Raw genomic sequence first — 55,971 nt, 5'->3', positions numbered from 1 at the left:
CGACGTTCACCCGGCACGCCTACAACCGCTCGGACCGCGAGGACGTGCAGCGGGCCAGCAGCTTCTACGACCACCCGGTCTACCAGACCGGCGGCCAGGACCGGCCCGCCGGCCATCAGCTGAGCATGCACCGGCCCGGCGGCGTCATCGATCTCGCCTACTGGGACGCGCCGTTCATCGCCTGGCTGGAGCGCGGCGGATACGACGTCGAGTACTGCACCGATCTCGACCTCCACGAGGACCCGGAACTGCTCACGCCGTACCGCCTGTTCCTGAGCGTCGGGCACGACGAGTACTGGAGCGCCGCGATGCGCGCCCACGTGGCGGCGTTCGTCCGCGCGGGCGGGAACGCGGCGTTCTTCAGCGCGAACACCTGCTGGTGGCGGATCCATCTCACCGACGGGAACACCGCGTTCGTCTCGGACACCGATCACCACGTGGGGGACGTCTACCCGCACCTGCCGGCGACGGACCAGTGGTGGCCGGCGGCGCCCGAGGGCGTCGGCGCGCCGGAGAACGCCCTGACCGGGGTCAGCTTCCGCAACGGCGGTATGTGGCCGGGGGAGTGGCCGGGCGACCGCCCCCGGGCGGGGTACCGGGTACAGCACGCCGATCACTGGGTGTACGCCGGGACGGGGCTGCGGGACGGGTCGGACGGTGGGACGCCGGACGCCCTCGGCGCGGGGACCGCGCTGATCGGGTACGAGTGCGACGGCGCCGCCTGCACCCTCGACGCGGCGGGCATCGCGCATGCCACGGGTGCGGACGGCACCCCCACGTCCTTTCTCATCCTGGGCGTCTACCTCCTGGACCCGGTGAACGAGGACTTTCACCAGCTGCGGACGGGGCACTGGAACTGCCCCGTCCGCGAGCCGGGGAACACCGGACCCCGGGCGGCGACGATGGGTCTGTACACCGCCGGCGGCACGGTGTTCACGGCCGGGACCACCGACTGGCCGGTGGTCTGCGGGCGCGAACTGGACGCCGGTGTCGTCCGGGTGACCCGCAATGTGCTGGACCGGCTGGCGGGCCCGGACCCGGCGGGTGAGGACGCCGGGACGCGGGAGAGCGCCGGCCGGGACGGGGCGAGCCGGGTCACAGCAGGTCCGTGACGGCGCGCAGCGTGGTGATCCGCGCGGCCCCGTCCGGTACGGGCGGGGCCGCGCCCTCGACCGCGCGGTCCGCCCGCCACAGGTGCGCGGCGCGCATCCCGGCGGCCAGCGGGCCGAGCACGTCCGACACCCACATGTCTCCCACGAACAATGCATGTTCAGGGCGGAGCCCGCAGCGGTCCAGCACCGTCCGGTAGATGAGGGGATGGGGCTTGCGGGCCCCGGCGCGGGCCGAGGTGACCGCCACGTCCACCAGCCCGGTCAGACCGACGCCGTCGAGGGCCCGGTCCAGATCCCAGAACCAGTTGGAGCAGACCGCCACCACCAGGCCGCGCCCGCGCAACTCCGTGAGCGCCTCGCGTACGTCGTCGAAGAGTGCCAGGCGGAGGTCCTTCATCACCCGGTCCAGTTCGGTGACGAGGCCGTCCACCTCACCCTCGGGGACGCCGCAGCCGCGCGCCCGGCGCCGTAGCCGGTCCAGCTCCCAGGCCCGGTAGGTCCGCGCGTCGCCGGAGCGGGTCAGATGCAGCTCACCCTCCCGCGGCCCGACCGCCCACTGGTCACCCCACTGCGCGGCGGCCCCGGCCAGCCCCCGGCGGACGAAGACCGACCGGTGGCTGGGCGGCAGCGGCTCCACCATGCGCACCAGCGTGCCGTAGAAATCGAAGATCACGCCCCGGATCTCCGCCGGGCGCCCGGCCGCCGTGCCGGTCAACTGTTCACCACCGTCCTGCCGGTCAACGGTTCTCAGAACCGGCCGAACCGGCGCGGGAAGTAGTCCTCCAGCCCGCCGTCGCGTTCGATGTCGACGGTCGCGCAGTGCAGACCGCCGCCGAACGGGCCCACCGCGCGGAACGGCACCGGCACGATCTCGAAGCCGTACGACGCGAGCTGCTCGGCCAGCGGCTCCTCCTTCTCCTCGATGCACAGCGTGTTCGCATCGAGGTTGAGCATGTTCCCCGCCAGCCACGGGCTGCAGAAAGAGAGCTTCGGCGGGTGCTCCCAGCTGGCCGGCTGCACCGCCTCCACGATCTCCCAGTCGTTGAGCCGGAAGAACTCCATCAGCTCGGGGTCCGCCAGCCGTTCACCGCAGTGCAGCACCAGACCGGGCCGCAGCGGCACCCAGGTGGCGTCGATGTGGAGGGGATGGGTGTTGGTCGAGGTCACCGCGTGCACCCGGTGGTCGGGGAAGTGCCGCCGGAGCCACTCGTAGCCGCTGCGGTTGGTGACGAACGACAGCTGGACGAAGAGGTCCTTGCCGAAGCGGGCCACGTCGGCCGCGTCGAACAGCGGCTCGGCCTCGGTCAGCACGAGGTCGTAGTCGCGCACCCGCGCCAACTGCTCTTCCGTGGACAGGGTGTTGTAGGTGTCCCAGAAACCCGGGTGGTAGGAGGCGTCCGTCAGACGCGGTTTGGGCGCGGCCTCCCAGCGCATGCCCGGGTCGTCGTCGAAGAGCCGTTGCAGCAGCGGCCGGTAGCAGAGGTACTCGTACCACCGGCTGCGGTACGACATGGTGGCTTCGAGGACCTCGTGGCCGACGGTCAGGAGCAGATCCCGGGGTGGCATACAGCCGGACATCGAATCGTGGGTCCAGTCGGGGGTGGCGACCTGCTGGCTGAAGTCGACAGGGGCCGGGCGGTCCACCCGTATGCCGCGTCGGCGCAGCATCTCGGCGAAGTTGTCCAGCTGCTCGTTGGCCTCGGCGGTCATCTCGGCGGGCATCGGGCCGTAGGTGCCCAGCGGGAAGCCGTCGTCGGGGAAGTCCCGGCGCACCGCGGGCTCGGGTGCCTGCACCACCGCGTTGTCGGCCCGTCCCACGACGACATGGCGCAGGGGATCCCAGCCGTTCCACGCGTTGACCTTCACCGGGCGGGTGTCCGAAACAGGCTGGGTGTCCGAATCCGTGGGTATCGTGCCGTACTCAGTCACGTGCAGACCCTTCGATCGGGGACGTGGGAGACACCTGAGCAAAGCTGAGGCAGCAGGTGCATCACCGTCAAGAGCGGATCTTTTACGCACCGCTGTGTTTGCGTCAATTCGGCGGCCGGGTAGCGGCGGGTGCGCGGAGTTCGGCAGGGCCTCCCGCCTGCCGTACGCGTGTTCTCCGATTCGACGGGTGATCCTTTTCCGGAGCGCGGCTCTCTGGCTGGAAAACTTCCTTCGGGTAGTTTGCCGGGCCGCGGGGGGTAGGTAGGCCCCCGGTTCTGTCAACCCGGACGGAGGAGATCATGGCTCAGCGCATCTCCCGTTTCACCGCGGGCCTGGGGGCTTTTGTCCTGCTGGCGTCCGTGGCCGGCTGTGGTTCCGGCGAAGGGGGCACATCGCCGTCCGCCGCGGAGCGTTCGGGTGACCTGACGGTCTGGCTCACCGTGGACGCCCAGGAAAGCTGGCCGGACCTGGTCGGCACGGTCAATGCCCGATTCAACAAGAAATACCCGAAGATCAAGGTGAAGGTCCAATACCAGCAATGGACCAGTAAGAACCAGAAAATCGATGCCGCGCTCGCCGGCCGGGAAGTCCCCGATGTGGTCGAGATGGGGAACAGTGAGACCACGAATTACATCGTCAACGGAGCCTTCGCGGCCGTGGACCCGGCGAAGTTCGACCATTCGGCGGAGTGGCTCGATGCGCTGAACGACTCCTGCCGTATGGACGGCAAGACCTATTGCGTGCCCTATTACGTGGGCGCCCGGGTGGGCATATACCGCACCGATCTGCTCAAACAGGCAGGCGTCGACCACGCCCCCCGCAGCTACCCCGAGCTGCTCGCGGACCTCGACAAGCTGAAGCAGAAGTTCGGCGCCGCGGACAAGAATTTCTCCGCCTTCTACATGCCCGGCCGCTACTGGTACGCGGCGATGGCGTTCGTGAAGGACGCGGGTGGTGAGATGGCGGTCAAGAAGGACGGGCGCTGGCACGGCGCACTGTCCTCGGCCGCTTCCGTCGCCGGACTCACCTCCTGGAAATCCCTCCTCGACGCCTACTACGCGGGGGACCGCTCCAAGGACAACGGGGACGAACCGGCGGTGGTCGGCCAGGGCCGGGTGGGCATGTTCTACGGCAACACCTGGGAGGCGAAGGCCGCCACCGACAGCAGATCCGGCGGTGACCCGAAACTCCGCGGCCGGTTCGCCACCTTCGCCTTCCCCGGACCGTCCGGCAAGCTGCTGCCGCCCTTCCTGGGCGGGTCCACACTGGCGATCCCCGCCAAGTCGCGGAGCCAGGACCTGGCCGGGGAGTGGATCAGGATGTTCACCGACCGCACCGCACAGCGCCGGCTCATCGCCGCCGACACGCTCCCCAACAACACCGTCCAGCTGCGCGAGGTGGCCGCCGGCGGAGTCAACGGCCCGGCCGCACAGGCCGCCGAGCGGGGCTGGGTCACCCCGCTCGCCCCCGGCTGGGGCGCCGTGGAGAAGTCCAACATCCTCCCGGAGATGCTCCAGGACATCGCGACGGGCAAGCAGTCGGTGCAGGACGCCGCGCGCGCCGCCGACCGCCGGATCGACGGCGTGATCAACGAGAACTGACGGCCGCGCGGGCGCCGGAAGGACGGCGCGGCCCCCCCGCAGGAGTGCGGCGCGGCCCCCGCGCGCGTACGGCGCGGCCCCCGCGGGAGCGCGGTGCAGGCCCATCGGTGCAGGCCCTACTTTCGAGGAGTTCGCAGCCATGGAGACCGCAGATCCGCCGCGCCCGACGGCGGCCGGGCCGGGCCCGGGGATGCCCGGCGGCCGCCACCGGCGCGCGGCCGGGCCGCGCCCGCGGGGCACCCTGCGCCGGGCCGGCCGGCTGACGCTGCCCTACCTGCTGATCGCGCCGACCGTCCTCGCCCTCGCCGCGGTCCTCGGCTACCCGCTCGTCGATCTGGTCCTGCTCTCGTTCCAGGACATGACCCGCAAGCAGCTGTTCTCCGGTACGTCACCGCCCTGGGCCGGGCTCGGCCAGTACCGGACGATCCTGTCCGACGGCTTCTTCTGGAACGTCGTCGGCCGCACCGCCCTCTTCACCGTCGTCTGCGTCGCCGCCACCATGGCGCTGGCGATGCTCGTCGCCCTGCTGATGCGCCGGGTGGCGCCGTGGGTGCGGATGACGATGGTCGGGGTGCTGGTCGCCGTCTGGGCCATGCCGATCATGGTCGCGGCCTCGATCTTCCGCTGGCTGTCCGACGCGGACTACGGCGTCGTCAACTGGCTGCTCGGCCTGCTGCCGGGGCTGGACTTCAGCAAGCACAACTGGTTCGCCGACCCCTGGGAGGGCTTCGCCGTCATCGCCTGCGTCGTCGTCTGGGGCGCCGTCCCGTTCGCCGCCGTCACCCTCCAGGCCGCGCTCAGCCAGGTCCCCCCGGAGCTGGAGGAAGCGGCCCTGGTCGACGGCGCCCGCGGCCCGCAGCTCTTCCGGCACGTCACCTTCCCGGTGATCAAACCGGCCTTCGTCCTGGTCACCTCGCTCTCGGCGATCTGGGACTTCGGAGTGTTCAACCAGATCTGGCTGATGCGCGGCGGCCAGCCCGAGAAGGAGTACTACCTGCTCGGCGTCTACTCCTTCATCGAGTCCTTCGCCGTCAACCGCTACAGCACCGGAGCCGCCATCGCGGTGATCACGGTGCTGCTGTTGCTGGTCGGCGCCGTCGTCTACGTGCGCCAGATCCTCACCATGGGAGAAGCCGAGTGAACAACGCCCCCGGCCCCTGGACGGCGGCCCCGCCCGGCCGGCGCGCCCGGCCGCGCACCCGGCACCGCCGGGCCGTGGCCAACACGCTCGGCCTTGTCTTCAGCGCGGTCATGGCCTTCCCGATCTACTGGATGCTGCTCACCGCCGTCCGGCCGGCCGAGGAGATCCACCACAGCCCGCCGAAGTTCTGGCCGGGGCACCTGACCCTCGAACACTTCCGCCGGGCCCTCGACACCCCGACCTTCTGGGCCAATGTGCGCGCGAGTGTCCTCATCGGCGTGGGCACCGTACTGGTCTCGCTGCTGATCGGCACGCTCGCCGCCTTCGCCCTCGCGCGCTTCTCCTTCGCCGGGCGCAAGGCGTTCGTGCTGGTGATCCTGGGCGTCCAGATGATCCCCCTGGCCGGGCTGATCATCCCGATCTACCTGCTGCTCAGCGACGCCGGACTCACCGACAGCCTGCTCGGCGTGATCCTCACCTACCTGGTGTTCATGCTGCCGTTCACCGTCTGGCTGCTGCGGGGTTTCATCGCCGGCATCCCGGCGGAGCTGGAGGAGGCGGCGCGGGTCGACGGCTGTACCCGCCTGGGCGCCTTCCGCCGGGTCCTGCTGCCCCTGCTGGCCCCGGGGCTGGTGGCCACCTCCATCTACGCCCTGGTCCAGGCGTGGAACGAGTACGTGCTCGCCTATGTGCTGCTCTCCAGCAACGACAAGCAGACCCTCAGCATCTGGCTGGTGTCCTTCCAGACCAGCTTCGGCACGGACTACGGCGGACTGATGGCGGGCGCCACGCTCACCGCTCTCCCCGTGGCGGTCTTCTTCGCGATCGTCCAGCGCCGGGTCGCCGCCGGGCTCACGGCCGGGGCCGTCAAGGGATGACCGCGCCGACCCCGCACGGCTACCGGGTCACACGGTCCCGGGAGCCGCCGCCGGAGCGCCGCCGGGACGGTCCCGGCGCCCGGAACGCATGCGCAGCCGCACCCTTCTGATTCCCAACACGCAGGAGATCACCGTGACGTTCGACCGTCTGGACCTGGTGTCCAAGCTGTACCAGCCATCGGGCTGGCCGCGGATCCTCGAAGCAGCCTCCGGTACGCCGTCCGGCGGACCCCTGGTGGTGGACCTGGACCCCACGACCTTCTGCGATCTGGCCTGTCCCGAGTGCATCAGCGGGAAATTACTGAACCAGGGACGTTTCACCCCCGAGCGGCTGGCCGAACTGGCCCACGAGCTGGTCGAGATGTCCGTCCGGGGCGTGGTGCTCATCGGCGGCGGGGAGCCGCTGGCACACCGGGGCACCCGCACCGTGCTGCGCGTCCTCGGCGAGGCCGGGATCGCCATCGGTGTGGTCACCAACGGCACCCTCATCAAGCAGAACCTGGCGGAACTGGCGGAGTACGCCTCCTGGGTCCGGATATCCGTCGACGCCGGCACCAGCGAGACCTACCGGCTCTTCCGGCCGGACCGTAAGGGCAACAGCGTCTTCGACAAGGTCATCGGCAATATGCGCCTGCTGGCCGAGGTCAAGAAGGGGGCGCTCGGCTACTCCTTCCTCGTGATGACCCGGCGGGAGCCGGACGGCAACATCGTGAGCAACCACCACGAGGTGCTGCGGGCGGCGGAACTCGCCCATGACATCGGGTGCGACTACTTCGAGACCAAGGCCATGTTCGACGACGGACACCATGTCGTGCAGGTGGCGCCGGAGATCCTCGCCTCCGTCGAGGAGCAGCTGCGCGAGGCCGCGCGGTGGGAGGACGACTCCTTCGAGATCGTCAACTCCTCGACCCTGACGTCCCTGCGGTCGCGCGTCGGCCCGGTCCAGGAGAAGGACTACCACCGCTGCCGGGTGGCGGAGCTGCGCACCCTGGTGACGCCGTCCGGGGTGTACGTGTGCTCCTACCACCGGGGCAACGACGGGGCCAAGATAGGGGACGCGGTGACCGACAGCCTGGCGGAGATCTGGCGGAACTCCGACCGGGGCATCGTGGACCCGAGCCGGGACTGCCGCTTCCACTGCGCGCGCCACCGCTCCAACCTCGAACTCGACAAGATCGGGTCCGGCACGGCGGCACCGGAACCCGGCAGCGACTACGACCCGTTCATCTGATGCCGTGACCGGCGATGTCCGCCCCGTGGGGAGCATCGTCCGGTGCGTGCGATCGCAGGGCGGCCGGACGTTCTTGTAGCGGAGCTACCAGGGCTTTTGGCCGACGCGGCGAGCGTGCGTGCGGGGCGGCGCGACGGGGCGGCGCTTGCCGGGAGGAGCACTGGGCAGGTCCGGGCGGTCGCGGGGCGGCCGGGGCGGTTCGCCGCGGTGGCGCCGTGGGACAGGCGCCACCGCGACGACGCGCCGCTAGGCGGATTCCGCCCGGCCGACGGGCGCGAGCCCGGCGAGCTCCGGCGCGAGCCCCGCGGCCGCCCGGGTGGGGATCACCCGGACCCGCGGATGCGCCGGGCCGAACGCACGCCGGAGCCGCCCGGCGAGCTCCTCCTGCTCCGCCGCCGCGCAGACGCCGACCAGCGCCCCGCCGCCGCCGGCCCCGCTCAGTTTCAGCGGCAGGCCGGCACCGCGCAGGGCCAGCCCCCGCAACTCCTCCAGCAGCGGCGTCGACATCTCCTGGAGGTCCCGCATGGCGGTGTGCGCCTCGCTCATCGCCGCGCCGAGCGCGCCCAGGTCACGGCGGCGCACGGCCTCCCAGACCGCCGCTGACGCCTCGTCGGTCCGCACCAGATACGTCGCGAGCCGCGGATCGCCGGCCGCGAGCTGTGCCCGTACCGAGCGGATGTGGTCGCTGGTGTCCTTCCTGGTGGCCGAGTCGACGACCAGGACGGCCCACTCGGACGGGAACTCCACCCGTTCGCGGATGTCCGGGAGCCCGCTCGTGCGGCCCTGGAGCAGCAGCGCGCCGCCCGCGATGACGGCGAGGTGGTCCATACCGCCGCCGTTGAAGATCGCGAACTCGAACTCGTAGGCCCACTGCGCCAGTGTCCGGACGGTGACCGCGCCCGGTGCGCAGGCGTCGGTGAACGCCCGGAACAGCGCCACGATCAGCGCGGTGGAGGACGACAGCCCGCTCGCGGCGGGGGCGTCACTGCGTACCGTCACGGCGGGCGGCCGCGGGCCGAGCCCGGACAGCCGCTGCCGCAGGAACGCCCACACCTCGTCCGGCCAGCTCCCCGCCCCGCCGTCGCTCCCCGGGGCGGCCGGGGGCCGGGCGCCGGGCGGACGCAGCCCGGCCGTCGTCGGCAGATCCAGCGCGAGGCTGACCGACCGGCCGCCCAGCCAGTCCAGATCCTCGCCGGACAGACAGGCCCGGCACGGCACGACCGCGCCCGCTGCTCTCGTCACGTTCATCGGGCCTGGAACCTTCCGGTGGAGCTGAACGCCCGGAACATCTCCAGGACCACAGCGGTGGGCGGATGCAGGGGGCCGGGCGGGTCCGCGGGGTCGCGGAACTCCGCCCGCGTCACCTCGTCCCGGCCCACCCGGAGCGCTCCCGACCAGCGGCGGGCCAGGAAGCACAGCGCGAAACAGTGGGTGACGTCCCCGTTCGGGTACGTCAGTGTGTGGATCCGCGGATCGGAGAGCGAACCGAAGGCGACCAGGTCCGCCCGCTCGACCCGCAGTCCGGTCTCCTCCGCGAGCTCCCGGACGGCCGTGCCGGTGAAGTCGCTGCCCTCCTCGCACGCCCCGGCCGGCAGCTCCCACACCCCGGTGTCGGCGCGCTGCTGGAACAGCGCCCGGCCCCGGTCGTCCAGCAGCAGAACCTGCGCGCCGGGGACGAGCAGCAGCCGGCTGCCGACGTGCTGCCGTACGGACCAGAGGTAGGAGCCGGTGTAACTCACCCGAGTGTGGCCTTCCGTGGTGTTCCGCCTGGGTTTTCGCCGGCAGGCTGTCATGCGGCCGACTCGGTCAGCCAGTCCGGCACCGCCTGCGGGGTGTCGGACAGCCAGCGCACATACCGCTCCACGCCCGCGCGTACGTCGATGCGCGGCGCCCACCGCAGCAGCTCACGGGAGCGCTCCGTCGCGGCGTAACCGCCGAGCGGATCGCCCGCCGGCCGGGGGGTGGTGATGAACCGGGAGGTGGGGAAGTGCGGCGCGATGAGTTCGCCCACCTCCCGCACCGAGGTCGGCACCCCCGTCCCCACGTTGACGGTCTGTCCGGCCATCCCGTCCTCGACCAGGGCCAGCGCGGTGGCCGCCGCCACGTCCTCGACATGCACCAGGTCCCGCACCTGCACCCCGCCCCCGTTCAGCCGCATCGGACGCCCGAGCCGGGCCTGCATGGACAGCCACGCCACCATCCACGAATGGCTGCCGGGCTTGGGTATCTGCGGGTCGCCGTAGACGGAGAAGTACCGGAGCACCGCGTACTCGGTACCGGTCGTCCCGCCCAGCAGGAGCCGGGTCTGGTGCTCCGCCCAGAGCTTGGAGTTCGCGTAGACGGACACCGGAAGCAGCTGCTGGTCCTCGTGGAACACCTGCGGCCCCCGGACCCCGGGATCGCCGTCGCCGTACACCGCCGCCGACGAGATGAGCACCAGCCGGCGGACCGCGGAGGCGGCGGTCTCCTCCAGCACCACCTGGGTGCCCTCGACGTTCGCCCGGAAGGCGATGTCGGGCCGCCGGGTGCACGCGGCCACGTCCGCGTAGGCGGCGGCGTGCACGACGTAATCCGCGCCGGTCACCAGCCGGCGCACCACGTCCCGGTCGCAGACGTCACCGACCACCACATCCGCCCCGAGTTTCTCCACCCCGAACAAGGTGTGCGCCGCCTCGGGATACGCGTCCAGCCGGTCCAGCACCGTGACCTCGGCCTCGGCCTCGCGTAACAGCGCCACCAGCCGGCTGCCCACCAGGCCGCCGCCCCCGGTGACCACCACGCGGGCGTCCCGCAGTTTCTCCAGCCGGGTGGCGACGGTATCCGCGCTGCCGGTTCCCGCCCCGATTCCGGTGTTCCTCGCTGACTCGGACATGGAATCCTCTCCCTACGCGTGAACATGTTTGATCGCCGGGTCAGCATGGCGTTCACGGAATGCCGTTACCAGAGCGCGATTTCGGCAGTCTTGCGGTGCTGATGGCGACCGCCGTACTGTCCGGATTCACCTGCTGCCGGATTGCCCGGAGCAGCGGAAACGGCCGGAGGAATTGTGACGCGCTATCGGATGAGCGGCGCCGTGATGACCCACCCGAAACGCCTGGAAGCGGCGCGGCGACTCGCGGACTCGGCGCCGCCGGGAGCGTTACGGGTCGTCATGGACCCGGACCCCGCGGGAAAACCGTCCGTATTGCGTACCGCATTGTCGGCGTGGTCCGCCATTGAGGAAGGTGCCACACACCAGCTCGTCGTCCAGGACGACATGATCCTGTCGGAGACATTCTTCGAGCGGGCCCGGCTGGCGATCGAGGAGATGCCGGACGCCGCGCTCGCGCTCTTCGCGCTCTGGGATTCCCGGAACGGCGCCGCGGTGCGTTTCGGCGCCATGGCGGGAGCCCGCTGGGTGAGCGCCGTCAACGAGTACTTCCCGTGTGTGGCCATCATTCTGCCCAGACAGGTCGCCGCCGGATTCGTGGCTTACGGCAGAAACCGTCTGGACGCCTGGCCGGATGACATCCTGATGTACCGGTACTTGCGCGACAATGGAATTCCGGCGTACGTCTCGGTGCCGAGCCTCGCCGAACACGAGGACCACGGCAGTATCTCCGGCAATGCGTTCCGCGGGCCGCGCCGCTCGGTGTGCTTTCTGCCCGGGGACGTTCCTGGTCGCGAAGGGGCCCGGCTGAGCGGGCTGAAGGTGCTGCCGTTCTTCAAGCACGGCGTGGCGCAGTGCGCGGTGCGCCACGACGGCCCCGGGCCGTCGCGCTGGCTGCACCTCGACTGCGAGCAGTACCTCGAAGGCGTCGGCGTACGGAGGGAAAGACTTCAACCGGCCATCGTACAAATGGCCGAAGCCGTCCCGTTGAGCGCCGCGAAGGGCACCTGGCTGACCGCCTTCACGATGGGATTCACCCAGCGCCGCGAGGCGCACCGGTGCGAGGCGCCGGACGGCGGCACGGCACCCGACGCGGCCGTACTCGCCGAGGCCCTGGCGACCGTGGGTCCCGGCGGCATCAGCTACGCGCACACCGAGGACCGGATCGCCGAGCTGCGCGACGAACTGGCGAGGATCACCCGGGCCGGTATCGAAGCGGGCCGGGAAGCCGCGGCCCGACCCCGTCCGGCGAAACCCTCCCGCCCCGCCGGATCCCGCCGGATAGCGGTGCTCGGCTCCGCCACGCCGCTGGGGGAACACCTCCTGCGCGGCCTGGCGGACCGCGGACACCGGGTCACGGCCCTGGCGTCGGCCCCCCGGGACCCGGCCCCGGACCGCACCGCGGAACCGGCCTACGACGCGGTGCTCGACCTGACCGGGCTGCACGGCGGGGAGCGGGACGGCGGCGCCCGCGTCACCCTCCGCCACCCCGCCCGCCCGGCGGCCGCGGCGGACATCCGCACCCTGGACGTCGGGGACGTGTACGGGCCGGGCTGCGCGCGCGACTCGCGGATCGGCCGCCTGGTGTGGGCGGCGCTGCGCAGTCAGCCCCTGGTCATCGAGGAGAGCGCCGGTGAGGTGCTGCGGCCGCTGCATGTGAGCGATCTGGCCGACGCCCTGTCCGCGATGGTGCGCACACCCGCGCCGGACGCCGCCCGCCCGGCGACCGCCCTCGCGGACGACGCCCGGTGCACGGTCGCCGAGATGGCGGCGGCGGTCCGCAAGGCCGTCCGGCCGGTACCGGTCGTCGGGGGCGCGCCACCGGCCGACCCGCCCCGGCCGCCGACGCCTGCCGGGCCCCCGCCGCCGGACCGGCGGGCCACCACCGACCTCATCTACGGACTGCACACCTACGCCCAGTGGCTGGCCTACGAGGGCATCCGGCTCGCCCCGGTCGTGTGACACCGCCGCCCCGGGGCGTACGGCGGCCGAGGACATATGGCGGCCCGGGGCGGACGGCCGTCCGCCGGTCCAGTGCCGTGACCGGCAATGTTTGTCCCGTAAGGAGCGCGCCGGCTGGGCGGCGCGACCGGGCAAAGCCAGCCGGGAGGGGCCCTAGATGACCGGCGGGCGGCCCAGCTTCGTCATCCGCCACACCGTGCGCCAGCGCATCGGCTTGCGCCGCCCGCACGGTGTGCGGACGCCTTCGGCGAAACCGCCCGCCCACGCCCGCAACCCCGCCGCCGACCGGTTCCGGACGACGGTCAGCGCCGTCCACACCCCCAGATAGACCGGGACCAGAAGCGCTGGCAGATGCCGCTTCGCCAGCCACACACGGTTTCTGGCCACCATGCGGTGGTAGACCGCGTGCCGGGTGGGCGAGGTCCAGGGGTGCTGGAGCACCATCTCCGGCGCGTACAGAACCCGCCAGCCGTCGTCCAACGCCCGCCAGGCCAGGTCGGTTTCCTCGTGCGCGTAGAAGAACTCGTCCGGCCACCCGCCGATCCGGTCCAGCATCGGCAGGGACAGGGCGTGCCCGCCGCCGAGGAACGTCGTCACATAGCCGCCGCGCGCCGGGTCACCGACGCGCAGCCGCGGGACGTGCCGGCGCTGGGTGCGGCCCCGTTCGTCGGCGATGCGGAAGCTGACGATGCCCAACTCGGGGTCGTGTGCGTACAGTTCCGCCAGCCGGCTGAAGACATCGGGGCTGATCAGCAGCCCGTCGTCGTCCAGGTCGACCACCACGTCCACGTCGCCGAGTTTCCGCAGCTCGTCCAGGGCCGCGTTCCGGCCGCCGGAGACCCCGAGGTTCTCGCTCAGTTCGACGCCCGTCGTCCCTTCGGGCAGTGGGGGAAGCGGCGAGCCGTTCCCGATGACCACGATGTGGGTCGCCTTGAGGGTCTGTCCGGCGACCGAGTCGAGCAGCGCCCGCAGCTCGTCGGGGCGGTTCCCCATGGTCAAGATGGCGACGCCTACGCGCAGATGACGCACAGATGAAAACTCCGTTCTTGGTCTCTGCCGGCGATGCTAGCCGCCGGCGGCGGCCCGCACGGCCCCGTCCCGCGCGGCGGGCTCCGCCGGCCGTCCCGCGGTGGCCGGTTCGCCGCGCCGGGAGGGGTGCCGATTCGGCCGGGGAGCGGCGGGTGCAGGACGGTGTGCGGTGGGCGGGGGAGCGGCCGGTCCGGCGCACGGCTGCGGCCACCGGGATCAGGCCACCCGGAATACCTTCCGGCGCGCTCCCGTTACCGCAGCTGCACGGCCTGGACACCGACGACAGACCGACCGGAAGTGGGGAAGCAACGCATGAGCACGGTAGAGCTCACCAAGGACAACTTCGACGAGATCGTCTCCGGCAACGATTTCGTCCTGATCAACTTCTGGGCCACCTGGTGCGGCCCGTGCAAGCGATTCGCGCCGATCTTCGCCCGGTCGTCCGACAAGCACGAGGACCTCGTTTTCGCCAAGGTCGAGACGGACTCGGAGCCCGAGCTGTCCGCGGCCTTCCAGATCCAGTCCGTCCCCACGCTGATGATCGTCCGGGACAACATCGCGGTGTTCTCCCAGCCCGGCGCGCTCCCGCCGGCCGCGCTGGAGGACGTCATCGGCCAGGTCCGCGGTCTGGACATGGACCAGGTCCGCGCGTCGGTCGCCGAGTCCCAGCAGAGCGAGCGGGCGGAGTGAGCGAGCTGCTCCTGATCCGGCACGGCGAGACCGAGTGGAGCCGCTCGGGACGGCACACCAGCTGGACCGATCTGCCGCTCACCGCCGACGGCGAGGAGCAGGCCCGCGCGCTGCGGCCGCTCCTGTCGGGCCGGAAGATCGCGCGGGTGTACACCAGCCCGATGGCGCGCGCGGTGCGCACCGCCGAGCTGGCCGGCCTCGCGGACCCGTCGGTCGACCCCGACCTGCGGGAATGGGACTACGGCGGGTACGAGGGCAGCTCCACCGCCGAGATCCTGCGCGACCGGCCCGACTGGTACCTGTTCACCGACGGCGTCACGCCCGGCCCCGCCGGGCACCCGGGGGAGTCGCCCGAGCAGGTCGGGGCGCGCGCCGACCGGGTACTGACGCGGCTCGCGCCCCACCTGGCGGCGGGTGAGGGTGCGGTGGCACTGGTGGCGCACGCCCACTTCCTGCGGGTGCTGACCGCCCGCAGGCTCGGGCTGCCGCCCGCGGCGGGCGGGTGCTTCACCTTCGAGACCGGGGCGGTCGGCCTCCTCGGGACCGAGCACGGCCGCCCCGCGGTGGTCGCCTGGAACGCCCGCTCGCTCTGAGCTGCCGGACGGCGGCGCGGGGCGGGGGACGGGGACCTACGGGGCCGTCCGGGGCCTACGGGGCCATGGGGTCGAGGTGCAGGGGTTCCACCTTGCCCTCGATCATGGCGCCCAGTCCCCGTACGGGGCAGGTGCCGGGGCGGTCGGCGATGTGCACCGGCATGGTGGTGGCCTGCTGGATCATCGGCTCCAGGCCGGGGATCAGCGCGCCGCCGCCCGCGAGCATGATGCCGCGCTCGCCGAGATCGGCCACCAGGTCCGGCGGGCAGCGGCGCAGTACCGCCCCGATGGCGTCCAGGATCGCGGTCAGCGGCGTGGTGATGGCGTTCCGTACCCGCTCGGTGTCCACCTGGACGGAGCGGGCCAGGCCGCTGACGATGTCCCGGCCGTGCACCTCGGTGGAGCCCGGGGTGGCCCCGCCGCCGGCGAGCACCAGGTGCAGGGGGTGGACGGCCTGGCCCGGCATCATCAGCTCATGGTGCAGCCGCAGGTGCTGGATCACCGCGTGGTCGATCGCGTCGCCCCCCACCGCGACGGTCTCGGCGGCCACGATCGAACCGAGCGAGAGCACCGCGATCTGCGTCGTACCGGCCCCGCACACCACGATCATGGTCGCCTCGGGCTGCTCCACCGGGAGCCCGCAGCCGACCGCGGTGGCGACGAGGGTGTCCACCAGCTCGACGCGGCGGGCGCCCATACCGCTGAGCGTCTCCACGGCGGCCCGCTGCGACAGCGGCTGGCTGCCGTACGGGAGGCAGACCGCGGCCCGCATCGTCGGCAGGCGCCGCCACGCCCTGCGCAGTTTGTCGCCGACCAGATGGCGCAGCAGACGCTGCGCCATGTCGATGTCCACGACGGTGCCGCCGGAGACGGGGCGGACGACGCGGATGTAGTCGGGGGTGCGGCCGTCCATCACCGCGGCCTGGGCGCCGACGGCCAGCAGCGCGCCGGTGCGCACGTTGACGGCGGCGACGGTCGGTTCGTCGACGACCAGCCCCTGGTTCTTGACGTACACCCTGGTCCGCGACGCGCCGAGATCGACGGCGATCGAACAACGGCGCAGTTGGGCGAGGCTGATGGTCATGGCTGACTCCTCCCCGGAGGGCCGGTGGCGGCGGAGCGTCCGTTACGGACCTCTCGTCGGTCATCCTGTGCGCGCGGTCCGTCAGCTGCCTGCTGGGAGGGCCGGTCGGGGGACGGGGGCGGTGGGGGTCCGCCGACCGGGCGAAGGTGAAGACGAAGGTGAAGACGAAGAGGAAGTGGAAGTGGAAGGGGAAGGGGCCCGGAGAGGTGTCGCGGGGCGCCGAGGGGGCGGTCAGCCGACCCGGTGCTGGAAGAGTCCCCAGGTGAACTCCGTGACGATGTCGTGGAGTTCCCCCTCGGGGCCGGGCGCGGTGCAGGCCAGGCGCCAGCGGGTGGGGGCGCTGCCCTCCATCGGACGGGCCGGGGCGAAGGCGCGGGCGACCTCGTCGACGGTGCAGGACCAGGGGATGAGGTCGGCGGTCGTACGGAGCGCGGGGGCGGCGGCGCCGGGGGCCCGGACGAGCCAGGCGTTCCAGACGGCGCCCCGGCCGGCGGTGAGCACCTCGAACCGCAGCTCGGGCCAGAGGGGGACGGGCCAGCTCAGGGCCTCGCAGGTCAGATCGCCGAGGCGGCGGGCCGTGACGGTCTCGGGGGCGCCGAGCAGGGCGCGGTAGGGCTGGACGCCGCCGGGCGCGCGCGGTGCGTGCATCCGGGCCTGCCAGCGGCGGTTGGCCTCGCGCAGCTCCGCGCGGGAGACCCCCAGTCGGCGCAGCGCGTCCTCGACGAGCCCGGGGTGGTGGTCGGCCATCCGGCGCAGCAGCACGAGCTGGAAGGCGACGGGGCCGGGCAGGCCGGCCGGGGTGCCGGAGCCGGCGGACGGGCTGTGGTCGGCGGAGCGGTTCATCGGATACCTCCGGGCGGACCCCGGCTTTCCGGCCGGGGAGGAGTCGGATTTCTGCGGAGCGGGGCAGGGGGCGGCGATTCGCCGTCGGGCGGACCACTCTGCCGTGACCCGCGGGGCGGACCGGCGGCGGCCTGCGCCGGCCTCAAGTCGCCTGCGCCGCCCGCCGCTCGATGAGCAGTTCCATGCCGTTCAGCAGGTGCACGCCCCACTCCTGGGTGATCCGCCGGGTCGAGGGCACCCGGTCGCCCGGTGCCGGCTCGGCGGCGTCGCCGCGGGCGTGCTGGTCTGCGCGGCGGTGCTGTCGATGGCGATGCTGCGGGGCGTGCGGACGACGGCGGGGGCGGCGGCGGACGAGGCGGCGGCGTCCGGCGCGGCTCCGGCCCCGGCGGACGCGGCGCCGGAGCGGACCCCCGCCCGCGGCGTCAGCTGAAGTCGAAGTCGCCGGTGCGGGTCCGCTTCAGCTCGAAGAACTTGTCGTAACCGGCGAGCAGCCGGGCGCCGTCGAAGACCCGTACCGCGTCCTCGCCGCGCGGGATCGCCATCAGGACCGGGCCGAAGAAGGCCACTCCGTCGATGTGGAGGGTGGGCGTACCGACGTCCTCGCCGACCGGGTCCATGCCCTCGTGGTGGCTCTTGCGCAGCGCGTCGTCGTAGGCGTCGCTCCGGGCGGCGCGGGCCAGCTCGGCCGGCAGTCCGGCCTCCGCCAGCGCCTCGTCGATGACCGCGGCGGTGTTCTCCGGGCCGTCCCGGCCGTCGCGGTGGATACGGGTGCCGAGCGCGGTGTACAGCCTGCGCAGCACGTCCTCGCCGTGCTCCTGCGCGGCCGCGATGCACACCCGTACGGGGCCCCAGCCGTCGTCCAGCAGCCGGCGGTACTCCTCCGGGAGATCCTCGCGGCCCTCGTTGAGCACCGACAGGCTCATCACCCGGAAGCGCAGCTTCAGCGCACGGTGCTTCTCGACCTCCAGGATCCAGCGGGAGGCGATCCAGGCGAACGGGCAGATCGGGTCGAAGTAGAAGTCGACGGTGTGGCGGGTGGTGCTCTGGGGCTTCATGGCTCCCAGGTTAGATCGGCGTCGGACCTTCCGGCCGGTCCGCCTCGTCGTCGTCCCCCTCGGGCGCTATCCCCAGCATCCGCTGGAGCAGTTCCTTGAGCAGGGTGCGCTCGACGGCGGTCAGCCGGCCCAGCGGCTCGCGCGCGAAGTCCAGGGACGTCCGCAGCCGCTCGGCGGTGTGCGCGCCCTCGGTGGTGGGGGCGGCCAGCTTGACGCGGCGGTCGGCGGCGTCGGGGTGGCGCTCCACCAGGCCGCGCGACTCCAGGCGGTCCACGATGCCCGTGATGTTCGACGGCTCGCACTTGAGCCGCTGCGCGATCCGCCGCATGGGCAGCGGCTCGACGGCCAGCAGTCTGAGCACCCGCGCCTGCGCACCGGTGAGGGAGTGCTCGGCCGCGGCGTGCTCGTACTCCTCGTGGTAACGGGCCACGACGGTGCCGATGAGGTCGACGACCTCGCAGGTCAGGGGGTCTGCGCGCGGAGTCATACACACCAGGATACCCACTTGCTTGACAACATGAAATATCGAGGAGCATGGTTGTTTCAGTACCTGAAGCAATTGGAGGATCGCGCTGATGTCCGCTCTGCCCACCACCGGCCGTGAATGGCACCTCGTCGCCCGCCCGCACGGCTGGCCCACCCCGGAGGACTTCGCACTGCGCGAGGCCGCCGTGCCCGAGCTCGGCGAGGGCCAGATCCTCGTCCGCAACCTCCACTTCTCCGTGGACCCGTACATGCGCGGCCGGATGAACGACGTGAAGTCCTACGTCCCGCCGTTCCAGCTGGAGAAGCCGATGGACGGCGGCGCGGTCGGCGAGGTCATCGCCTCGCGCGCCGATTCCCTCGCCGTCGGCGACCACGTCCTGCACGGCCTCGGCTGGCGGGAGTTCGCGGTGCTGGACGCCGAGCGCGCCGTGCGGGCGGACCCGGAGCTGGCCCCGCTCACCGCCTACCTCGGCGTCCTGGGCATGCCGGGCCTCACCGCCTACGCGGGCCTGCTGGAGGTCGCCTCGTTCAAGGAGGGCGACGCGGTCTTCGTGTCCGGCGCGGCCGGTGCGGTGGGCAGCCAGGTCGGCCAGATCGCCCGGCTCAAGGGCGCCTCCCGGGTCATCGGCTCCGCCGGGTCCGACGAGAAGGTCAAGCTCCTGGTCGAGGAGTACGGCTTCGACGCCGCCTTCAACTACAAGAACGGTCCGGTCGCCGAGCAGCTCAAGGCGGCCGCGCCCGACGGTATCGACGTCTACTTCGACAACGTCGGCGGCGACCACCTCGAAGCGGCCATCGGCTCCCTCAAGGTGCACGGCCGCGCCACCATCTGCGGCATGATCTCGGTGTACAACGCCACCGAACCGACCCCCGCGCCGCGCAACCTCGCGCTGGTGATCGGCAAGCGGCTGCGCCTTGAGGGCATGCTGGTGGCCGACCACGCCGCGCTCCAGCCGCAGTTCGTGCAGGAGGTCTCCGCCTGGATCCGCTCCGGCGAGCTGAAGTACCGCGAGACCAAGGTGGCCGGCATCGAGCACGGCGTCGAGGCGTTCCTCGGCCTGCTGCGCGGCGAGAACACCGGAAAGATGATCGTGAGCCTCGCCGACTGACCCTGGACAGGCGGCAGTGGGGACTTGGGGCGCGCCACCGTGATCGTCGGGGCGAGTGCCACGGTGGCTTGCCGCAGGAGGCGGTCAGGGCGCACCGGCTCCGCCCGGCCGCCGCGGTGTCGTCCGTGCCGCCGCGGCCGTCCGGCGCCGGGGGCCGCACGGCGGGTGGGCCACCTCTCGGGTGGGCCGCATCTCACCTGGGCCGCATCCCAGGTGAGGTGCGGCCCAAGTGGGGTGCGGACCCCGGCCGTTGCCCGACTCCTGAGGCGTCCGCCGAGTGTGCGCCGGGCGACCGCTGCCAGGGGGCGGTGGGGGTGCCCGCCGGCCGACGTCCGCCAGGCGTCCGTCAGGCATCCGCCGGGGCACCCCCCGCCGGAGCGCGCCCCGGCGGGGCCGTCCCCTGTCCGTCATCAGGCACGCCCGCCCGCACCGCGTCTCCGTAGCCTCTCCGGCGGAACCCCGCCCTGCCCCACCGCATCCCCACCGCATTCCCATCGCATCCCGGCCGGCTCCCGAAGCGCGCGGGCTCCTGTGGGGCCACGCTCGGCCACGTCAGAGAGCTCGCGCCCGGTCCAGGCGCCGGCGGAGTGTGAGCGTGTTGTCCAGGCGGGTGGCGGGCTGCCCGTCGGGGGCCGTGGCGGGGCGCTCGTAGGTCTCGCAGGCCAGCGTGTCCCACTGCTCGGGCGGCAGGTCCAGCGCCGCGTGGAGCTGCTCGGGGGTCGGAAAGACGAAGTCCGGGTCGGGGTCCCGCTCCCAGGACGGCGGACCCGCGTGACTGACGATCAGGAGGACTCCGCCGGGCGCGACGGACTGCGCCGCCCGGCGCAGGATCTGTTCACGGGCCGAGGGCTCGGGCGGGTACAGGAAGTGGGCGCTGACCAGGTCGTACGTCCCGGCCGGGAACGACTCGGCCAGGTCGTGGCGCTGCCAGTCGATCCGGTCGGCCACGCCCGCCGCCCGCGCCTGGCCGGCCGCCCGGTCGAGCGCGACGGACGATACGTCGGTGGCGGTGACGGCCCAGCCCTGCCCGGCGAGCCAGATGGCGTCGCCGCCCTCGCCGCAGCCCAGCTCCAGCGCGGTGCCGGGGCGCAGTGGCGCCGTCTCGCGTACCAGGGCGTCATTGGGGCGGCCGCTGAAGATCCGCTCGCCGGCACGGTAGCGGGCGTCCCAGAATTCCTCGGTGGACAGCGGGCCCGTTCCGGCGTCCGCGATGGTCTCGCTCGTCTTGGTGTGCTCCGTCATGGGGGCAGGCTGCGCCCCGGCTTTCCGGCTTGACAATGATCTTTGCCGCGGCGGCAAATAGGGGACATGAGTGACTCCGCGACAGGGGCCATAGGCGGCCCCGCCGACGACCACGACCTCGCACACGTCCTGACCGCCCTCGGGCCTCGGCTGCGCGCCTTGCGGCAGCAGCGCGGCACGACGCTGTCCCGGCTCAGCGCGGTCACCGGGATCTCCGTGAGCACGCTCTCCCGGCTGGAGACGGGACAGCGCGAGCCCGCCCTGAAGCATCTGCTGCCGTTGGCCAAGGCGTATGGCGTGGCGCTGGACGAACTGGTCGGCACGCAGACCGGCGATCCCCGGATCCACCCGCGCCCCATCGCCCGGCACGGCCAGACCTGGATACCCCTGACCAAGCACTTCGGCGGGCTGCACGCCTACAAACAGATCCTGCCCGCACCCAAGACCCCCCGGACCGGACGGCCCGAGCAGGGCATGCACGAGGGGTACGAGTGGCTCTACGTCCTGTCCGGACAGCTGCTCCTCGCGCTCGGCGAGCACGACCTCGTCCTCGCCGCGGGCGAGGCCGCCGAGTTCGACACCCGTGTACCGCACGGCGTCGCCAACGCCGGTGACCGTCCCGTGGAATGGCTCGCGCTGTACGGACCGCAGGGCGAGCGCATGCACGTACGGGCCCGCACCAAGGGAGTCTGACCGCGTCCGCTCACGCGCGCGTCCCCGGGGGAGCGTCCGCTCGGCGTGTGGTGTCCGGGCTGCGGCACACGCCGGAAAATGCCCTGTCTCCGCTGATCGGGCCTGCTGCGATGTGGAAGACCCCGAGCCCGCCCTCACCGTTTCGGATCTGCACATGGTGATGTGCCGTGCGATATGCACCGTTACCTGTACGCGGTGCTGAGCTGCGCTGTTGATGGGGAGTCGAACCCCCGCGTTGCTCTTCACGCGCCAGGAGTGGGCCGGAAAACCGCCGGCCCTCGGTGTGTGCACGCCTCCGAAACGGCTACCTGCTCCACATCGTCACGCCCTGCTGGGACAGCTCAGTCCAGCAGATCGGCCTCCCAGTTCGTCCGCTGGATCCGCACATCGATCTCACGGATCTCCCGTGCGAGCACATCCGCCTGACCGCGCAGTTCCGCGACCGGAAGCGCGGAGAGCATCATCAGCTCGGACCGAAGCTGGCGACCGTATCCCCGCTCGCCCGTACCCGCCGCGGCGTCCGCCGCCGCGGTGACCACCGAGTGACGCAGCCGCAGCACATCCCGCCGCGCGAGCGCATCGGTGAGCGTGCCGTCCTGGCCCATCTCCACTGCGGCATTGGTTCGGTTGATCCGCCGGATCAGCGTCTCCAGGGCGCCCAGCACCTCACCGGCCTCGGCCAGCAACTGGGCCGCATCCTCGGCGGGCGTCTCACCCTCCTGATAGCGCGCACTGCCGACGACGCGCGCTCGCAACTGCTCCACACGACGCGTCGCCTCCGCACGCTCTGCCAGCGCCTCGGCAAGTTTCACGGTCTCCTCCTCCCGTTCGCCGCGAATTTCGCACAAGTATTCGCACAAGCATACGGATGCAAACCGGCTTGAGCACACCAGGTTTTCGATCCGCCGAAGCCCGGAGCAGGCCCGCGATGCACGGCTCTGCGACACCCGCCCCCCAGCCGGTACAACCACCCGGCGCCCGTACAACTGCCGGCACGACTGGGGCCACTGAGGCGGAAGGCGAAACGACGGGTTCGCCGGGACGGAGGCCGAGACGACCGGGTTCGCCGGGACGTTTCGATGGGACGAGAGCGCCGACCTGGTGGTCCCCGCCTCGCACCACATCCACATCCACATCCACGTCAGCATCAACGCCCGCCTGACGCAGGGCAGTTGGAGCGTCCGCTACCGGCACCTCGACCTGCACACCGTTCCGGAGATGATCCGCGCACAGCGGCACCATCGCCTCGTTCACCGCCTCGTCCATCGCCTCGTCTGCCGCCGCGGCCGGCAGATCCCGCTGGCGTTCGCCGGCCCCGCACCGGCCGCCGTGGACTTCGCCTGACGGGTGGGACTTCGGACGTCGCGTACAGCCCGCTCATGGACGGGAGCCGGCAGTCCGACAGCCTCGCCGAGATCTTCAACGGCTGCCCGACCCGTCCTTGCACACCCGGACTTGGGGTCACCACGGAACGCCGGCGCCGATCCACGGTGACGGAGACGGCGAGCGGCATTCACGCACGCCGGACCACATCAGCCGGGAAAGCCTCCGGATCAGCGTCGCGAGCCATCGGGTCGCCGCAGGTCAAGGCCGTGGCCATGAACGAGATCCATGGAGATGGGGCACGAAGACGCCCAGGCGGTGTGGGGTGGACAAGGGCAGGAAGGGCAGCGTCGGTTCGGGGTGTGAGCGGCTCATCGGCCCTGTTCGTGTCCGGTGAACATGGTGATCAGGCTGTGGGGTGTGTCGTCGCCGAAGAGGAGCTCGTGGAGGTGGGTGCCTTCGGCGGCGGCCGCGGTGCTGCGGGGGAACATGGCCTGCTCGTATGCGGTGAGGGCGGTCTCGATGTCGTCGGGGTGCGCGGCGAGGGCCTTGCCGAGTTCCGCGCCGTCGTACATGGCCAGGTTGGCGCCTTCGCCGTTCGGGGCCGCGAGGTGGGCGGCGTCGCCGAGGAGGGTCACGCCCGGCAACCGGTCCCATCGGTGTCCGGTCGGCAGCGCGTAGTGAGGGCGCAGGACCGGCGCGGTGTCGCAGTCGGTGATCAGTGCGGTGAGTTCCGGTGCCCAGCCGTCGAACTCCTCGGCGATCCGCGCGGTGGCCGCGGCGGTATCGGTGAAGTCGATGGCGGCGAACCAGTCCTGCGGCTTGGAGAGCGCCACGTAGGTGTGGAGGGTCCCGCCGCTCTCCCGGTGGGCCTGGATCCCCCTCCCCGGCGCGAGCGCGAAGAGCGACCCGCCGCCGGCCGCTTTCGCACCGGCCGGATGCCGGGTGTCGGCGTCGAACAGGTAGGTCTCGACGAACGACCTGCCGATGTACTCGGGTGTGGCGGTGGAGAGCAGCGGCCGGACCCGTGACCACGCGCCGTCCGCACCGACCAGCAGGCTGGTGACGACGGTGCTGCCGTCGGCGAACGTCACCTCATGGCGGCCCTCGCCGAGGGACCGGACGCCGTCGGCCTTGTGGCCCCACCGGACGGTACCGGCCGGGAGTGCGTCGAGCAGGATCTGTCGCAGCTCGCCGCGCTGGACCTCGGGGCGTCCGCCCGTGCCGTCGTCGGGTACGTCGAGCAGCACGGTCCCGTCCGGGGCGAGGAGCCGTATCGCTTGGCGGCCCTCCAGGATGAGGTCGCGGAACTCGTCGATCAGGCCGGCCGCCTGGAGGGCGAGCTGCCCGTTGTGGTCGTGGATGTCGAGCATCCCGCCCTGCGCGCGCGCCGTCGGGGAGGGCTCGGCCTCGTAGACGGTGGCCGGGATGCCGTGGACGTGCAGGACGCGGGCGAGCGTGAGGCCGCCGAGTCCGGCGCCGATGATCGTGACGTCAGTGGTCATGGTGATTCCTTGCGGGTCGGCCTGCCGGGCGGGCACTCGGCAGGATCCCTGGAAAGGTGCCAGACCCCGCAGACAAGCCGCCGACATCGGACCGACAGGCCCCCGATATGTGCGGGCCGGGTCACCACCTCGAACCGGTACGCGCCGGACTTCGGCAGCTCGGCAGCTCGGCAGCTCGGTCGCCAGGGGCCGGTGCGGGCCGCCGCCCCGGTACGCGGTCGGCTTGCCGCCCTCCGAACCGGCGGCGATCCGCTCCGTAGGACGGCGATCCGCACTGCCATCTCGGCGGCCCGTGCCCTCGGTCCGGCGTCCGGGGCGATCGTGCTCAGGCTCGCCTCCCCGCGTCGTTCCCCCGGGCGGCGAAGCCCGGCCCGCACGGGGTACGGCGAACGGCCCGACGGGCCCGGTGCGCCGGTCGTCGGTCGGCGAGCCGCCCGGCCGCTGCCGCCATGCCGCGTCCAGGCCGCGCGGTGCGCCGGGCCGGGTACTCGTCGGCGTCCTCGGCCGGAGACCGGCCCGCCATCACGTCCGTGCGCATCGCCGTCGCAGGACACCCCGGTGTGACGCAGGCAACCTCTGCGATGCCTTGACGCATCCGGCGTGTAATCGATTACGTAGGCCCCACGAAATCGATTACACGTCGATCGCATGAACAGGATGGCAACGGCGCCATGGCGAACATCAAAGATGTGGCGGAGCGGGCGGGGGTCTCCGTCGCCACGGTCTCCCGGGTTCTCAATGGCCACGGGCCGGTCGCGGAGACCCGCGAGCGGGTGCTCGCCGCCGTACGGGAGCTGGGCTACCGCCCCAACAACGTGGCCCGCGCGCTGCGCACCGCGCGGACCGGCACCCTCGGCCTGGTCATCAGCGACCTCACCAACCCCTTCTTCACCGAGCTGGCGGACGCCGTCGAGGACGCGGCCCGCGGTCTCGGCTACAGCCTCGTCATCGGCAACGCCGGTGAGCGCCCCGAGCAGCAGGACGACTACATCCGTACGCTGCTGGACCGCCGGATCGACGGTCTGCTGGTCAGCTCGGCCGGTACCGGCTCGGCGATGATCGGCGAGGTCGTCGCCTCCGGCACCCCGCTGGTCCTGCTGGACCGCACCGTGCCCGGTATCGACGCCCCCTGCGTACGCGCCGACGGCCGCACCGCGCTCACCGAACTCGCCGCCCACCTCGCCGCCCTGGGCCGCCGCCGCCCCGCGATCATCGTCGCCCCGGCCGGCACCCCCACCGGCGGCGAGCGCCTCGACCTCTTCCGTACGGCGCTGGCCGCCCACGGCATCGCGCTGCCCGACGAGCGGGTCGGCGCCACCCCCGACCTCCAGCACACCGGCGGCCGCCGGGTGATGAGCGGCTTCCTGGACCTGCCGGAGCCGCCCGACGCGGTGCTCGCCACCGACAACCTGATGGCGCTCGGCGCGATGGACGAGCTCCGCGCCCGCGGGCTGCGCGTCCCCGACGACATGGCGCTGGTGGTCTACGACGACGTGCCGTGGTTCGCCCACACCGATCCGCCGCTGACCGCCATCGCCCAGCCCACCCGCGAACTGGGCCGGGCCGCCGTGCGCACCCTCCTGGAGCGCATCGAGGGCCGCCGGGCCGAGTCGGTGCTGCTGCCGGCGCACCTCGTCATCCGCCGCTCCTGCGGTGAGCCGCCGGCCCGTACACCGGCCCGGGGCACGGCACCGGGAAAGCGAACCGAGGAAGAAGAGAGGGGCAGCGCATGACCGGCGTCAACGACGACGTACCGGGCGGCCGCGAACTGCTGCGCGTGGAGGGGGTGACGAAGTCGTTCCCGGGCGTCCGCGCGCTGGACGGCGTGGACCTGGACCTGCGCACCGGTGAGGTACACGTCCTCCTCGGCGAGAACGGTGCGGGCAAGAGCACGCTCATCAAGATGCTCTCCGGCGCCCACCGCCCCGACGAGGGGCGGATTCTCGTCGCCCCTGTCGCAGACGGCGGCGGGGACGGTACGCCCGCCGCGCTGCGCGAGGTACGGATCCGTTCCGCGCAGGACGCGGAGCGGCTCGGCATCGCCACCATCTACCAGGAGTTCAACCTCGTCCCCGGTCTGACCGTCGCCGAGAACATCTTCCTGGGCCGGCAGCCGCGCACCGCCCTCGGCCTCATCGACAAGAAGACGATGCGCACCCGCGCCGCCGCACTGCTGCGCCGGGTCCGGCTGGACGTCTCCCCGGACACCCCGGTCGCCGAACTCGGCATCGCCCGGCTCCAGATGGTCGAGATCGCCAAGGCGCTCAGCCTCCGGGCGCGCGTCCTGATCATGGACGAGCCGACCGCGGTGCTCACCTCCGAGGAGGTGCAGACGCTCTTCGGGATCGTCCGTGAACTGCGCGGGTCCGGCGTCGGCATCATCTTCATCACCCACCATCTGGAGGAGATCGGCGCCCTCGGCGACCGGGTCACCGTGCTGCGCGACGGCCGCTCGGTGGACGAGGTGCCGGCCGCCACCGGCGAGGACGAGCTGATCCGGCTCATGGTCGGCCGGGACATCGCCGAGCAGTACCCGCGCGAGCGCCCCGGCGCACCGGGCGCGCCGCTGCTGCGGGTGCGCGGTCTGACCCGGCACGGCAGCCGGGGTGCCAAGGGCTCCCCGGCCGCACCGGTCTTCGCGGACATCGACTTCGAGGTACGGGCCGGTGAGGTCGTCGGCCTCGCCGGGCTGGTCGGCGCCGGCCGCACCGAGGTCGCGCGGGCGATCTTCGGCGTGGACCGCTACGACGCCGGCACGGTCGAGATCGACGGCAGAGAACTGGTCCGCGGCGACGTCCGGGCCGCGATGCGCGCCGGGCTCGGCCTGGTCCCCGAGGACCGCAAGGGCCAGGGCCTGGTCCTCGACGCCTCCCTGCTGGACAACCTGACGCTGGCCCGGCTCGACCGGGACACCCGCGGCGGGCTGGTGGACCGGCGCGGCCAGCGGCGTGAAGCGGCCGCCGTCGCCGGGCAGTTGAAGGTCCGGATGAGCGGACTGGACCAGCACGCCCGCACCCTCTCCGGCGGCAACCAGCAGAAGATCGTGATCGGCAAATGGCTGCTGACCGAGACCCGGCTGCTGATCCTCGACGAGCCGACGCGCGGTATCGACGTCGGCGCCAAGGTCGAGATCTACCAGCTCATCAACGAGCTGACGGCGGCCGGCTGCGCGGTGCTGATGATCTCCAGCGACCTCCCGGAGGTGCTCGGCATGAGCGACCGGGTGCTGGTGATGGCACAGGGCCGGCTGGCCGGTGAGCTGGCGGCCGGCGCCGCCACCCAGGACGCGGTGATGGAACTGGCCGTCCGGTCCCCGAACGGGGCGCTCCGCACCGGGACACCGCCGTCCCGGGACAACGCGGTCGAGAACACGAACACCCCTGGTCAGAGCGCGATGGAGGGCTCCGATGACTGAGCTGCTGAAAACCCCTGCCCACACCCCGCCGCCCCCGGGCCGGGAGCACGGGTTCGGCCGGTGGTTCACCGGGGCGGTCCTCAAGAACGGTCCGCTCGGCGGTCTGCTCGCCCTGGTCGTCGTGATGGCGGTGCTCTCCAGGGACTTCCTCAACGGACAGAACCTCCTCAACGTCGGCGTCCAGGCGTCCGTCACCGCGATCCTCGCCTTCGGCGTCACCTTCGTGATCGTCTCGGCGGGCATCGACCTGTCGGTCGGCTCGGTCGCCGCGCTCGCCGCCACCGTCGTCGCCTGGGCCGCCACCCATGACGGGCTGCCCGTCTGGATCGCGGTACTGCTCGGCCTCGCGGTCGGCGTGGCGGCCGGACTGGTCTCCGGCGCGCTGGTCGCCTACGGCAGACTGCCCGCCTTCATCGCCACCCTCGCGATGCTCTCGGTCGGCCGCGGCCTGGCCCTGGTCATCTCCGGCGGCTCACCGATCGCCTTCCCCGCCTCCGTCAGCAGGCTCGGCGACACCCTCGGCGGCTGGCTGCCGGTGCCCGTCCTCGTCATGATCGCGATGGGGCTGATCGCGGCGCTGATCCTGGCCCGTACGTACGCCGGCCGCGCGATGTTCGCGATCGGCGGCAACGAGGAGGCGGCCCGCCTCTCCGGCATCAACGTCAAGCGCCGCAAGCTCGTCATCTACGCGTTGTCCGGTCTGTTCGCCGCCGTCGCCGGTATCGTCCTGGCGGCCCGGCTCACCTCCGCCCAGCCGCAGGCCGCCGGCGGTTACGAACTGGACGCCATCGCCGCCGTCGTCATCGGCGGCGCCAGCCTCTCCGGCGGCTCCGGCAAGGCGTCCGGCACGCTCATCGGCGCGCTGATCCTCGCCGTGCTGCGCAACGGACTCAACCTGCTGAGCGTCTCGGCGTTCTGGCAGCAGGTGGCCACCGGACTGGTCATCGCGCTGGCGGTGCTCCTGGACACGCTGCGCCGCCGGAGCGCGCGATGACGGCCCGTACGCGGACCCGGGCGGTGCTGGCGGCGGGGCTGGTGGCGGCCGTCGCCCTCGGGCTGGCCGGCTGCGACCGGGGCGGCGACACCGACCTGGGCCTGGCGCTGTCCACGATGAACAACCCGTTCTTCGTCGGCGTCAAGGAAGGCGCGCAGGCCGAGGCCGACGCCCGCGGCCTGCGCATCAACATCACCGACGCGCAGAACGACCCCACCCAGCAGATCAACCAGATGGAGACGTTCACCAGCCAGGACGTCAAGGCGGCCATCATCAACCCGGTCGACTCCGACGCCGCCGTCCCGGCCGTCGGCGTCGCCAACCGGGCGAAGGTGCCGGTCATCTCCATCGACCGCGGCGTCAACGGCGGTGAGGTCGGCTCGACCATCGCCTCCGACAACGTCGCGGGCGGCCGGCTCGCCGCCAGAACGCTCGCCGAATCGCTCGGCGGCAAGGGCAAGGTGGCGTTCCTGGAGGGCCAGCCCGGCACCTCGGCCGCCCGCGAGCGCGGTCAGGGCTTCGAGGAGGGCATCAAGAAGTACCCGGGCATCGAGGTCGTCGCCCGCCAGCCCGCCGACTTCGACCGCACCAAGGGCATGGACGTGATGTCCAACATGCTCCAGGCACACCGCGATATCGGCGGGGTGTTCGCCGCCAACGACGAGATGGCGCTCGGCGCGTCCAAGGCGCTGGGCGGCCGGTCGGGCAAGGACGTGAAGGTGGTGGCGTTCGACGGGACCCCCGACGGCATCGCCGCGGTCCGGGCCGGCAGCCTGACCGCGACCGTCGCCCAGCAGCCCCGGCTCCTCGGCAAGCAGGCCGTGGACTGGGCGGTGAAGGCGTCGCGCGGTGAGCGGCTGCCGAAGGACGTCAAGGTGCCGGTGGTGCTGGTGACGGCGGCGAACGCCGCGAAGTTCGACGGCTGACGCCGGTGCCGCGAACCGGCACCGGTGCGGACGGGCCCGCACGGGCCCGCACGGAGGAAGGGTGAGGCGAGAAATGGGAGAGCGGCACATGTACGACGTCCTGGTGGTCGGCTCGGCCAACGCGGATCTGACGGTGCGGGTCGGGCGGCGGCCCGGCGCGGGCGAGACCGTGCTCGGCACGGACCTGGTCGAATCGGCCGGCGGCAAGGGCGCCAACCAGGCGGCCGCCGCGGCCCGGCTCGGCGGGCGCACCGCCCTGCTGGCGCGGGTCGGCGGCGACGCGTACGGCGAACTGCTGCTGGCCGCCCAGCGCGCCGCGGGCACCGATGTCGCCCCGGTCATCGTGGACGGGACGGCGCGTACCGGCACCGCGATGATCATCGTCGGCCCGGACGGCGACAACAGCATCGTCGTCTCGCCCGGTGCCAACGCCGCCCTCACCCCGCACGACGTGGCGGCCGCCAAGGACGTCATCGCCGGGTCCGCGGTGCTCTCCCTCCAGCTGGAGATCCCGATGGAGACCGTACGGGCGGCCGCCGCGAGCGCCGCGGACAGCGGCACCCGCGTCGTCCTCAATCCGTCCCCGGCCCCCGAGTCCCTCGCGCCCGAACTCCTGGCCACCGCTGACCCGTTGGTGGTCAACGAGCACGAGGCCCGTCAGCTGTCCGGGCGCGCCGGCGGCGAGCCGGGGGAGTGGGCGTACGCGCTGCGCGACCAGGGCGCCCGCTCGGTCGTGATCACCCTCGGCGGCGACGGCGCGCTGGTCCTGGACGCCTCGGGCCTCAGCGAGATCCCGGGCGTACGGGTCGAGGCGGTGGACACCACGGGCGCGGGCGACGCCTTCACCGGCGCCCTCGCCACCCGCCTGGCCCGCGGCGACGGCCTGGCCGACGCGGCCCGTTTCGCCGTACGCGTCGGCGCCGCCGCCGTCACCAAGCCGGGGGCCCAGCCGTCCTACCCGACCTTGGACGAGCTGGCCTGACCGGGGCCGGACCGGGGCCTGACCGGGCTGAAAGGGCCGCCGACCGGGCGGGCCGGCGGGGCGGGTGTCAGCGCACCGGCTCCGCCGGCCCGTACAGCGCGTGGTCCGCGCCGGTCGCCAGCGCCCAGTAGCGGTCGCCGTAGGACCAGTGCCACCACTCGGTCGGGTAGTTGACCAGGCCGGCCGCGGTCAGCGCGGCGCCCAGCACCCGCCGGTTGTCGCGGGCGGCGGGGGACACCGGCGCGCCCGTGTAGCAGGCGCCGTCGCTCTCCTCCGGGCTCGCGTTGACCGGTGTCCCCAGATCGAGCGGGCCGCCGTCGGCGGTGACGAGGGTGAGGTCGACCGCGCCGCCCGCGCTGTGCGGGGCGATCTCCGGCGGTGAGACATAGCGGCTGGCGGCCCGGTGCAGGTCCGCCGCGGACCGCTCCGGGTGTGCCGTGCGCAGCTTGTGCAGGTATCCCTCGAAGTAGCGGCGTTGCAGGTCGGGCGGCCGGTACCCCTCGACGATCTGGAGCCGCAGCCCGTCCGGCAGCGACTCCTGCGCCACCAGCAGCCGCCGCAGCAGCCCCGCCCGCAGCAGGGCGAAGGCGCCCGGCTCGTCGTGCCGGAGCCCGGACACCAGCAGCGCGGGCGACACGGTCCGTACGTCCGTCAGCTCCTCGCCGCACTCCGCTACGGGCACCGCCGCCACCGCCGGGTCGGCCATCAGCGTGATCCGGTCCCGGACATCGGTCAGCACCAGCTCGGCGGGGACCGGGCCCGCGCCCGCCGTCGCCTCCCGCTCGCCGGTGGGCAGCCAGGCGCCGCTGCGGCCGCAGGCCGGGCCGGGGCTCCCGGTGCCCGTGCCGTTGGCGAGCAGCACATGCAGCCCGTGCTCGCGCGCCAGCTCCGCGTAGCCCGCCACCCGGTCCGCCGAGTCGTGGAAGGCGCTGGCGAGATACACCTGGCAGCCGTCCGCCGCGGCCCGCGCCGCCACCTCGGGGAAGCTGGAGTCGTAGCAGGTGGCGAGCGCGAAGCGGATCCCGCCCAGGGTGCAGCGGCCGTCGGCGGTGCCGGGTGCGAAGACCTCCAGCTCCGCCGGGGTCAGATTCCGCTTGTCGTAGCGGGTGCGCAGCGCGCCGTCCGGCCCGTAGACGAACGAACTGATCGTCGGCCGCGGTCCGCCCCCGGCGGCGGGGGCCGCGGCGTTCACCACCGCCGCGACCCCGGCCGCCCGGCACGCCTCCCGTACGGGGGCCAGCCGGGCGTCGTCGGGGGTGACCGTCAGCCGCCGGGGAGCGGCGGCTATCGCCGCCGTGTCGTACTGCGTCAGCGCCAGTTCGGCGAAGACGACCAGCCCGGCGCCGCGCCCGGCGGCCTCGGTGACGAGCGCGGCCATCCGCGCGGCGTTGGCGTCGATATCGAGCGGGACCGGGGAGAACTGTGCGGCGGCGATAATCATCGGCCCATCATGCCCGGCCCGCCCCCCCCGAGCGGTCGTTCCCGGCCCCGTCCCGGACGCCTACCCCCGGGCGGCCACCGCCGACGCCGCCACCGTTACGATCTGCCGCACCTGCCCGGTGATCGCGGCCCGGTTCCGTTCGAGGACCGGATCGGTGATCCGTCCGCCCGCCGGGTCCGTGTTGCCGGGGCCGAACTCCAGTACCGGCGTGTGCAGATGGCCGCCGGGCAACGAGGGCCGCACCGCGTCCCGCAGCAGCGTCGCCCGGTAGGCGATCTCGTTGGACAGATAGTCGCCGCCGCCCCCGGCACGGGCCGTGGACCCCGGCGTCGGTCCGTCCGGCCGTACGACCGGCGCGCCGCCGCCCGCCGGGATCTCGGTCACCGTGGTGTGGTCCCGCACCGGATACGGCCCGGTGCCGGCCGCGACGATCCGCGCGTACGGCAGGCTGGTGGTCGTCCACTGCGGCTGCGGCAGCACCGTCGGCACCCCCGCCGGGATCGGCACGGTCTCGGTACGCGACTCCCGCGCGTTGTCCGGAAAGCCGCCCCGCCAGGCCCCGTTGGTCCGCTCGACGTCGAACTGACCGGGCCGGCCCTGGCTGATGGTGGTGAACAGATCCGCCTGCCGCGGCCCGCGCCGCAGATGCGGCAGCAGGGTGCGCTCCACCGTGCCGGCCGCGAAGTCCGCCCACCGCACCGGGAAGACCGCCGTCTCGATCCGGGCCCACCGCCCCGAAGCGGTCCGCACCGTCGTCCCGTCCAGCGCCAGCGCCGCCGCCCCGGACGGATTGCTGCGCCGCGCGTCGTCGTCCAGCTGGAACGGGTCGAAGCCGGTCACCACGACCCGCAGTACCCGCTTCCCGGCGGGCAGCTCGATGGAGTCCTGGCCCCGCGAACCGCGCTCCAACGATTCGAGCAGCGCGGTCCGTTGCGCGGGGGAGAGCCGGAAGCCGGGTTGCCACGCCCGCAGTTCCTTCGTCATGCCCAGCCGCGCCCAGTACAGCGGCCGGTCGTCGTCCCGGCTCAGGTCGCCGCCCGCCGGACCGCGCCCCTGTACGCGGTCCACGGCCCGCCGCCACAGCGCCCGCCCCTCGCGCGCGACATACCGCCGGCCCTCCTGGTACGTCGTCACCCGCGCCAGCCCGCGCGCGAACTCCGGCTGCCACGCGTCGAATCCGCTGCGCCGCAGAATCTCCCGGGGCGCGGCCTGTGCCAGCCGCCCCTCCTCCACCGTGGGCGCCGTGGCGCTGGCCGCGATGCCCGGTGTGCCGTTGGTGGCCGAGGTCGTCGCGGTGGCCGTGGCCGGCGCCGTCAGGGACAGGGGGACCGCGGCGGTCAGCGCGATACCGAGCGCGCCCAGCCTGGTACGTATGCGTCTCATGGGGCGAGTAAAGCCGGTGGTGCCCCGGGACGACAGGGGGCCGGACCGGCGGCGGGCGCCCCGACGCCGCTCAGTTACCCGACGCCCGCACCGTCACATCGCCGCCGCTGGTCCGCGCGGTCACCTTGTGCTGGGACGACTCGTCGGTGGGGACGGTGACCTTGCGGGTGCCGCCGCTGGTCGAGGCGTCGACCGCGTACGAGCCCTTCGGCACGCGGATGGTGACATCGCCGCCGCTGGTCTTCCCCGACACGTCGTCGGGCACGGTGGTGAAGCCGGCCTCCACATCCCCGCCGCTGGTCGTCATCTGCGCGGTGCGGGCCGCCGAGTCGACGAGGATGACGTTCCCGCCGCTGGTCTTCGCGGTGATGGCACCGGACGTGCCGCGGACGGTGATGTCCCCGCCGCTGGTGTGCAGATCGACCGAGGCGGTACGCGGCAGCAGCACCTTGTAGTGGACCGTGCAGCGTTCCCCCATGGGGCAGTCGGGGGCCGTCAGGGTGAGGGTGCCGTCCTCGACCTTGTGCTCGGGGTTCGGCTTGTCGTTGCTGTACTCGTACTTCTCGGTCACCTTGACGGAACCGCCGCCGTCGACCGGCACGACCTCGATGTCCCCGCCGTGCGTCGTCGCCGACAGGGCCGTGACCTTGCCGTCCACCGCGTACGTACGCTCCGCGTGCTTCGCGGGTCCGAACGTCGCCGTCAGGGAGCAGCCGGTCAGCAGGACGGTCATCGCCGCACCGGACAGGACGAGATGGGATGTGCGGAAGCGAGCCATGGTCAGTTGTCTCCCCGTGAATGCGGAACCCTTCGACACCCATCCTCGGGCTTCGGCGCGCCACGGGAGTCCCCGAAGAGGATGAACTTGTCCGCCAGGCCCTTAGGGGTGTCCCGGAGAGCGCCGGCGGGCCTGACGGCCGGACCGGGCGGGCGCCCCGCGGGTGCTACCGCCGCCGTGGCTCCTCGCGGGTGATCGCGCGGAACGCCAGCGCCGCCAGTTCCCGCTGTCCGCGGGTGCCCGGGTGGAACCAGTCCCAGGTGCTCAACTGCTCCCCGGTGAAGCGGTAGTCGAAGACCGCGCCGTCGAACCGGCAGAGCGTGTCCTTGCGGCACACGTCCGCCAGCGCCGAGTTGTACGCCATCACCCGCTCCCGCACCGTCGTGCGCCGGTCCGCCGCGGCCTTCGTCAGATCGTCCGGATCGTGCAGCATCGACCCGCAGATGCCCAGCTTCCACACCTGCTTGCCCAGGGGGTTCTTGCGCCCCTCCGACCACAGCCGCAGCAGATCCGGCACCGCCGCGACATACACCTGGGTGTGCGGCAGGGCGCGCCGCAGCTGCTTCATCGACGCCTCGAAACCGGCCCGGAAACCGGCCGCCGGGGTCATCGCCCCCACACTGCTGCGGCACGCGTCATTGGCGCCGATCAGGACCGTGACCAAGGCGGGTTTGCGCGCGGTGGCCTGCGCCACCTGGCCCGGCAGATCGCTCATCAGCGCGCCGGTCCTGGCGTAGTTCCAGCTGTGCGTCGCGGGGTTCTTGACCAGCCGTCGGGCGACGCTGTCGACCGTGGGGTCGGTGCCGGTCGCCCAGGAGACCTCGGGACAGTCGGCGAGCGCCGAGCAGGCGTCGAAGCCGACGGTGATGGAGTCGCCGAGCGCCGCGACCGACCCGGGGTCGGTACGCCAGACGGGCGCCGGTTTCGGGGCCGGCCGCTTGGCCGCGGTGCCGGCGCCGTCGTCCGCCGTGCAGCCCGCGAGGGTGAACAGGAGGGCGGCGGTGACCGAGGCGAGGCAGGTGCGCGGAGCGGTGCCACGACGCCGGGCGCGCACGGGTCGATCGGTCCGGGCCATGGCCTGTCCCCTCCGGCCGGTGGGTGATATGTCTTCCGGTACCGACGGTACGTCACCACCGGGATCCGCACCGCGCGGTAGCTTTGCCCCCATGCCTGCCGGGCGGTGACGTGGAGTGCTTGACGCGGTCGGTGGAGATAAATTACCTCACGTCATTTCCTGTCCCTTTTACGGCAAATTGCGCCCAGTGGTGTTTACTGTAGGTCACCTCGTCATGGTGGTGCTGGAGTGACCACTGGGGCAGAATGCCAGCAGCTGTCCCCGCCGCATCCGGAACGGGTACGAGGCCGCTGGGGAAGGTGAACCTCGAACCGCACTGGAGGTCCCGGTGACGACACGTGGAGTCCTGTACGTCCACTCCGCTCCGCGCGCGCTCTGTCCGCATGTCGAATGGGCCGTGGCGGGTGTCCTCGGTGTGCGCGTCAATCTCGACTGGATCCGCCAGCCGGCGTCCCCCGGCACCTGGAGAGCCGAGTTCTCCTGGCAGGGCGAGGTGGGCACGGCCTCCAAACTGGCCTCCGCGCTGCGCGGCTGGCATCTGCTGCGCTTCGAGGTGACCGCGGAGCCGTGCTCCACGGCCGAGGGCGAGCGCTACAGCGCCACCCCCGAACTGGGGATCTTCCACGCCGTCACCGGCATCCACGGCGACATCCTCATCCCCGAGGACCGGCTGCGCGCCGCGCTCGCCCGCGCCGCGAGCGGCGAGACCGAACTGGCCGCCGAGGTCTCCAAGCTGCTCGGCAAGCCCTGGGACGACGAACTGGAGCCGTTCCGGTACGCCGGCGAGGGCGCCCCGGTCCGCTGGCTCCACCAGGTCGTCTGAGGGCTGTCCCGTCATACCTGGTGGTTCAGCGCGCGGCGTCGGATGCGGTGCATCGCAAGGCGGAGGAGCGTCCGCATCCTGCATGCAGGTGGACGTTCCGACAATGCGGCGGGGTGCCGTAGCTGTCGTCACGCGCCCGCCAGGTACTACGGGACAGCCCTCAGGGCGGGCCGGCACGGTGACGACCCGCCCCGGGCCGGATCCCGGCGCGGACGTGCGCCGGGGGAGTGCGACCGGAGCCCGGTCGCCGGGACACGCCCGCCACGGTGCCCCGCGAGCCGGTGCCACGACCTAGCGTGCGCGTCATGGCCGACAACACTTCTCCCGGCGGCACCGCCGCCGGCACCCCCTCCGTAGCGGTGCTGGGCACCGGAATCATGGGCGCGGCGATGGCCCGCAACCTCGCTGGGGCCGGGCTCGACGTCCGCGCCTGGAACCGCACCCGCGCCAAGGCGGAACCGCTCGCCGCCGACGGGGTCCGTGTCATGGACACCCCGGCCGGGGCGGTGGACGGCGCGGACACCGTGCTGACCATGCTGCTCGACGGCCCGGCGGCGCTGGACGCCCTGCGGCAGGCTCGCGGCGCACTGCGTCCGGGGCTGCTCTGGCTCCAGATGGGCACGGTCGGCGTCGACGGCCTCGCCCCGCTCGCCGCGTTCGCCGCCGAGCACCGCCTCGACCTCGTGGACGCGCCCGTCCTCGGCACCAGAATGCCCGCGGAGAAAGGGCGGCTCACGGTGCTCGCGGCCGGGCCCGAGGAGATCCGGGCGGCGGCCGAGCTGATCTTCGGGATCGTCGGCTCGCGCACCGTGTGGGTCGGCGACGACGCCGCGGACGGTGCCGCCAGCCGGCTCAAGCTCGTCGTCAACAGCTGGGTGCTCACCGTCATCGGCGGGGTGGGGGAGTCCCTGGCGCTGGCGAAGGGGCTCGGCGCGGACCCGCGTGCCTTCCTCGACGTGATCGCCGGCGGCACGCTGGATCTGCCGTATCTGCGGACGAAGGCGGAGATGGTGCTCTCCGGCGCGTACCCGGCGAGCTTCACGGTCGACGCCGCGGGCAAGGACGCCCGGCTGATCACCGAGGCGGCGCGGCAGGCCGGGGTGCGGACGGACCTGATGCCGGCGGTCGCGGAGCGGCTGCGGCGGGCGTCCGCGGCGGGTCACGGGGGCGAGGACGGCGTCGCCGCGTACTTCGCCAGCTTCACCGGCTAGTGCCGTGACCGGCAAGGTCTGCCCCGTGAGGAGCGCCCGTGCCGGGCGGTGCGACGGGGCAGGGCTTGCCGGGCGGGGCACCAGGACGCCGCCGGCGGGGCACGGAACGCCGCCGCCCGCCGGCCCCGCACAGGGGACCGACGGGCGGCGGACGGTGTACTGCGGCCGGTCAGACCGAGCGGAACGCCAGGACGACGTTGTGGCCGCCGAAGCCGAACGAGTCGTTCAGGGCCGCGATCCGGCCCTCGACGGGCAGCTTCCGGGGCTCGTCGCGGATGATGTCCACGTCGATCTCGGGGTCGAGGTTCTCGATGTTGATCGTCTGCGGCGCCACGCGGTGGTACAGCGCCAGGATCGTGGCGACCGACTCCACGCCGCCCGCGCCGCCCAGGAGGTGGCCGGTCATCGACTTGGTGCTGGAGATCGCCATGTGGTCGACATCGTCGCCGAACGCCTTGCGCAGCGCCTTCAGCTCGGCGAGGTCACCCTGCGGGGTCGAGGTGGCGTGCGCGTTGACGTGCACGATCTCGGCCGGGTCGAGGTCGTTGGAGTCGAGCAGGTTGCGCAGCGCCTGCGCGATGCCGTTGCCGGACGGCTCGGGCTGCACGATGTCGTGGCTGTCGGCGGAGACGCCCTGGCCGACGGCCTCGGCGTAGACCCGGGCGCCGCGCTCGGCGGCGTGCTCGGCCGACTCCAGGACGATCACGCCGGCACCCTCGCCGAGGACGAAGCCGTTCCGTGAGGTGTCCCAGGGGCGGGAGGCGCCCTGCGGGTCGTCGTTGGACTTCGACATCGCCATCATGTTGCCGAACGCCGCGATCGGCAGCGGGTGGATGGCCGCTTCCGTGCCGCCCGCGACGACGATGTCGGCGCGGCCCGTACGGATCATCTCGATGGCGTAGCCGATGGCCTCGGAGCCGGACGCACAGGCGCTGACCGGGGTGTGCACACCCGCGCGGGCGTTCACCTCCAGGCCGACGTTGGCGGACGGGCCGTTGGGCATCAGCATCGGCACGGTGTGCGGGGAGACGCGGCGGACGCCCTTCTCCTTGAGCACGTCGTACTGGCCGAGCAGGGTGGTCACGCCGCCGATACCGGAGGCGATGACGGTGCCGAGCCGGTCGGGGTCGACCGACGGGTCCTCGCCCGCCTTGGCGGTGAAACCGGCGTCGGCCCAGGCTTCGCGGGCCGCGATCAGCGCGAACTGCGCCGAGCGGTCCAGCTTGCGGGCCTGCGGCCGGGGGATGATCTCGCCCGGGTCGACAGCGGCCTGAGCGGCGATGCGGACGGGCAGCTCGGCGGCCCAGTCCTGGTCGAGACTGCTCACACCGGACTGGCCGGCGAGCAGGGCTTCCCAGGTCGAAGCGCTGTCGCCACCCAGCGGTGTGGTTGCGCCGATACCGGTGACGACCACGGTGCGATTGGTCGCATTCACGGGAATTCTTACTCCACGGGTAGAGGGGTCTGAATCGACGGCGCCACCGCGGGGTGGCGACATGCGCGGGAGCTGGATCAGCTCTGGTGCTTGAGGATGTACGAGGTCGCGTCGCCGACCGTCTTGAGGTTCTTGACGTCGTCGTCCGGGATCTTCACGTCGAAGCGCTCTTCGGCGGCGACGACGACCTCGACCATGGACAGCGAGTCAACGTCCAGGTCGTCGGTGAAGGACTTGTCCACCTGGACGTCCTCGGTGGGGATCCCGGCGATCTCGTTCACGATCTCGGCGAGACCGGCGACGATCTCTTCCTGGGTGGCGGCCATGAGTGGCGCTCCTTCGGTCTTCTAGGGGGAAAATGCGTTATTCGGTGAAGTTCTGTACAGCGGCCACCACGTCCGGGGACGTGGGGCGCTGCGTAGATCCTGCCTAGGGGAGGGTAACGACCGTCGCGGCGTAGACGAGACCCGCCCCGAAGCCGATGACCAGCGCGGTGTCGCCGCTCTTGGCCTGCCCGGTCGCCAGCAGCCGCTCCATGGCGAGCGGAATCGAGGCGGCCGAGGTGTTGCCGGTGGTCTCCACGTCGCGGGCGACCGTGACGCTCTCCGGCAGCTTCAGAGTCTTCACCATCGAGTCGATGATCCGCATATTGGCCTGGTGCGGAATGAAGACGTCCAGGTCTTCCGGGCTGACGCCGGCCGCGTCCAGCGCCTGCTGGGCGACCTTCGCCATCTCGAACACCGCCCACCGGAAGACCGCCTGGCCCTCCTGCGTGATGGCGGGGTAGCGGATCTCCTCGGGCGCGGTGCGCTCCTGCGGGCCGTCACCACCGGGCACCGGAGTCGTACGGTACGCGTCCCAGGCCACGGTCTGCTTGATGGTCTCGGCCTTGTCGCCCTCCGAGCCCCAGACGGTCGGGCCGATGGCCGGCTCCTTCGCGGGGCCGACGATCACCGCGCCCGCGCCGTCGCCGAACAGGAAGGCCGTCGCGCGGTCCTCCAGATCGGTCAGGTCCGAGAGCCGCTCGACGCCGATCACCAGGACGTACTCCGCGGCGCCGTCGGTGACCATGCCCCTGGCCAGGGTCAGGCCGTAACCGAAGCCCGCGCAGCCCGCGGAGATGTCGAACGCGGCCGGCTTGTCCGCGCCGATGCGGTGCGCGATCTCGGTCGCGATGGCCGGGGTCTGCTTGAAGTGCGAGACGGTGGAGACGATCACCGCGCCGACCTGCTCGGGAGTGATCCCGGCGTCGGCGATCGCCTTGCCGGACGCCTCCACCGACATGGTGGCGACGGTCTCCTCCGGGCCCGCCCAGTGGCGGGTCGCGATGCCCGACCGCGAACGGATCCATTCGTCGGACGAGTCGATGTGCTTGAGGATCTCCTCGTTGGGCACGACACGGGTCGGGCGGTAGCCGCCGACACCCATGATCCGTGCGTACGGGGCACCCTTCGCGGGCTTGATCTTCGAGGTCATGCGCTTCGGGCTCCTATTCGGCCATTGCGGAATGCTCGGCGATCAGCGTGCGGGCCGCGTCGAGGTCGTCGGGCGTCTTGAGGGCGAGAGTCTGCACGCCGGGCAGGGCGCGCCGGGCCAGGCCCACGAGCGTGCCCCCGGGGCTCACCTCGATGAGCGCGGTGACACCGAGCTCCTTGAAGGTCTCCATGCACAGGTCCCAGCGCACCGGGTTGGCCACCTGGCCCACCAGCCGCCGCACCAGCTCCTGGCCGGAGGTGACGACCTGCCCGTCCTTGTTGGAGACGTAGCGGGTGTGCGGGTCGGTGACCGGCAGTTCGGCGACGGCGGACTCCAGGGCCGTGACCGCGGGCGCCATGTGCTGCGTGTGGAACGCGCCGGCGACCTTCAGCGGAACGACCCGGCGGGTGCCGGCCGGCTTGTCCTCGACCAGCGCGGCGATCTGCTCGGCGGTGCCCGCGGCCACGAGCTGGCCGGCGCCGTTCACATTCGCCGCCGTCAGGCCCAGCTTCTCCAGATGCGGGAGGACCTCGGCCTCGTCGCCGCCCAGCAGCGCGGCCATACCGGTCTCGGTGACGGCCGCGGCCTCGGCCATGGCCAGCCCGCGCCGGCGGACCAGCGTCATCGCGGCCAGGTCCGGGAGCGTGCCGGTCAGCGCGGCCGCGGCGAGCTCGCCGACGCTGTGGCCGGCCGCGGCGCCGACCCGGGCCGCGAAGTCCTCCGGCGTCGCGAACAGCTGCCGGGCGCTGACCAGGGAGGCGGCGACCAGCAGCGGCTGTGCCACGGCGGTGTCGCGGATCTCGTCCGCGTCGGCCTTCGTGCCGTAATGGACCAGGTCCAGGTCGATGGCGGCCGACCACTCACGGAGCCGGTCTTCGACACCGGGAAGGTCGAGCCAAGGGGTCAGGAAGCCGGGCGTCTGAGCGCCTTGGCCGGGAGCGACGAGTACGAGCACCCTCACACTCTCTCTTGCGGGAGGTCCCGCCCGCCCGTGGGGACAGGGACGAAGAACCATCGGGGGAATTGTTCATGTTCGACAAAAGTCTAGAGCTGCGCCTCACTGCCGGCCAGGCGCCCCAGGATCAGCGCGATACGCAGAGTGAAGGCGGAGCGCACATCGGACGGTGACCAGCCGGTGACGTCAGTCACACGTCGCAGCCGATAGCGCACGGTGTTGGGGTGCACGAAGAGCATCCGCGCGGCGCCCTCCAGACTGCTCGCCTGCTCCAGATAGACGCTCAGCGTCTCCAGCAGCGCCGACCCCGCCTCCTCCAGCGGTCTGTAGATCTCCTCCACCAACTGCTCGCGCGCGACCGGGTCCGAGGCCATCGCGCGCTCCGGCAGCAGATCGTCCGCGAGGACCGGCCGCGGTGCGTCCGGCCAGGCCGCGCAGGCACGCAGTCCGGCGGCCGCGGCCTGCGCGGAACGCGTCGCGGCGAGCAGGTCGGAGACGACCGGGCCGGCCACCACCGGACCCGCCGCATACGGGCCGATCAGTGACTTCGCCGCCTTGAGCGGATTGTCCGAGCCGCCCGCGATCACCACCAGGCGGGTGCCCAGAACACCGGTCAGCACCTGGAGCTTGGCGTGCCGGGCGGCCCGCCGGATCGCCTCGACGGTCAGCTCACTGTCCCCGTCGGGGGCGGTGCCGAGCAGCACACAGACATGTTCGGGGGAGTTCCAGCCCAGCGCGGCGGCGCGCGAGACGGCGCCCTCGTCGACCTCCCCGGAGAGCACCGCGTTGACGACCAGCGACTCCAGCCGGGCGTCCCAGGCGCCGCGCGCCTCGGCGGCCTGGGCGTAGACCTGCGCGGTGGCGAAGGCGATCTCCCGGGCGTAGACCAGCAGCGCCTCCCGCAGCGCCGACTCGTCGCCGGGCGCCGCGACGTCGTCGATCGCGGACTCCATGACCTCGATGGTCGTCCGGACCATCTCCACGGTCTGGCGCAGGGTGATCGCCCGGGTCAGCTCGCGCGGCGCGGTACCGAACACATCGGTGCTGATGGCCTGCGGCGTCTCGGGATGCCGGAACCATTCGGTGAACGCGGCGATTCCGGCCTGCGCCACCAGGCCGATCCAGGAACGGTTCTCCGGCGGCATCGCGCGGTACCACGGCAGCGTGGCGTCCATCCGGGCGATGGCGCCGGCCGCCAGCTTGCCGGACGACTTCTCCAGGCGGCGGAGGGTCGCGGAGTGCGGGTGAGGGGCGCGCGGTGCGGGTTCAGACACGGGACAAGCCTGCCCTATGGGGACGGAGAGGTGACGCGGCGGGGCTACGGTGGACCGATGATTCGGGTGTACAGGGGCGAGGAACGTTATCGGGGCGGCGGCACGGACACCGGGATCGCGTCCCGGCACGCGTTCTCCTTCGGGCTGCACTTCGACCCGGACAATCTCCGCTTCGGCGCGCTGATCGCCTGCAACGAGGAGCGGCTGGCGCCCGGCGCGGGCTTCGACGAGCACCCGCACCGCGACACGGAGATCGTCACCTGGGTCGTCGAGGGCGAGCTGACGCACCGCGACACGGCCGGCCACGAGACGACCGTACGCCCCGGGGACCTGCAACGGCTCAGCGCGGCCGGCGGGGTGCGGCACGAGGAACGCAACGATGCCGCGCGGCCGCTGCGGTTCGTGCAGATGTGGCTGGCGCCCGCCGAGTTCGGCGGGGAACCGGCGTACGAGGTGGTGCGGGGGATCGCCGACGGCACGCCGTACGCGGTGCCGCGGGCCGGCGCGCTGCTGCACGTACGGCGGCTGACCGACGGCGCGCGCACCGCGGTCCCGGCCGCGGCGCGGGTGTATGTGCACGTGGTGCGGGGTGAGGTGCTGCTCGGCGCGGAGCGGCTCGGGCCCGGGGACGCGGCGCGGATCACCGGCGGGGTGGAGCTGGAACTGCGGGCACCGGCCGCCGCGGAGTGCCTGATCTGGGAGATGGGGCCGGAACCCACGTACGGATGACGGCCGTGCCGGCGTGGTGCGGGGACCGGCCGCCCGGCCACCGCGCCGGCCCGCTCAGCGCAGCTCGGCGAGGACCGCGTCGGTCAGCGGCGGCCAGCACTCGACGGCCCACGGCCCGAAGGCCCGGTCCGTCAGTACGACGCAGGCCGCGCCCTGGGCGTGGCCTGCCGTCCGTCCGGCGTCCGGGTCCACCCACAGGAACGTGCCGGACTGCCCGAAATGGCCGAACGTGCGCGGTGAGGACGCGGCGCCGGTCCAGTGTGGCGACTTGCCGTCGCGGATCTCGAAGCCCAGACCCCAGTCGTTGGGCCGCTGATGGCCGTAGCCCGGCAGGACACCCGTGACACCGGGGAAGGCCACCGAGGTCGCGGCCGCGAGCGTCTGCGGGTCCAGCAGCCGCGGCGCCTGGAGTTCGGCGGCGAACCGGATCAGGTCCGCGACCGTGGAGACGCCGTCCTTGGCGGGCGAGCCGGCCAGTGTGGTCGCGGTCATGCCGAGCGGCTCCAGCACCGCCTCGTGCGCGTACTGCGGGAACGGTATGCCGGTCGCCTTGGCGAGGTGGTCGCCGAGCGCCTCGAAACCGGCGTTGGAGTACAGCCTGCGGGTGCCCGGCTCGGCCATCGTGCGCGGCTCGTCGAAGGCCAGCCCCGAGGTGTGGGCGAGCAGATGGCGGACCGTGGACCCCTCGGATCCGGCCGCGTCGTCCAGCTCGACGGCGCCTTCCTCCACGGCCACCAGTGCGGCGTAGGCGGCCAGCGGCTTGGTGACGGACGCCAGCGGGAAGCGATGATCCTGGGGGCCGTACGATCCGGCCACCGTGCCATCGGCTCGTACGACGGCGGCCGCAGCGGTGGGCACCGGCCAGTTCTCGATCATCCGCAGGCTCAGCATGTCCCGAGCCTAACGCCCGCCCCCGCCGGGCCGACCGGTGCTTGCTTGGAGTGCACTCGAAGTCTCTAGCGTTGCGGTTGTCGACGATGTCGAGGGGGACCCGGTGGGTCGAGAGGGAGACGTGGGAGAAGGGGAGACGCGGCCATGACGGTGACGCAGAGCGAAGCGGTGCTGGACGACGCGGTGTCGGCCGGCCGGCCGGGGAGGACACGGGTGCGCAGCTGCGGGCCGCCACCCGTCCACCCGCGGCCGGCCGGCCAGGACCGCTACACGATCAGCGAGGTGGCCGAGCACACCGGGCTGACCGCCCACACCCTGCGGTGGTACGAGCGGATCGGCCTGATGCCGCACGTGGACCGTACCCACACCGGGCAGCGCCGCTTCACCAACCGCGATCTCGACTGGCTGGGCCTGGTGACCAAGCTGCGGCTGACCGGTATGTCGGTCGCGGACATGGTCCGCTACGCCGAGCTGGTGCGCGCGGGCGAGGGCACCGCCGCCGAGCGTGAGGCGCTGCTGACGGCACATCGTGACGACGTACGGCGGCGTATCGCCGAGTTGCAGAGCACGCTGGATGTGCTCGACTACAAGATCGACGTCTATGCCGACGCCCGACGGGCGTCCGAGAGGTTCTGAGGTCTCCATGGGTAGCGAGAAGATCAAGACGGTCGAACTGGGCACGGGCGGCCCCCGCGTCGGGGTGCAGGGCCTCGGCTGCATGGGCATGAGCTTCGCCTACGGACCGACCGACGCCGACGAGGCGCGGGCCACACTGGAGCGCGCGCTGGAGCTCGGCGTGACGCTCTACGACACCGCCGACATGTACGGCGCGGGCGAGAACGAGAAGTTCATCGCGCCATTCATCCGGGCGAACCGCGCCGAGGTCGTGCTGGCCACCAAGTTCGCGATCTCCGTGGACCCGGACGACCCGGCCAAGCGCATCATCCGCAACGACCGCCCCTACATCCGGCGGTGCATCGAAGGCAGCCTCCGGCGGCTCGGCGTGGACGAGATCGACCTCTACTACATGCACCGGCGCGATGTGGCCGTCCCCCTGGAGGAGACGGTCGGCGCGATGGCCGAACTGGTCGCCGAGGGCAAGGTCAAGCACCTGGGGCTGAGCGAGGTGACCGCCGCCGAACTGCGGGCCGCGCAGGCGGTGCACCCGATCGCGGCGGTGCAGTCCGAATGGTCGCTGTTCAGCCGGGACGTGGAGAACGGCGTGGTGGCCGCCGCGGCCGAGCTGGGCGTCGGCTTCGTGCCGTACTCGCCGCTCGGCCGGGGCTTTCTGACCGGCGCCTTCGTCGACGCCGGCAAGGAACTGGACGCGAGCGACTTCCGCCGTCAGCAGCCACGCTTCACCGGCGCCAACGCCACCGCCAACGCCGCGCTGCTGGAGCCGGTCCGCCAGGTCGCCGCGGCGCACGACGCCACGCTCGGCCAGATCGCCCTGGCCTGGGTGCAGCAGCAGGCGGCGAAGCACGGACTGGCCGTCGTGCCGATCCCGGGCACCCGTAAGCGCAGCCGCGTCGAGGAGAACACCGCCGCGACCCGGATCGAGCTGAGCGAGCAGGATCTGGCACTCCTGGAGCCGATCGCCGGGCAGGTCGCGGGGCCGCGGTACGCGGACATGACGTTCACGTCCGCCGGACGGGAGTAACCGGGGCGGACGCGGGGCGGGGACGCCGGGCGGGGGACGCGGCCGGTGGTGGTGCCGGTACGGGGGCCGGCACCGGCGTCGGTGTCCGCCGCAGGTCAGCGGTGGCTGCTGAGAAGGACCACCGATATCTCCAGGGGATCACGAGGAAAAGGGAACGAATGTTCGCATTCGGCTCCCTGTGTTGTCTAACGTGGTGACCATGACCGACTCCGATGACGTCCGCCGTATCACCCTGGCCCTGCCGGAGACCACGGAGAAGGTGGCCTGGGGCATGCCCACCTTCCGGGTCGCCGGGAAGATGTTCGTCACGATCCCCGACGACGAGACGTCGTTCGCCGTGCGCTGTCCGATCCACGAGCGGCAGGAGCTGATCGCGGCGGAACCGGAGAAGTTCTGGGTACCGCCGCACGAGGCCGCCTCCGCCTGGGTACGGGTGCGACTCGCCGCCCTGGAGGACAGTGCCGAGCTTCGGGACATCCTCGTGGACTCCTGGCGACAGGCGGCTCCGCCCCGACTGGTGGAGGCGTTTCCGGGGATGGGCTGAGGGGGCGCGGCGGGTGGGGGCGTGATCCGCGGGGGCGGGCCTGCTTCTCGTCTCGTGCCGTCCGTTGCTGTTGTCCCGCTTCCTGGCGGCACTGTTCTCCGTGCGGCGCTGTTCTCCGTGCGGTGCTGTTCTCCGTGCGGCACCGTTCTCCGTGCGGACTCGCTCGTCGGACTGACTCGTCAGACCGAGAGGGACGAGGACGAACCCCGCAGCGCCGGACGGCCGCGCCGGCGCGGCACAGGAGGGAGAGGCCGGCCCACGGGCCTCGGAGCGGCGGATGGTGCGGCCGGTCACGAGCAGTGCGGCCCGGCGCGGCCGGGCAACCGGGCCGGCCGGGCGACGAGCCGGCCGATGGCCGACGGTGTACGGCGCGACGGCCGGGCCGGGGACCGGGCCCAGGAACGGCGCGGATGCGACGGACACGGCGGTCGCGGGCAGCGCGGTCCGGCGCCGGCACCGGAACGTCGTCGCGGACGGGGCGGCGGACCACGGCCGGCGCCCAGCGGGCGGTCCGGTGCGGGAGCCCGGTGATCCGGTCGCGGAGCAGGATCGCGGTACCGGACCGCGCTGGACGGTGAGCTGCGGCGTTCCCCGGGCGGCGGGCCCGTACGGGGTCGGGGCGCTCAGCGCACGTCGGCGTAATCGCCCAGAACGATGGCGGCGAAGTTGCGGAGGGAGTCCGTACCGGGGGCGAGATAGCCGGTGTGGCCCTCGGCCGTCCTGGCGGAGACCCGGCGCGCCCCGAAGGCCGGGTCGGTGGGATCCGCGCCATGGCCCAGGCCCAGCAGTTCGACGTTCGGGACGTCGCCGATCCAGTCGGACGCGTCCCGGGCCGCCCAGACCCGGGCGCTGGTGCGCAGCTCCGCCACACCGTCCCGGCGCATCCCGGGGGAGCCGAACACGACCAGGTCGGCGATGTCGCCACGGCCCGAATCCGGCGCGGCCAGTCCGCAGACGACCGAACCGTAGCTGTGGCAGAGCACGGCGGGCGCCGGGATGCGGGTGGCGGCGAGGCCGGACAGAAAGCGGGCCAGCCGCGGCGCACCGGCCTCGGCCAGGCGGCCGGTGGCGGCGTCCGGACCGACGCCGACCGGGGTGGTGTAGCCGGTCCAGGCGATCACGGCGGTACGGGTGCCGGGGGCGTCGACGGCCATCTGCGCACGCAGCGAGGTCGCCATGCCGGTCGGTGTGCCGTACGGGTCGTTCGACCGGTCGAAGGAGGCCAGATCGATGTCCGAACCGGGGACGATCACGGCGGTGCGCTGTGCCGCGGCCAAGTCGCCGTGTACTTCGGTTACTTGACCGCGGCCGCGCGGGTCGAAGGCGAGTATGTGGCGGCCGGGCCGGAGCAGGTCGGTGCAGCGGTCCGCCGCCTTCGTGGCCTGCTGGTGGTCCTGGAGGGTGCCGGCCGGGTCGGTGGCGAGGGTCAGCTGCCGCGCCCGTTCTGCCTTCAGGGCCCGGGAGTTGGCCTCGTACCGCAGGGTGACGGGTGCGCCGTCGAGATTGCCCACGGTCAGCGGATGCCGGGCCGTGAGCGCCCGCCGCTGGGCGTCGGTCAACGAGGCGAAGAAACGGGCGACATCGGCGGGGGCCGCGGTCGCGGGGTCCGGCAGCGGGACGCCGAGGGAGTGGTCGGCGCGCCAGGCGGCGGCGCCGGGCCCGGGTCCGGTGACGGCGGTCTGCGCGGAACCGGCCGCCCAGCCGCCCGTGCCGACGGCGATGACCGCCGTGAGCGCGCCGGCGATGAGTGCGCGCTTGCCGCGTCGGGCGGCGGTTCGCAGCACGGGCATGGTGGTGCTCCCTCTTTGGCCGGTGTGACAGAGGGAAGCGTAGGAAGGGGACGTATGACGCGGCGTCACGCTGCGGGGCCAACTCCCTGGTGGTACCGGGGTAGGAGGCACCGCCCCCTCTCGTCCTCAGGGAGGAGGGGCGGGGTCAGGGTACGGGGAGGGACGCGCCGGGCCGGGCCGGGGCGGCAGCCGGACGGGGTCAGGCGAGCAGACGGGGCAGGAGGTCCGGGACGGGCGGGCGGGAGCCGGGCGGGTCAGGCGAGCAGGCCGGGCAGGAGGTCCGGGACGGGGCGGCAGCTGGACGGGGTCAGGCGAGCAGACGGGGCAGGAGGTCCGGGACGGGCGGGCGGGAGCCGGGCGGGTCAGGCAAGAAGGCCGGGCACGAGGTCCGGCACCGGGCGGGGCGGGCAGGAGCCGGACGCAGCGGGCAGGGGACCGGCGCCCTGCCGGACCGGGCCCTGGCCGCTCTCCCGTCCTCGTCCGCTCGCCCGCTCTCCTCCCTTTCGCCCCTCGCCGTGCTTGTCGTCCGCGCCGCCTCTGGTCTCCGGGCCACTCCGGGTCTCCGGGCCACTCCGGTCTCCGCGCCACTCCTGGGTTCCGTCCGCCTCCCGGCCCTCACCGCTCCCCGGGGGTGACCAGCCCCGACTCATACGCGAAGACCACGGCCTGGGCGCGGTCCCGCAGCTCCAACTTGGCGAGTATGCGGCCTATATGGGTCTTCACGGTCTGCTCGGCGAGCACCAGCGCATCGGCGATCTCCTGGTTGGAGAGCCCCCGGGCGATCAGCTCCAGCACCTCCGTCTCGCGCGGGGTGAGGCCGTTGCGCCGCAGCGCGTTCCGGTCCGCGCGCGGTGTCGGCCGCTGCCGGGCGAAATCGGCGATCAGTCGCCGGGTCACCGACGGCGCGAGCAGCGCCTCGCCGGCCGCCACGATACGCACGGCGGAGATCAGATCGGCCGGTGGCGCGTCCTTGAGCAGAAACCCGGACGCGCCCGCGCGCAACGCCTCGTAGACATAGTCGTCGACGTCGAAGGTGGTCAGCATCAGCACCTTCGGCCGGTGGGTGACACCGGCCGGCGGATCGAGCAGCCGGCGGGCCGCCGCCAGCCCGTCCATCTCGGGCATCCGGACGTCCATCAGCACCACATCGGGGTGCACCCGCCGGCTCAGCTCCACCCCCTGCACCCCGTCCGGCGCGTCGCCCACCACCTCTATGTCGCTCTGCGCGGCGAGCAGCGCGGCGAAACCCGCCCGCACCATGGCCTGGTCGTCGACGATGATCACCCGAGTGGTCATGTGGTGGCGGAGTCCTTTGCCGTGGGAGGGGACGAGGAGAGGGGAAGCCGGGCGGCGACGCGGAAGCCGCCGTCGGGCAGCGGCCCGGTGTCGAGCGAACCGTCCACCAGACGCACCCGCTCCCGCATACCGATCAGACCGTGCCCGGTACCGCTGGGCTCCAGTGGCGCGGACGGTGCGGGCGGCACGGAGTTGACGACCAGGACGGTCAGCCGCGAACGGTCCGCCGTCGCGGTCACCGACACCCGGGCCCGCGCGCCCGGGGCGTGCCGCACCACATTGGCCAGCGCCTCCTGCACGATGCGGTACGCCGAGAGATCCACCGCCGGTTCGAGCGTGGGCAACTTCTCCGGCAGTGCCAACTCGACCGGTACACCGGCCCGTACGGTCCCCTCGACCAGCTTCGGCAGCTGGCCGATCCCCGGCTGCGGGGTCTTCTCCGGGCCGTGGTGCCGCTCCGTCTCCTCGCTGCGCAGCACGCCCAGCAGCCGGCGCATCTCCGCCAGGGACTCCCGGGCGGTCGCGGCGATCGCCCCGAACTCCTCCTGGGCCTCCTTCGGTATCCCGCTGATGCGATAGGGGGCGCTGTCGGCCTGGACCGTGATCACCGACATGTGGTGGGCGACGACGTCATGCAGCTCGCGGGCGATCCGGGTGCGCTCCTCCAGCAGCGTGCGGCGGGCGCGCTCCGCCTCGCTGATGGTCTCCTGCTCCCGCAACTTCCGCTGGACGGCGCCCCGTTCGCGCAGACTGGCGCCCATCAGGAGCAGCACACCGGTCAGGACGAAGAGCAGCACTCCGGTGCCGTCGCTGCGGTCCGGGGTCATCGGCGCGAAGAGGAAGCCCACCGCCCCGGTCGTCAGCCAGACGGCTATCAGGGTGCGGCGCCGCTCGCGCAGCGACAGCGCCAGCATCAGCACGAGATAGCCGACGATCACCGGGGGCGGCCAGGGCCAGGCGCGGCCCTCGGTACCGCCGGTGCCGAGGAGCGCCATGGCACACAGGATGTCGGCCGAGAAGATCACCCACCATGCCTGCAACGGCCGCGTCACCGCGAGCAGCAGCGGCACGGTCTGCGCGATGGCGAGCCCGCCGACCAGCCAGCCGGCCAGCTCGCCGCGGAAGCCGTAGTCGGTGAGCACGCCCATGGTCGACGGCAGCAGGAACACCGTGAACGCGAACGCGACGAAGTACGGCAGCCGGCGTAGCCGGCGGCTGCGGACGTGGCCGAACAGCGGCGTGCCGGGCCCGGTCGGGGTGCCCAGCTCGGTGGCCAGGACGCGCAGCGCCTGCCGCGCGGCGCGCAGCGCCCGGCTGCGGGCCGACTCGCGCCCGGAGCTCCGGGCCGGCTCGCGATCTGGGATGAGAGATCGTGTGAACATCGCAGAATCACTGTAAGCGGAGCGTAGTCACCGCTACGTCATACCGTGGTCCGGGCTTCCGGGCAGTACCACGGTATGACGTGCCCCCGGCCGGGCGGACACCGTCAACACCCGGCCGCCGGCCTCGCGTCCCGCCCCCTGCCTCGCACCCGGCCCGCCCAGCCGCTCGCGTGAGCTCCGCCGCTCGCCTGAGCCCCCGTCGGCTAGAGCTCCGCCAGCAGATCGGCCTTCTTCGCGCTGAACTCGTCGTCCGTCAGCAGCCCCGCCTCGTGCAGCTCGCCGAGGTGGCGTATCCGGTCCGCGATATCGGCGGGGTCCCGGCCCGCGTCCCCGGCCCGGCGCACCGGTTCGCGCTCGGGTGTCTCCTGATCCGATTCGGCGGCCCGCACGGCCTGGAGTACGGCGGCCGCGAACGGCAGCGACTCGTGGACCGGTCCGTAGCCCAGCCCGAAGACCACCGCGGCCGGATCCTGGTCGGCCTCGCCCGGCGACGCGTCCCTGGCCCCGCGCTCCAGCAGCCGCAGATAGCCGTTGAGGACCTCCGGCGACCGCCACTCCACGCCGGCCAGCTCGCCGACCGTGAAGTTCCGGTCGCCGCACTTCCACTTCGCCGAGGACGCCCCCGTCCAGGACCAGCGGAAGGCGACCGACCGGCCGTCGAAGGACGCCTTGCCGTCGTACGCCTTGAAGTGCAGCGGGGCCTCCGGTGCGGCCACCAGATGCCGGTCGGCCGGCTCCTTCGCGTCGGGGCCCAGCGCGGTGCGCAGCTCGTCGGCGTAGAAATCGGCCAGCGTCTCGCGCTCGGCCGGCAGCACCAGCCGGTACGGGTCCGAGTCCTCCTTGAGCTGGCCGTCGGCCGCCTCCATCAGGGGGTCCGCGCCGCGCCGGGGCACGGCGTGCAGCACCACCGTGCCGCGTCTGCCCTCGGACACCTCGACGGACCTCAACGCCTCGTACGGAACGCGTCGCTCGCCGAGCGCCTGAAAGAGCTTCGGCCTGCGGATCCCCCGTTCGAAGCGGATGAGCACGGAGTCCGTGTCGAACTCCCAGACGGCGTGAAAACCGGCCAGCACATCACCCATGCGGCTCATCGTATGCGGGCGGTTGCCCACCCGTCCCCCTTCCGGACACCTTGCGCTACGCGCGTCAAGCGATCCGCCGCCGCCCGTCCCGCCGTCCACCGCGCCCCGGCCACGGTTCCCGCAGGTACAGGCTTCGCGCCGGTCCGGCGGACCGTGTTCCGGGCGGTCCGCCGTTCCTCAGGCCAGATCCGCGCTGCACCGGGGAGCGTAGGCCGCGCACTTCACCGAAGAGATCGCACCGACCCCGAGGAGCGCAAAGTTGTGCAGGCTCCGGGTGCCGGGCACGAAGTAGCCCGCGTGTCCGACGGCGCCGTCGGCCGACAGGATCCGGGAGCCGAAGGACGGATCGACCGGGTCCGCGCCGTGGCCGAACCCGCCGACCTCCAGGTGCGGGATGTCCTGGATCCAGTCGTCGGCGTCCCGCATCGCCCAGACCCGCGCCCGCGTGCCCAGCCCGGCGGCGCTCGCGGCCCGCATCCCGGGGCTGCCCGCCACCGCGATGTCCGTCACGTTGGACGGCAGCGCACGGGCCGCCACGCCGCACACCACGGATCCGTAGCTGTGGCAGAACAGCGAGACGGAACTGTCGGCCGGCAGCCCCGCCACGAGCGCGCGCAGCCGGACCGCGCCGGCCGCGGCGAGCTGCCCGGTGGCGGCCTCGACGCCCAGGCCGGCGGGCGCGGTGTAGTCGGCCCAGGCGATCACGGCCGTTCGGGCGTCCGGCTGGGCGGCCCGCTCCGCGCCGTACAGGGCCTTCGCCATGCCGACGGGCGCGCTCGTCGCCCGCGCGGTGCGCTCGAAGGTCGACAGGTTGGTGTCCACGCCGGGCACGACGACGGAGACCCGGTGCGCGTTCTGGAGGTCGCCGAAGACCTCCGCGACCCGGCCGCCGCCGGCCGGGTCGAAGGCCAGGATCTGCCGGTTGTCCCGCATCAGCGATTCGAAGCGGTGCATCAGCCGGCCCGCCTCCTGGCGGCCGACCGGGGTGAGCCGGTGATCATCCATGCGCTGCCGTGCGATCGCTCCGGCCTGGTCGAGCGCCATCCGGTTGGCGCGATAGCGCAGGGTGACGGGGGCGCCGTCCATATTGCCGACGACCAGCGGATAGCGGGTGGCGAGCTGCTGCCGCTCGGCCCGGTCGAGGGAGGAGAAGAAGGCCCGCAGCGCGGCGGGCGTGCCCTGGGGGTCGGGCAGCGAGCGCCCGAGGAAGGTGGCGTGCCGCCAGGCGGCCTTGGCGGTGGCCAGGGGGTTGGCATCCTCCTTGGAGCTTCTGACGGCGGTCCAGCCGGTCAGCGCGAGCATCACGAACACCACCACCAGAGCGAGTGCCGTACGCCAGACGGTGGATTGCAGAAAACCGAATGTGGGGCCGAAGCCCTGGAAGGAAGTCACCGCGGGCCAGCCTAGGAGACGGGAGTGGCCACCCGTACATCCCGTGAGTCATCTCACGTTTCGTGCTGGGTATTTGGATCAATTGGGACGCCGGCGCCGAGATGAGGTGGGCCGGGCGGCACAGGGCGGATCGAGTGGTGAACCGATGGCCCGGAGGCGGCCTTCCCTTATCCGTTCCTTATCCGGAGTCGACAGTTCTCGCCCGGAGTTGACGTCTCCGGTGGATCTTCCCGCCTACCTGGTGCGCCAGTTGTCGTCGAACGCGGGCCTGATGTGGTCCAGGTAGGACCTGGTCAGCTCGCGGATGGCGGTCACGCTGCAATCCTGCCCCTCGCCCCACACCTTGCTCGCCACCCGCATCACCCCGCCGAACGCCGCGACCAGCACCCGCGGCCGGGGGTCGGTGTCCACATCCAGCCCCTCGCGTCCGGCGATCAGCCGGGAGACCTCCTCCTCCAGATCGGAGGAGCGCCGCAGATGCGCGGCGACCAGTGCGGGCGTCGACTCGATCATCTGGCATGCGCGCATGTGCAGTTCCACCGGGACCACCGACGCGATCGCGCCACCGATGTCGTCCCAGGCCCCCAGTACGGCCTGCCGCAACGCGGTCAGTGGGGCCTCGGAGGCCGGCCGGCCACGCAATTCCGCCACGAAGCGGGCCTCCACCATCTCCTGGACGGCGAAGACGACCTCCTCCTTGTTGGCGAAGTACCGGAAGTAGGTGCGCTGGGAGACGTCCACCGCCTCCGCGATCTCGTCGATCGTCGTCGCTTCGTAGCCCTGGTCCGTGAACAGCTCCAGCGCCGCACGGATGAGGGCGTCGTGGGTGCGCTGTTTCTTGCGCTCGCGCAGCCCGCCCGAGGGTGTCGTCTGCGGCGTCGGGGTCGCCATCCTGCGCCGCCTTTCCACGGTGTTACCGCTGTTCAGGATACCTGTGAGGTAAATGACAGTTACCGACTCATGAATTACTTTGTCAACTGTCAGTGGCTGACATTAATCTCCTCATATGAGTTCTCAGACCCCGGTTGCCGACACCGCACCGGAACTTCCCGTACCGGAGCCCCGGAAGGGGCTGCGGGGCCATCCGTGGCTGACCCTCTTCTCCGTCGCCATCGGCGTCATGATGGTCGCCCTCGACGGCACCATCGTCGCCATCGCCAACCCGGCCATCAAGCAGGACCTGGGCGCCTCGCTCGCCGACGTCCAGTGGATCACCAACGGCTACATGCTCGCGCTGGCCGTCTCGCTGATCACGGCCGGCAAACTCGGCGACCGTTTCGGCCACCGCCAGACCTTCCTGATCGGCATTCTCGGCTTCGCCGCCGCCTCCGCCGCCATCGGGTTCTCCAGCGAGGTCGCGCTCGTCATCACCTTCCGCGTGTTCCAGGGTCTGTTCGGCGCGCTGCTGATGCCCGCCGCGCTCGGCCTGCTGCGGGCGACGTTCCCGGCCGAGAAGCTCAACATGGCCATCGGCATCTGGGGCATGGTCATCGGCGCCTCCACCGCCGGCGGCCCGATAGTCGGCGGGCTGCTGGTCGAGCACGTCAGCTGGCAGTCGGTCTTCTTCATCAACGTCCCGGTCGGTGTCCTGGCCCTGGTCCTCGGCCTGGTGATCCTCAAGGACCACCGCGCGGAGAACGCCCCCCGGTCCTTCGACATCCCGGGCATCGTGCTGCTCTCCAGCGCGATGTTCTGCCTCATCTGGCCGCTGATCAAGGCGTCGGAGTGGGGCTGGGGCGACATGAAGACCTGGGGCTTCCTGATCGGCGCGATCGTTCTCTTCGCGCTCTTCGCCGTTCTGGAGACCAAGGTCCGCGAACCGCTCATCCCGCTGCACATGTTCCGTTCCGTGCCGCTGACGGCCGGCACGGTCCTGATGGTGCTGATGTCCTTCGCCTTCATGGGCGGCCTGTTCTTCGTGACGTTCTACCTCCAGAACGTGCACGGCATGAGCCCCGTCGACAGCGGTCTGCACCTCCTTCCGCTCACCGGCATGATGATCGTCGGCTCGCCGCTGGCGGGCGCTCTGATCACCAAGTTCGGCCCGCGGATCCCGCTGGTGGGCGGCATGGTCCTCACCGCCGTCGCCATGTTCGGCATGTCCGGCCTGGACACGAACACCGGCAACGGCCCGATGGCCCTCTGGTTCGCGATGCTCGGCCTGGGCCTCGCACCCGTCATGGTCGGCGCCACCGAGGTCATCGTCGGCAACGCCCCGCTGGAGCTCTCCGGTGTCGCCGGCGGTCTCCAGCAGGCCGGCATGCAGGTCGGCGGCAGCCTCGGTACGGCGGTGCTCGGCGCGGTGATGGCCTCCCGCGTCGACGAGCGGTTCCCCGAGAACTGGCAGTCGGCGGGCCTGCCGCCGGTTCCGCCCGCGCAGATGTCCCAGGCGGCCGACGCCGTCTCGGCCGGTTTCGCCCCGGTGCCGAAGGGCACCCCGCCGGAGCTGGCCCAGAAGATCACCTCCGTCGCCCACGACACGTTCGTCTCGGGCATGGGCCTGGCCTTCACCGTCGCCTGCGGTGTGGCGATCGTCGCGGCCGTCGTCGCGACCTTCACCAAGCGCGGTGAGAACGCGGAGGCGGGCGCCGGCGTCGGCCACATCTGACCGGTCCCACCCCGCACCACCCCGGCGCGCGGCCGGCCGAGGCACCCCTCGGCC

Annotated in this window: 51 protein-coding genes and 1 pseudogene (1 of these 52 only partly in view); 23 read left to right on the top strand and 29 right to left on the bottom strand. The window is 72.5% G+C overall.

The window, feature by feature from the left end; translation table 11 throughout:
- Positions 1-1,112, top strand: the 3' portion of a protein-coding gene (locus tag ACLJWH_RS15450) for a N,N-dimethylformamidase beta subunit family domain-containing protein (protein WP_411142272.1). The gene continues 415 nt to the left of window position 1, outside the view; 1,112 of the gene's 1,527 nt are visible here — the last part of the coding sequence; its start codon lies beyond the left edge, outside the window; its stop codon occupies positions 1,110-1,112.
- Here ACLJWH_RS15450 and ACLJWH_RS15445 read toward each other — a convergent pair.
- Together ACLJWH_RS15445 and ACLJWH_RS15440 are read right to left on the bottom strand one after the other, a co-directional pair.
- A complete protein-coding gene (locus tag ACLJWH_RS15445; protein ID WP_411142271.1) occupies positions 1,096-1,827 on the bottom strand; it encodes an HAD family hydrolase in 732 nt (243 codons plus the stop codon). The two genes, ACLJWH_RS15450 and ACLJWH_RS15445, sit on opposite strands and share 17 nt — an antisense overlap.
- 32 nt (positions 1,828-1,859) lie before the next feature.
- Entirely contained in the window at positions 1,860-3,041 is a 1,182-nt protein-coding gene (locus tag ACLJWH_RS15440) for a serine/threonine protein kinase (RefSeq protein WP_411142270.1), read from the bottom strand.
- Positions 3,042-3,340: 299 nt separating this feature from the next.
- Here ACLJWH_RS15440 and ACLJWH_RS15435 point away from each other — a divergent pair, with 299 nt between their 5' ends.
- The 4 genes from ACLJWH_RS15435 to ACLJWH_RS15420 all read left to right on the top strand — a co-directional run bounded on the left by ACLJWH_RS15435 (position 3,341) and on the right by ACLJWH_RS15420 (position 7,892).
- Positions 3,341-4,642: an extracellular solute-binding protein gene (locus ACLJWH_RS15435; protein ID WP_411142269.1), complete on the top strand. Its 1,302-nt coding sequence runs from the start codon at positions 3,341-3,343 to the stop codon at positions 4,640-4,642.
- 139 nt (positions 4,643-4,781) lie between these two features.
- Positions 4,782-5,783, top strand: coding sequence for a carbohydrate ABC transporter permease (locus tag ACLJWH_RS15430; RefSeq protein ID WP_411142268.1), 1,002 nt, complete (start codon positions 4,782-4,784; stop codon positions 5,781-5,783).
- Complete coding sequence (locus ACLJWH_RS15425) at positions 5,780-6,661, top strand: carbohydrate ABC transporter permease (protein ID WP_411142267.1); 882 nt, start codon at positions 5,780-5,782, stop codon at positions 6,659-6,661. The genes ACLJWH_RS15430 and ACLJWH_RS15425 overlap by 4 nt, the downstream gene beginning before the upstream one ends.
- Before the next feature lie 133 nt (positions 6,662-6,794).
- Positions 6,795-7,892 (top strand): radical SAM/SPASM domain-containing protein, encoded by a 1,098-nt coding sequence (locus tag ACLJWH_RS15420; protein ID WP_411142266.1) that lies wholly within the window; start codon positions 6,795-6,797, stop codon positions 7,890-7,892.
- Positions 7,893-8,138: 246 nt separating this feature from the next.
- On the opposite strand, the gene ACLJWH_RS15415 is transcribed toward ACLJWH_RS15420, so the two are convergent.
- From ACLJWH_RS15415 to ACLJWH_RS15405, 3 genes are read right to left on the bottom strand one after another with little or no spacing between them, the layout of a single operon-like run.
- A complete protein-coding gene (locus ACLJWH_RS15415) occupies positions 8,139-9,140 on the bottom strand; it encodes a mevalonate kinase (RefSeq protein WP_411142265.1) in 1,002 nt (333 codons plus the stop codon).
- Entirely contained in the window at positions 9,137-9,631 is a 495-nt protein-coding gene (locus ACLJWH_RS15410; RefSeq protein WP_052860121.1) for an NUDIX domain-containing protein, read from the bottom strand. Before ACLJWH_RS15410 ends, ACLJWH_RS15415 begins: the two co-directional genes overlap by 4 nt.
- Positions 9,632-9,681: 50 nt before the next feature.
- Positions 9,682-10,764: an NAD-dependent epimerase/dehydratase family protein gene (locus ACLJWH_RS15405; RefSeq protein ID WP_411142264.1), complete on the bottom strand. Its 1,083-nt coding sequence runs from the start codon at positions 10,762-10,764 to the stop codon at positions 9,682-9,684.
- A gap of 204 nt (positions 10,765-10,968) precedes the next feature.
- Between ACLJWH_RS15405 and ACLJWH_RS15400 the strand changes: the two genes are divergently transcribed.
- On the top strand, positions 10,969-12,723 hold the full coding sequence (locus ACLJWH_RS15400; RefSeq protein WP_411142263.1) for a hypothetical protein: 1,755 nt from the start codon (positions 10,969-10,971) through the stop codon (positions 12,721-12,723).
- 153 nt (positions 12,724-12,876) lie between these two features.
- Here the strand turns inward: ACLJWH_RS15400 and ACLJWH_RS15395 are convergent, their stop codons facing one another.
- On the bottom strand, positions 12,877-13,752 hold the full coding sequence (locus ACLJWH_RS15395) for a glycosyltransferase family 2 protein (protein WP_411142262.1): 876 nt from the start codon (positions 13,750-13,752) through the stop codon (positions 12,877-12,879).
- A 312-nt stretch (positions 13,753-14,064) separates the two neighbouring features.
- On the opposite strand from ACLJWH_RS15395, the gene ACLJWH_RS15390 reads away from it, so the two are divergent.
- Together ACLJWH_RS15390 and ACLJWH_RS15385 are read left to right on the top strand one after the other, a co-directional pair.
- Positions 14,065-14,442, top strand: a complete 378-nt coding sequence (locus tag ACLJWH_RS15390) for a thioredoxin family protein (RefSeq protein ID WP_411142261.1) — start codon at positions 14,065-14,067, stop codon at positions 14,440-14,442.
- A complete protein-coding gene (locus tag ACLJWH_RS15385) occupies positions 14,439-15,035 on the top strand; it encodes a histidine phosphatase family protein (protein WP_411142260.1) in 597 nt (198 codons plus the stop codon). Before ACLJWH_RS15390 ends, ACLJWH_RS15385 begins: the two co-directional genes overlap by 4 nt.
- A 55-nt stretch (positions 15,036-15,090) precedes the next feature.
- On the opposite strand, the gene ACLJWH_RS15380 is transcribed toward ACLJWH_RS15385, so the two are convergent.
- Together ACLJWH_RS15380 and ACLJWH_RS15375 are read right to left on the bottom strand one after the other, a co-directional pair.
- A complete protein-coding gene (locus tag ACLJWH_RS15380) occupies positions 15,091-16,119 on the bottom strand; it encodes a rod shape-determining protein (protein ID WP_411142259.1) in 1,029 nt (342 codons plus the stop codon).
- A 231-nt stretch (positions 16,120-16,350) separates the two neighbouring features.
- A complete protein-coding gene (locus ACLJWH_RS15375) occupies positions 16,351-16,962 on the bottom strand; it encodes a hypothetical protein (protein WP_411142258.1) in 612 nt (203 codons plus the stop codon).
- Positions 16,963-17,158: 196 nt separating this feature from the next.
- Between ACLJWH_RS15375 and ACLJWH_RS15370 the strand changes: the two genes are divergently transcribed.
- Positions 17,159-17,392 (top strand): hypothetical protein, encoded by a 234-nt coding sequence (locus ACLJWH_RS15370; protein ID WP_411142257.1) that lies wholly within the window; start codon positions 17,159-17,161, stop codon positions 17,390-17,392.
- Here ACLJWH_RS15370 and ACLJWH_RS15365 read toward each other — a convergent pair.
- Both ACLJWH_RS15365 and ACLJWH_RS15360 read right to left on the bottom strand, forming a co-directional pair.
- Complete coding sequence (locus ACLJWH_RS15365) at positions 17,385-18,017, bottom strand: disulfide bond formation protein DsbA (protein ID WP_411142256.1); 633 nt, start codon at positions 18,015-18,017, stop codon at positions 17,385-17,387. The genes ACLJWH_RS15370 and ACLJWH_RS15365 overlap by 8 nt on opposite strands.
- Before the next feature lie 10 nt (positions 18,018-18,027).
- Positions 18,028-18,504 carry a MarR family winged helix-turn-helix transcriptional regulator gene (locus ACLJWH_RS15360; protein ID WP_411142255.1) on the bottom strand — a complete coding sequence of 159 codons (477 nt, stop codon included), beginning with the start codon at positions 18,502-18,504 and terminating at the stop codon, positions 18,028-18,030.
- Between the two features lie 85 nt (positions 18,505-18,589).
- Here ACLJWH_RS15360 and ACLJWH_RS15355 point away from each other — a divergent pair, with 85 nt between their 5' ends.
- Positions 18,590-19,612 (top strand): NADP-dependent oxidoreductase, encoded by a 1,023-nt coding sequence (locus tag ACLJWH_RS15355; RefSeq protein ID WP_411142593.1) that lies wholly within the window; start codon positions 18,590-18,592, stop codon positions 19,610-19,612.
- Between the two features lie 552 nt (positions 19,613-20,164).
- Here ACLJWH_RS15355 and ACLJWH_RS15350 read toward each other — a convergent pair.
- Positions 20,165-20,854 carry a class I SAM-dependent methyltransferase gene (locus ACLJWH_RS15350; RefSeq protein ID WP_411142254.1) on the bottom strand — a complete coding sequence of 230 codons (690 nt, stop codon included), beginning with the start codon at positions 20,852-20,854 and terminating at the stop codon, positions 20,165-20,167.
- 66 nt (positions 20,855-20,920) lie between these two features.
- Here ACLJWH_RS15350 and ACLJWH_RS15345 point away from each other — a divergent pair, with 66 nt between their 5' ends.
- Complete coding sequence (locus ACLJWH_RS15345) at positions 20,921-21,547, top strand: helix-turn-helix domain-containing protein (protein WP_411142253.1); 627 nt, start codon at positions 20,921-20,923, stop codon at positions 21,545-21,547.
- A 341-nt stretch (positions 21,548-21,888) separates the two neighbouring features.
- On the opposite strand, the gene ACLJWH_RS15340 is transcribed toward ACLJWH_RS15345, so the two are convergent.
- Entirely contained in the window at positions 21,889-22,359 is a 471-nt protein-coding gene (locus ACLJWH_RS15340) for a DIP1984 family protein (protein WP_128510653.1), read from the bottom strand.
- Positions 22,360-22,648: 289 nt separating this feature from the next.
- Here ACLJWH_RS15340 and ACLJWH_RS15335 point away from each other — a divergent pair, with 289 nt between their 5' ends.
- Complete coding sequence (locus ACLJWH_RS15335; RefSeq protein ID WP_411142252.1) at positions 22,649-22,891, top strand: hypothetical protein; 243 nt, start codon at positions 22,649-22,651, stop codon at positions 22,889-22,891.
- Positions 22,892-23,241: 350 nt separating this feature from the next.
- Here the strand turns inward: ACLJWH_RS15335 and ACLJWH_RS15330 are convergent, their stop codons facing one another.
- Positions 23,242-24,375 carry an FAD-dependent oxidoreductase gene (locus ACLJWH_RS15330; protein ID WP_411142251.1) on the bottom strand — a complete coding sequence of 378 codons (1,134 nt, stop codon included), beginning with the start codon at positions 24,373-24,375 and terminating at the stop codon, positions 23,242-23,244.
- A 671-nt stretch (positions 24,376-25,046) separates the two neighbouring features.
- Between ACLJWH_RS15330 and ACLJWH_RS15325 the strand changes: the two genes are divergently transcribed.
- The 4 genes and pseudogenes from ACLJWH_RS15325 (at position 25,047) to ACLJWH_RS15310 (ending at position 30,692) form a co-directional block, all read left to right on the top strand.
- Positions 25,047-26,108 carry a LacI family DNA-binding transcriptional regulator gene (locus ACLJWH_RS15325; RefSeq protein WP_411142250.1) on the top strand — a complete coding sequence of 354 codons (1,062 nt, stop codon included), beginning with the start codon at positions 25,047-25,049 and terminating at the stop codon, positions 26,106-26,108.
- On the top strand, positions 26,105-27,790 hold the full coding sequence (locus ACLJWH_RS15320; RefSeq protein WP_411142249.1) for a sugar ABC transporter ATP-binding protein: 1,686 nt from the start codon (positions 26,105-26,107) through the stop codon (positions 27,788-27,790). Before ACLJWH_RS15325 ends, ACLJWH_RS15320 begins: the two co-directional genes overlap by 4 nt.
- Positions 27,783-29,710 (top strand): annotated as a pseudogene (locus ACLJWH_RS15315) (substrate-binding domain-containing protein). The gene ACLJWH_RS15320 and the pseudogene ACLJWH_RS15315 overlap by 8 nt, the downstream one beginning before the upstream one ends.
- A 73-nt stretch (positions 29,711-29,783) precedes the next feature.
- Positions 29,784-30,692: a ribokinase gene (locus ACLJWH_RS15310; protein WP_411142248.1), complete on the top strand. Its 909-nt coding sequence runs from the start codon at positions 29,784-29,786 to the stop codon at positions 30,690-30,692.
- Positions 30,693-30,759: 67 nt separating this feature from the next.
- Here the strand turns inward: ACLJWH_RS15310 and ACLJWH_RS15305 are convergent, their stop codons facing one another.
- From ACLJWH_RS15305 to ACLJWH_RS15290, 4 genes are all read right to left on the bottom strand, one after another.
- Positions 30,760-32,133 carry a nitrilase-related carbon-nitrogen hydrolase gene (locus ACLJWH_RS15305; protein WP_411142247.1) on the bottom strand — a complete coding sequence of 458 codons (1,374 nt, stop codon included), beginning with the start codon at positions 32,131-32,133 and terminating at the stop codon, positions 30,760-30,762.
- Positions 32,134-32,193: 60 nt separating this feature from the next.
- Positions 32,194-33,516, bottom strand: coding sequence for a pyroglutamyl peptidase (locus tag ACLJWH_RS15300; RefSeq protein ID WP_411142246.1), 1,323 nt, complete (start codon positions 33,514-33,516; stop codon positions 32,194-32,196).
- A 70-nt stretch (positions 33,517-33,586) separates the two neighbouring features.
- Positions 33,587-34,294 carry a DUF4097 family beta strand repeat-containing protein gene (locus ACLJWH_RS15295; protein WP_411142245.1) on the bottom strand — a complete coding sequence of 236 codons (708 nt, stop codon included), beginning with the start codon at positions 34,292-34,294 and terminating at the stop codon, positions 33,587-33,589.
- A gap of 166 nt (positions 34,295-34,460) precedes the next feature.
- Positions 34,461-35,369 (bottom strand): GDSL-type esterase/lipase family protein, encoded by a 909-nt coding sequence (locus ACLJWH_RS15290; RefSeq protein ID WP_411142244.1) that lies wholly within the window; start codon positions 35,367-35,369, stop codon positions 34,461-34,463.
- 328 nt (positions 35,370-35,697) lie between these two features.
- Here ACLJWH_RS15290 and ACLJWH_RS15285 point away from each other — a divergent pair, with 328 nt between their 5' ends.
- Positions 35,698-36,192: a DUF3145 domain-containing protein gene (locus ACLJWH_RS15285; protein ID WP_411142243.1), complete on the top strand. Its 495-nt coding sequence runs from the start codon at positions 35,698-35,700 to the stop codon at positions 36,190-36,192.
- Between the two features lie 305 nt (positions 36,193-36,497).
- Positions 36,498-37,403, top strand: coding sequence for an NAD(P)-dependent oxidoreductase (locus ACLJWH_RS15280; protein WP_411142242.1), 906 nt, complete (start codon positions 36,498-36,500; stop codon positions 37,401-37,403).
- A gap of 169 nt (positions 37,404-37,572) precedes the next feature.
- Here ACLJWH_RS15280 and ACLJWH_RS15275 read toward each other — a convergent pair whose 3' ends face one another.
- From ACLJWH_RS15275 to ACLJWH_RS15255, 5 genes are all read right to left on the bottom strand, one after another.
- On the bottom strand, positions 37,573-38,838 hold the full coding sequence (locus ACLJWH_RS15275; protein WP_411142241.1) for a beta-ketoacyl-[acyl-carrier-protein] synthase family protein: 1,266 nt from the start codon (positions 38,836-38,838) through the stop codon (positions 37,573-37,575).
- A gap of 77 nt (positions 38,839-38,915) precedes the next feature.
- The gene (locus tag ACLJWH_RS15270; RefSeq protein WP_052860146.1) at positions 38,916-39,164 is read right to left on the bottom strand and encodes an acyl carrier protein; all 249 of its coding nucleotides are present in this window, start codon (positions 39,162-39,164) and stop codon (positions 38,916-38,918) included.
- A 103-nt stretch (positions 39,165-39,267) separates the two neighbouring features.
- On the bottom strand, positions 39,268-40,314 hold the full coding sequence (locus ACLJWH_RS15265) for a ketoacyl-ACP synthase III (protein ID WP_094795125.1): 1,047 nt from the start codon (positions 40,312-40,314) through the stop codon (positions 39,268-39,270).
- Between the two features lie 13 nt (positions 40,315-40,327).
- Complete coding sequence (locus ACLJWH_RS15260) at positions 40,328-41,269, bottom strand: ACP S-malonyltransferase (RefSeq protein ID WP_411142240.1); 942 nt, start codon at positions 41,267-41,269, stop codon at positions 40,328-40,330.
- Positions 41,270-41,358: 89 nt separating this feature from the next.
- Positions 41,359-42,543, bottom strand: coding sequence for a PucR family transcriptional regulator (locus tag ACLJWH_RS15255; RefSeq protein ID WP_381675475.1), 1,185 nt, complete (start codon positions 42,541-42,543; stop codon positions 41,359-41,361).
- A gap of 57 nt (positions 42,544-42,600) precedes the next feature.
- Here ACLJWH_RS15255 and ACLJWH_RS15250 point away from each other — a divergent pair, with 57 nt between their 5' ends.
- On the top strand, positions 42,601-43,272 hold the full coding sequence (locus tag ACLJWH_RS15250; RefSeq protein ID WP_411142239.1) for a pirin family protein: 672 nt from the start codon (positions 42,601-42,603) through the stop codon (positions 43,270-43,272).
- Positions 43,273-43,326: 54 nt separating this feature from the next.
- On the opposite strand, the gene ACLJWH_RS15245 is transcribed toward ACLJWH_RS15250, so the two are convergent.
- Complete coding sequence (locus ACLJWH_RS15245) at positions 43,327-44,163, bottom strand: serine hydrolase domain-containing protein (protein ID WP_411142238.1); 837 nt, start codon at positions 44,161-44,163, stop codon at positions 43,327-43,329.
- Between the two features lie 144 nt (positions 44,164-44,307).
- Between ACLJWH_RS15245 and ACLJWH_RS15240 the strand changes: the two genes are divergently transcribed.
- The 3 genes from ACLJWH_RS15240 (at position 44,308) to ACLJWH_RS15230 (ending at position 46,367) form a co-directional block, all read left to right on the top strand.
- Positions 44,308-44,799 carry a MerR family transcriptional regulator gene (locus ACLJWH_RS15240; protein ID WP_411142237.1) on the top strand — a complete coding sequence of 164 codons (492 nt, stop codon included), beginning with the start codon at positions 44,308-44,310 and terminating at the stop codon, positions 44,797-44,799.
- 7 nt (positions 44,800-44,806) lie between these two features.
- Positions 44,807-45,823 carry an aldo/keto reductase gene (locus tag ACLJWH_RS15235; protein ID WP_411142236.1) on the top strand — a complete coding sequence of 339 codons (1,017 nt, stop codon included), beginning with the start codon at positions 44,807-44,809 and terminating at the stop codon, positions 45,821-45,823.
- 199 nt (positions 45,824-46,022) lie between these two features.
- Positions 46,023-46,367: an MmcQ/YjbR family DNA-binding protein gene (locus tag ACLJWH_RS15230; protein ID WP_411142235.1), complete on the top strand. Its 345-nt coding sequence runs from the start codon at positions 46,023-46,025 to the stop codon at positions 46,365-46,367.
- Positions 46,368-46,990: 623 nt separating this feature from the next.
- On the opposite strand, the gene ACLJWH_RS15225 is transcribed toward ACLJWH_RS15230, so the two are convergent.
- The 6 genes from ACLJWH_RS15225 to ACLJWH_RS15200 all read right to left on the bottom strand — a co-directional run bounded on the left by ACLJWH_RS15225 (position 46,991) and on the right by ACLJWH_RS15200 (position 54,200).
- Positions 46,991-48,157 carry an alpha/beta hydrolase gene (locus ACLJWH_RS15225; RefSeq protein WP_411142234.1) on the bottom strand — a complete coding sequence of 389 codons (1,167 nt, stop codon included), beginning with the start codon at positions 48,155-48,157 and terminating at the stop codon, positions 46,991-46,993.
- Positions 48,158-48,772: 615 nt separating this feature from the next.
- Positions 48,773-49,453 (bottom strand): response regulator, encoded by a 681-nt coding sequence (locus ACLJWH_RS15220; RefSeq protein WP_411142233.1) that lies wholly within the window; start codon positions 49,451-49,453, stop codon positions 48,773-48,775.
- On the bottom strand, positions 49,450-50,835 hold the full coding sequence (locus ACLJWH_RS15215; protein WP_411142232.1) for a sensor histidine kinase: 1,386 nt from the start codon (positions 50,833-50,835) through the stop codon (positions 49,450-49,452). Before ACLJWH_RS15215 ends, ACLJWH_RS15220 begins: the two co-directional genes overlap by 4 nt.
- A gap of 203 nt (positions 50,836-51,038) precedes the next feature.
- Positions 51,039-51,917, bottom strand: a complete 879-nt coding sequence (locus ACLJWH_RS15210) for a DUF4429 domain-containing protein (RefSeq protein WP_411142231.1) — start codon at positions 51,915-51,917, stop codon at positions 51,039-51,041.
- 177 nt (positions 51,918-52,094) lie between these two features.
- Positions 52,095-53,309 (bottom strand): alpha/beta hydrolase, encoded by a 1,215-nt coding sequence (locus ACLJWH_RS15205; RefSeq protein WP_411142230.1) that lies wholly within the window; start codon positions 53,307-53,309, stop codon positions 52,095-52,097.
- A 234-nt stretch (positions 53,310-53,543) separates the two neighbouring features.
- On the bottom strand, positions 53,544-54,200 hold the full coding sequence (locus ACLJWH_RS15200; RefSeq protein ID WP_411142229.1) for a TetR/AcrR family transcriptional regulator: 657 nt from the start codon (positions 54,198-54,200) through the stop codon (positions 53,544-53,546).
- A 115-nt stretch (positions 54,201-54,315) separates the two neighbouring features.
- Here ACLJWH_RS15200 and ACLJWH_RS15195 point away from each other — a divergent pair, with 115 nt between their 5' ends.
- Positions 54,316-55,917, top strand: a complete 1,602-nt coding sequence (locus ACLJWH_RS15195; protein WP_411142228.1) for an MFS transporter — start codon at positions 54,316-54,318, stop codon at positions 55,915-55,917.
- Positions 55,918-55,971: the final 54 nt, after the last annotated feature.

Origin of the sequence: Streptomyces sp. x-80 (assembly GCF_046549095.1) — a bacterium.
GTDB lineage: Bacteria > Actinomycetota > Actinomycetes > Streptomycetales > Streptomycetaceae > Streptomyces > Streptomyces celluloflavus.
This window is presented reverse-complemented; position numbering and strand designations above follow the sequence as displayed.

Excerpts from the sequence above, each read along its gene's own strand:
- ACLJWH_RS15305 (WP_411142247.1), bottom strand. The coding sequence starts at position 32,133 with ATGATTATCGCCGCCGCACAGTTCTCCCCGGTCCCGCTCGATATCGAC.
- ACLJWH_RS15350 (WP_411142254.1), bottom strand. The coding sequence starts at position 20,854 with ATGACGGAGCACACCAAGACGAGCGAGACCATCGCGGACGCCGGAACG.
- ACLJWH_RS15345 (WP_411142253.1), top strand. The coding sequence starts at position 20,921 with ATGAGTGACTCCGCGACAGGGGCCATAGGCGGCCCCGCCGACGACCAC.
- ACLJWH_RS15375 (WP_411142258.1), bottom strand. The coding sequence starts at position 16,962 with ATGAACCGCTCCGCCGACCACAGCCCGTCCGCCGGCTCCGGCACCCCG.
- ACLJWH_RS15435 (WP_411142269.1), top strand. The coding sequence starts at position 3,341 with ATGGCTCAGCGCATCTCCCGTTTCACCGCGGGCCTGGGGGCTTTTGTC.
- ACLJWH_RS15300 (WP_411142246.1), bottom strand. The coding sequence starts at position 33,516 with ATGAGACGCATACGTACCAGGCTGGGCGCGCTCGGTATCGCGCTGACC.
- ACLJWH_RS15220 (WP_411142233.1), bottom strand. The coding sequence starts at position 49,453 with ATGACCACTCGGGTGATCATCGTCGACGACCAGGCCATGGTGCGGGCG.
- ACLJWH_RS15240 (WP_411142237.1), top strand. The coding sequence starts at position 44,308 with ATGACGGTGACGCAGAGCGAAGCGGTGCTGGACGACGCGGTGTCGGCC.
- ACLJWH_RS15215 (WP_411142232.1), bottom strand. The coding sequence starts at position 50,835 with ATGTTCACACGATCTCTCATCCCAGATCGCGAGCCGGCCCGGAGCTCC.
- ACLJWH_RS15365 (WP_411142256.1), bottom strand. The coding sequence starts at position 18,017 with ATGAAGCCCCAGAGCACCACCCGCCACACCGTCGACTTCTACTTCGAC.
- ACLJWH_RS15245 (WP_411142238.1), bottom strand. The coding sequence starts at position 44,163 with ATGCTGAGCCTGCGGATGATCGAGAACTGGCCGGTGCCCACCGCTGCG.
- ACLJWH_RS15430 (WP_411142268.1), top strand. The coding sequence starts at position 4,782 with ATGGAGACCGCAGATCCGCCGCGCCCGACGGCGGCCGGGCCGGGCCCG.
- ACLJWH_RS15390 (WP_411142261.1), top strand. The coding sequence starts at position 14,065 with ATGAGCACGGTAGAGCTCACCAAGGACAACTTCGACGAGATCGTCTCC.
- ACLJWH_RS15415 (WP_411142265.1), bottom strand. The coding sequence starts at position 9,140 with ATGAACGTGACGAGAGCAGCGGGCGCGGTCGTGCCGTGCCGGGCCTGT.
- ACLJWH_RS15360 (WP_411142255.1), bottom strand. The coding sequence starts at position 18,504 with ATGACTCCGCGCGCAGACCCCCTGACCTGCGAGGTCGTCGACCTCATC.
- ACLJWH_RS15250 (WP_411142239.1), top strand. The coding sequence starts at position 42,601 with ATGATTCGGGTGTACAGGGGCGAGGAACGTTATCGGGGCGGCGGCACG.
- ACLJWH_RS15210 (WP_411142231.1), bottom strand. The coding sequence starts at position 51,917 with ATGGGTGATGTGCTGGCCGGTTTTCACGCCGTCTGGGAGTTCGACACG.
- ACLJWH_RS15225 (WP_411142234.1), bottom strand. The coding sequence starts at position 48,157 with ATGCCCGTGCTGCGAACCGCCGCCCGACGCGGCAAGCGCGCACTCATC.
- ACLJWH_RS15270 (WP_052860146.1), bottom strand. The coding sequence starts at position 39,164 with ATGGCCGCCACCCAGGAAGAGATCGTCGCCGGTCTCGCCGAGATCGTG.
- ACLJWH_RS15310 (WP_411142248.1), top strand. The coding sequence starts at position 29,784 with ATGGGAGAGCGGCACATGTACGACGTCCTGGTGGTCGGCTCGGCCAAC.
- ACLJWH_RS15400 (WP_411142263.1), top strand. The coding sequence starts at position 10,969 with ATGACCCACCCGAAACGCCTGGAAGCGGCGCGGCGACTCGCGGACTCG.
- ACLJWH_RS15235 (WP_411142236.1), top strand. The coding sequence starts at position 44,807 with ATGGGTAGCGAGAAGATCAAGACGGTCGAACTGGGCACGGGCGGCCCC.
- ACLJWH_RS15380 (WP_411142259.1), bottom strand. The coding sequence starts at position 16,119 with ATGACCATCAGCCTCGCCCAACTGCGCCGTTGTTCGATCGCCGTCGAT.
- ACLJWH_RS15230 (WP_411142235.1), top strand. The coding sequence starts at position 46,023 with ATGACCGACTCCGATGACGTCCGCCGTATCACCCTGGCCCTGCCGGAG.
- ACLJWH_RS15290 (WP_411142244.1), bottom strand. The coding sequence starts at position 35,369 with ATGGCCCGGACCGATCGACCCGTGCGCGCCCGGCGTCGTGGCACCGCT.
- ACLJWH_RS15325 (WP_411142250.1), top strand. The coding sequence starts at position 25,047 with ATGGCGAACATCAAAGATGTGGCGGAGCGGGCGGGGGTCTCCGTCGCC.
- ACLJWH_RS15295 (WP_411142245.1), bottom strand. The coding sequence starts at position 34,294 with ATGGCTCGCTTCCGCACATCCCATCTCGTCCTGTCCGGTGCGGCGATG.
- ACLJWH_RS15200 (WP_411142229.1), bottom strand. The coding sequence starts at position 54,200 with ATGGCGACCCCGACGCCGCAGACGACACCCTCGGGCGGGCTGCGCGAG.
- ACLJWH_RS15195 (WP_411142228.1), top strand. The coding sequence starts at position 54,316 with ATGAGTTCTCAGACCCCGGTTGCCGACACCGCACCGGAACTTCCCGTA.
- ACLJWH_RS15330 (WP_411142251.1), bottom strand. The coding sequence starts at position 24,375 with ATGACCACTGACGTCACGATCATCGGCGCCGGACTCGGCGGCCTCACG.
- ACLJWH_RS15405 (WP_411142264.1), bottom strand. The coding sequence starts at position 10,764 with ATGTCCGAGTCAGCGAGGAACACCGGAATCGGGGCGGGAACCGGCAGC.
- ACLJWH_RS15265 (WP_094795125.1), bottom strand. The coding sequence starts at position 40,314 with ATGACCTCGAAGATCAAGCCCGCGAAGGGTGCCCCGTACGCACGGATC.
- ACLJWH_RS15280 (WP_411142242.1), top strand. The coding sequence starts at position 36,498 with ATGGCCGACAACACTTCTCCCGGCGGCACCGCCGCCGGCACCCCCTCC.
- ACLJWH_RS15320 (WP_411142249.1), top strand. The coding sequence starts at position 26,105 with ATGACCGGCGTCAACGACGACGTACCGGGCGGCCGCGAACTGCTGCGC.